Annotated in this window: 53 protein-coding genes, 2 tRNA genes and 1 pseudogene (2 of these 56 cut by a window edge); 26 read left to right on the forward strand and 30 right to left on the reverse strand. The window is 65.0% G+C overall.

Features of this window, described 5'->3' with window-relative positions; all coding sequences use genetic code 11:
- The 3 genes from addB to trxA all read left to right on the forward strand — a co-directional run.
- Window positions 1-1693 carry the 3' portion of a double-strand break repair protein AddB gene (gene addB / locus E2I15_RS29775; RefSeq protein ID WP_137478399.1) on the forward strand. 1454 nt of this gene lie to the left of the window's left edge, so 1693 of the gene's 3147 nt are visible here — the last part of the coding sequence; the start codon falls outside the window, past its left edge; its stop codon occupies window positions 1691-1693.
- The gene (gene addA / locus E2I15_RS29780; RefSeq protein WP_170991469.1) at window positions 1687-5163 is read left to right on the forward strand and encodes a double-strand break repair helicase AddA; all 3477 of its coding nucleotides are present in this window, start codon (window positions 1687-1689) and stop codon (window positions 5161-5163) included. Before addB ends, addA begins: the two co-directional genes overlap by 7 nt.
- A 116-nt stretch (window positions 5164-5279) precedes the next feature.
- Window positions 5280-5600 (forward strand): thioredoxin, encoded by a 321-nt coding sequence (gene trxA / locus E2I15_RS29785; protein ID WP_016847387.1) that lies wholly within the window; start codon window positions 5280-5282, stop codon window positions 5598-5600.
- Between the two features lie 188 nt (window positions 5601-5788).
- Here the strand turns inward: trxA and E2I15_RS29790 are convergent, their stop codons facing one another.
- The 12 genes from E2I15_RS29790 to aroA form a co-directional block, all read right to left on the reverse strand.
- Entirely contained in the window at window positions 5789-6529 is a 741-nt protein-coding gene (locus E2I15_RS29790) for a metallophosphoesterase family protein (RefSeq protein WP_137478397.1), read from the reverse strand.
- Window positions 6530-6643: 114 nt separating this feature from the next.
- The gene (locus E2I15_RS29795) at window positions 6644-7888 is read right to left on the reverse strand and encodes a bifunctional folylpolyglutamate synthase/dihydrofolate synthase (RefSeq protein ID WP_422109832.1); all 1245 of its coding nucleotides are present in this window, start codon (window positions 7886-7888) and stop codon (window positions 6644-6646) included.
- A 95-nt stretch (window positions 7889-7983) separates the two neighbouring features.
- The gene (gene accD, locus E2I15_RS29800) at window positions 7984-8925 is read right to left on the reverse strand and encodes an acetyl-CoA carboxylase, carboxyltransferase subunit beta (protein WP_018269278.1); all 942 of its coding nucleotides are present in this window, start codon (window positions 8923-8925) and stop codon (window positions 7984-7986) included.
- A gap of 104 nt (window positions 8926-9029) precedes the next feature.
- Entirely contained in the window at window positions 9030-9866 is an 837-nt protein-coding gene (trpA, locus tag E2I15_RS29805) for a tryptophan synthase subunit alpha (protein WP_137478395.1), read from the reverse strand.
- The gene (gene trpB, locus E2I15_RS29810; RefSeq protein ID WP_137478394.1) at window positions 9863-11080 is read right to left on the reverse strand and encodes a tryptophan synthase subunit beta; all 1218 of its coding nucleotides are present in this window, start codon (window positions 11078-11080) and stop codon (window positions 9863-9865) included. Before trpB ends, trpA begins: the two co-directional genes overlap by 4 nt.
- On the reverse strand, window positions 11077-11736 hold the full coding sequence (locus E2I15_RS29815) for a phosphoribosylanthranilate isomerase (RefSeq protein ID WP_137478393.1): 660 nt from the start codon (window positions 11734-11736) through the stop codon (window positions 11077-11079). The genes trpB and E2I15_RS29815 overlap by 4 nt, the downstream gene beginning before the upstream one ends.
- A 75-nt stretch (window positions 11737-11811) precedes the next feature.
- A complete protein-coding gene (locus tag E2I15_RS29820) occupies window positions 11812-12198 on the reverse strand; it encodes a LapA family protein (RefSeq protein WP_170991468.1) in 387 nt (128 codons plus the stop codon).
- A gap of 83 nt (window positions 12199-12281) precedes the next feature.
- Window positions 12282-12611, reverse strand: a complete 330-nt coding sequence (locus E2I15_RS29825; protein WP_016847379.1) for an integration host factor subunit beta — start codon at window positions 12609-12611, stop codon at window positions 12282-12284.
- Between the two features lie 174 nt (window positions 12612-12785).
- Window positions 12786-13763 carry a signal peptide peptidase SppA gene (sppA, locus tag E2I15_RS29830; protein ID WP_137478391.1) on the reverse strand — a complete coding sequence of 326 codons (978 nt, stop codon included), beginning with the start codon at window positions 13761-13763 and terminating at the stop codon, window positions 12786-12788.
- Between the two features lie 301 nt (window positions 13764-14064).
- Window positions 14065-15774 carry a 30S ribosomal protein S1 gene (gene rpsA, locus E2I15_RS29835; RefSeq protein WP_018269280.1) on the reverse strand — a complete coding sequence of 570 codons (1710 nt, stop codon included), beginning with the start codon at window positions 15772-15774 and terminating at the stop codon, window positions 14065-14067.
- 393 nt (window positions 15775-16167) lie between these two features.
- The gene (gene cmk, locus E2I15_RS29840) at window positions 16168-16797 is read right to left on the reverse strand and encodes a (d)CMP kinase (protein ID WP_018269281.1); all 630 of its coding nucleotides are present in this window, start codon (window positions 16795-16797) and stop codon (window positions 16168-16170) included.
- Complete coding sequence (gene aroA, locus E2I15_RS29845) at window positions 16794-18131, reverse strand: 3-phosphoshikimate 1-carboxyvinyltransferase (RefSeq protein WP_155262625.1); 1338 nt, start codon at window positions 18129-18131, stop codon at window positions 16794-16796. Before aroA ends, cmk begins: the two co-directional genes overlap by 4 nt.
- Window positions 18132-18276: 145 nt before the next feature.
- On the opposite strand from aroA, the gene E2I15_RS29850 reads away from it, so the two are divergent.
- From E2I15_RS29850 to E2I15_RS29860, 3 genes and pseudogenes are all read left to right on the forward strand, one after another.
- The gene (locus tag E2I15_RS29850; RefSeq protein ID WP_018269282.1) at window positions 18277-18684 is read left to right on the forward strand and encodes a TIGR02300 family protein; all 408 of its coding nucleotides are present in this window, start codon (window positions 18277-18279) and stop codon (window positions 18682-18684) included.
- A 95-nt stretch (window positions 18685-18779) separates the two neighbouring features.
- A tRNA-Ala gene (locus E2I15_RS29855) sits at window positions 18780-18855 on the forward strand.
- Window positions 18856-18941: 86 nt separating this feature from the next.
- Window positions 18942-19182, forward strand: a pseudogene (locus E2I15_RS29860) (GIY-YIG nuclease family protein).
- Between the two features lie 17 nt (window positions 19183-19199).
- Here E2I15_RS29860 and E2I15_RS29865 read toward each other — a convergent pair.
- Window positions 19200-19661: a MarR family winged helix-turn-helix transcriptional regulator gene (locus E2I15_RS29865; protein WP_028337536.1), complete on the reverse strand. Its 462-nt coding sequence runs from the start codon at window positions 19659-19661 to the stop codon at window positions 19200-19202.
- A gap of 189 nt (window positions 19662-19850) precedes the next feature.
- On the opposite strand from E2I15_RS29865, the gene E2I15_RS29870 reads away from it, so the two are divergent.
- The 8 genes from E2I15_RS29870 to E2I15_RS29905 all read left to right on the forward strand — a co-directional run bounded on the left by E2I15_RS29870 (window position 19851) and on the right by E2I15_RS29905 (window position 27172).
- Complete coding sequence (locus E2I15_RS29870) at window positions 19851-20276, forward strand: organic hydroperoxide resistance protein (RefSeq protein WP_137478389.1); 426 nt, start codon at window positions 19851-19853, stop codon at window positions 20274-20276.
- Between the two features lie 189 nt (window positions 20277-20465).
- The gene (locus E2I15_RS29875) at window positions 20466-21671 is read left to right on the forward strand and encodes a CaiB/BaiF CoA transferase family protein (protein ID WP_137478388.1); all 1206 of its coding nucleotides are present in this window, start codon (window positions 20466-20468) and stop codon (window positions 21669-21671) included.
- Window positions 21672-21961: 290 nt separating this feature from the next.
- Window positions 21962-23278 (forward strand): sn-glycerol-3-phosphate ABC transporter substrate-binding protein UgpB, encoded by a 1317-nt coding sequence (ugpB, locus tag E2I15_RS29880; protein ID WP_137478387.1) that lies wholly within the window; start codon window positions 21962-21964, stop codon window positions 23276-23278.
- 163 nt (window positions 23279-23441) lie between these two features.
- A complete protein-coding gene (gene ugpA, locus E2I15_RS29885) occupies window positions 23442-24323 on the forward strand; it encodes a sn-glycerol-3-phosphate ABC transporter permease UgpA (RefSeq protein WP_137478386.1) in 882 nt (293 codons plus the stop codon).
- Entirely contained in the window at window positions 24323-25171 is an 849-nt protein-coding gene (gene ugpE / locus E2I15_RS29890; RefSeq protein WP_137478385.1) for a sn-glycerol-3-phosphate ABC transporter permease UgpE, read from the forward strand. Before ugpA ends, ugpE begins: the two co-directional genes overlap by 1 nt.
- 3 nt (window positions 25172-25174) lie before the next feature.
- A complete protein-coding gene (locus E2I15_RS29895) occupies window positions 25175-26257 on the forward strand; it encodes a sn-glycerol-3-phosphate import ATP-binding protein UgpC (protein WP_137478384.1) in 1083 nt (360 codons plus the stop codon).
- Between the two features lie 169 nt (window positions 26258-26426).
- Window positions 26427-26852: an Hsp20 family protein gene (locus E2I15_RS29900; RefSeq protein ID WP_021082592.1), complete on the forward strand. Its 426-nt coding sequence runs from the start codon at window positions 26427-26429 to the stop codon at window positions 26850-26852.
- Window positions 26853-26902: 50 nt separating this feature from the next.
- A complete protein-coding gene (locus E2I15_RS29905; RefSeq protein WP_137478383.1) occupies window positions 26903-27172 on the forward strand; it encodes a BQ00720 family protein in 270 nt (89 codons plus the stop codon).
- A 72-nt stretch (window positions 27173-27244) separates the two neighbouring features.
- Here E2I15_RS29905 and E2I15_RS29910 read toward each other — a convergent pair whose 3' ends face one another.
- On the reverse strand, window positions 27245-27592 hold the full coding sequence (locus E2I15_RS29910) for a DUF6665 family protein (RefSeq protein WP_137478382.1): 348 nt from the start codon (window positions 27590-27592) through the stop codon (window positions 27245-27247).
- A gap of 267 nt (window positions 27593-27859) precedes the next feature.
- Here E2I15_RS29910 and E2I15_RS29915 point away from each other — a divergent pair, with 267 nt between their 5' ends.
- Window positions 27860-28417 (forward strand): cytochrome P460 family protein, encoded by a 558-nt coding sequence (locus E2I15_RS29915; protein WP_137478381.1) that lies wholly within the window; start codon window positions 27860-27862, stop codon window positions 28415-28417.
- 23 nt (window positions 28418-28440) lie between these two features.
- Here the strand turns inward: E2I15_RS29915 and E2I15_RS29920 are convergent, their stop codons facing one another.
- From E2I15_RS29920 to E2I15_RS29930, 3 genes are all read right to left on the reverse strand, one after another.
- Entirely contained in the window at window positions 28441-29964 is a 1524-nt protein-coding gene (locus E2I15_RS29920) for an AMP-binding protein (protein ID WP_137478380.1), read from the reverse strand.
- Window positions 29965-30087: 123 nt separating this feature from the next.
- A complete protein-coding gene (locus tag E2I15_RS29925; protein ID WP_137478379.1) occupies window positions 30088-31218 on the reverse strand; it encodes a DUF5938 domain-containing protein in 1131 nt (376 codons plus the stop codon).
- A gap of 36 nt (window positions 31219-31254) precedes the next feature.
- The gene (locus tag E2I15_RS29930; RefSeq protein WP_016843541.1) at window positions 31255-32058 is read right to left on the reverse strand and encodes an SDR family NAD(P)-dependent oxidoreductase; all 804 of its coding nucleotides are present in this window, start codon (window positions 32056-32058) and stop codon (window positions 31255-31257) included.
- A 360-nt stretch (window positions 32059-32418) separates the two neighbouring features.
- On the opposite strand from E2I15_RS29930, the gene E2I15_RS29935 reads away from it, so the two are divergent.
- Window positions 32419-33024 carry a TetR/AcrR family transcriptional regulator gene (locus E2I15_RS29935; RefSeq protein WP_028341722.1) on the forward strand — a complete coding sequence of 202 codons (606 nt, stop codon included), beginning with the start codon at window positions 32419-32421 and terminating at the stop codon, window positions 33022-33024.
- A gap of 86 nt (window positions 33025-33110) precedes the next feature.
- Here the strand turns inward: E2I15_RS29935 and E2I15_RS29940 are convergent, their stop codons facing one another.
- From E2I15_RS29940 to E2I15_RS29985, 10 genes are all read right to left on the reverse strand, one after another.
- Window positions 33111-33320 (reverse strand): HepT-like ribonuclease domain-containing protein, encoded by a 210-nt coding sequence (locus E2I15_RS29940; RefSeq protein WP_137478378.1) that lies wholly within the window; start codon window positions 33318-33320, stop codon window positions 33111-33113.
- Window positions 33321-33456: 136 nt separating this feature from the next.
- Window positions 33457-33753 carry a nucleotidyltransferase family protein gene (locus tag E2I15_RS29945; RefSeq protein WP_137478377.1) on the reverse strand — a complete coding sequence of 99 codons (297 nt, stop codon included), beginning with the start codon at window positions 33751-33753 and terminating at the stop codon, window positions 33457-33459.
- 55 nt (window positions 33754-33808) lie between these two features.
- Window positions 33809-34270 (reverse strand): PTS IIA-like nitrogen regulatory protein PtsN, encoded by a 462-nt coding sequence (ptsN, locus tag E2I15_RS29950; RefSeq protein WP_016843543.1) that lies wholly within the window; start codon window positions 34268-34270, stop codon window positions 33809-33811.
- Window positions 34271-34501: 231 nt separating this feature from the next.
- Entirely contained in the window at window positions 34502-35101 is a 600-nt protein-coding gene (hpf, locus tag E2I15_RS29955; RefSeq protein ID WP_016843544.1) for a ribosome hibernation-promoting factor, HPF/YfiA family, read from the reverse strand.
- A 185-nt stretch (window positions 35102-35286) separates the two neighbouring features.
- Window positions 35287-36942, reverse strand: coding sequence for an RNA polymerase factor sigma-54 (gene rpoN / locus E2I15_RS29960; protein WP_137478376.1), 1656 nt, complete (start codon window positions 36940-36942; stop codon window positions 35287-35289).
- A gap of 90 nt (window positions 36943-37032) precedes the next feature.
- The gene (lptB, locus tag E2I15_RS29965; RefSeq protein WP_137478375.1) at window positions 37033-38019 is read right to left on the reverse strand and encodes an LPS export ABC transporter ATP-binding protein; all 987 of its coding nucleotides are present in this window, start codon (window positions 38017-38019) and stop codon (window positions 37033-37035) included.
- Between the two features lie 343 nt (window positions 38020-38362).
- Window positions 38363-39085 (reverse strand): LptA/OstA family protein, encoded by a 723-nt coding sequence (locus tag E2I15_RS29970; RefSeq protein WP_246668014.1) that lies wholly within the window; start codon window positions 39083-39085, stop codon window positions 38363-38365.
- Between the two features lie 5 nt (window positions 39086-39090).
- A complete protein-coding gene (gene lptC, locus E2I15_RS29975; protein WP_246668013.1) occupies window positions 39091-39831 on the reverse strand; it encodes an LPS export ABC transporter periplasmic protein LptC in 741 nt (246 codons plus the stop codon).
- Window positions 39832-39986: 155 nt separating this feature from the next.
- Window positions 39987-40601, reverse strand: a complete 615-nt coding sequence (locus E2I15_RS29980; RefSeq protein WP_016843549.1) for a ribonuclease D — start codon at window positions 40599-40601, stop codon at window positions 39987-39989.
- 230 nt (window positions 40602-40831) lie between these two features.
- Window positions 40832-42628, reverse strand: a complete 1797-nt coding sequence (locus tag E2I15_RS29985; RefSeq protein ID WP_137478374.1) for an autotransporter family protein — start codon at window positions 42626-42628, stop codon at window positions 40832-40834.
- A 276-nt stretch (window positions 42629-42904) separates the two neighbouring features.
- On the opposite strand from E2I15_RS29985, the gene E2I15_RS29990 reads away from it, so the two are divergent.
- Window positions 42905-44167, forward strand: coding sequence for an MFS transporter (locus E2I15_RS29990; protein ID WP_137478373.1), 1263 nt, complete (start codon window positions 42905-42907; stop codon window positions 44165-44167).
- A gap of 45 nt (window positions 44168-44212) precedes the next feature.
- Here E2I15_RS29990 and E2I15_RS29995 read toward each other — a convergent pair whose 3' ends face one another.
- On the reverse strand, window positions 44213-45109 hold the full coding sequence (locus tag E2I15_RS29995; protein WP_137478372.1) for a LysR family transcriptional regulator: 897 nt from the start codon (window positions 45107-45109) through the stop codon (window positions 44213-44215).
- Window positions 45110-45202: 93 nt separating this feature from the next.
- Here E2I15_RS29995 and styA point away from each other — a divergent pair, with 93 nt between their 5' ends.
- From styA to E2I15_RS38890, 3 genes are all read left to right on the forward strand, one after another.
- Window positions 45203-46453, forward strand: coding sequence for a styrene monooxygenase subunit StyA (gene styA, locus E2I15_RS30000; RefSeq protein ID WP_137478371.1), 1251 nt, complete (start codon window positions 45203-45205; stop codon window positions 46451-46453).
- A 129-nt stretch (window positions 46454-46582) separates the two neighbouring features.
- Window positions 46583-47110: a flavin reductase family protein gene (locus E2I15_RS30005; protein ID WP_137478370.1), complete on the forward strand. Its 528-nt coding sequence runs from the start codon at window positions 46583-46585 to the stop codon at window positions 47108-47110.
- Between the two features lie 169 nt (window positions 47111-47279).
- Entirely contained in the window at window positions 47280-47621 is a 342-nt protein-coding gene (locus tag E2I15_RS38890) for a hypothetical protein (protein WP_196238948.1), read from the forward strand.
- 3 nt (window positions 47622-47624) lie between these two features.
- On the opposite strand, the gene E2I15_RS30015 is transcribed toward E2I15_RS38890, so the two are convergent.
- Window positions 47625-47711 (reverse strand) — tRNA-Leu (locus E2I15_RS30015).
- Window positions 47712-47857: 146 nt separating this feature from the next.
- Here E2I15_RS30015 and E2I15_RS30020 point away from each other — a divergent pair.
- Window positions 47858-48826, forward strand: a complete 969-nt coding sequence (locus tag E2I15_RS30020) for a complex I NDUFA9 subunit family protein (protein ID WP_137478369.1) — start codon at window positions 47858-47860, stop codon at window positions 48824-48826.
- A 183-nt stretch (window positions 48827-49009) separates the two neighbouring features.
- Here E2I15_RS30020 and E2I15_RS30025 read toward each other — a convergent pair whose 3' ends face one another.
- The gene (locus E2I15_RS30025) at window positions 49010-49816 is read right to left on the reverse strand and encodes an undecaprenyl-diphosphate phosphatase (RefSeq protein WP_137478368.1); all 807 of its coding nucleotides are present in this window, start codon (window positions 49814-49816) and stop codon (window positions 49010-49012) included.
- A 263-nt stretch (window positions 49817-50079) separates the two neighbouring features.
- On the opposite strand from E2I15_RS30025, the gene E2I15_RS30030 reads away from it, so the two are divergent.
- From E2I15_RS30030 to E2I15_RS30050, 5 genes are all read left to right on the forward strand, one after another.
- Window positions 50080-50772 carry a glutathione S-transferase family protein gene (locus E2I15_RS30030; RefSeq protein ID WP_137478367.1) on the forward strand — a complete coding sequence of 231 codons (693 nt, stop codon included), beginning with the start codon at window positions 50080-50082 and terminating at the stop codon, window positions 50770-50772.
- Entirely contained in the window at window positions 50721-51944 is a 1224-nt protein-coding gene (gene queG / locus E2I15_RS30035; RefSeq protein ID WP_137478366.1) for a tRNA epoxyqueuosine(34) reductase QueG, read from the forward strand. The genes E2I15_RS30030 and queG overlap by 52 nt, the downstream gene beginning before the upstream one ends.
- Before the next feature lie 105 nt (window positions 51945-52049).
- The gene (locus E2I15_RS30040; RefSeq protein WP_137478365.1) at window positions 52050-52847 is read left to right on the forward strand and encodes an acyl-CoA thioesterase domain-containing protein; all 798 of its coding nucleotides are present in this window, start codon (window positions 52050-52052) and stop codon (window positions 52845-52847) included.
- A gap of 257 nt (window positions 52848-53104) precedes the next feature.
- Complete coding sequence (locus tag E2I15_RS30045) at window positions 53105-55030, forward strand: hypothetical protein (RefSeq protein ID WP_137478364.1); 1926 nt, start codon at window positions 53105-53107, stop codon at window positions 55028-55030.
- A gap of 13 nt (window positions 55031-55043) precedes the next feature.
- On the forward strand, window positions 55044-56239 hold the 5' portion of the coding sequence (locus E2I15_RS30050) for a PEP/pyruvate-binding domain-containing protein (protein ID WP_137478363.1). The gene runs 430 nt beyond the window's last position; 1196 of the gene's 1626 nt are visible here — the first part of the coding sequence; its start codon is at window positions 55044-55046; its stop codon lies beyond the right edge, outside the window.

Raw genomic sequence — 56239 nt, forward strand, 5'->3', positions numbered from 1 at the left:
TTTCCGCGCCGAGCTGGTCAAGCTGCACGGCGGCGAGACCTCGTCGCTGCATGCGATGGAGCCGCGCGCCCGGCTGCGCGACAACGAGCTCAATCAGGCCGAGGGCCTGATCGCCAAATTGCAGGCGGCGCTGGCGCCGCTCGAAGGCATGGCGTCGTCAAAGCCCTATGACTTCGCGGAGCTCGCCGCGCGCCATCGCGAGGCGCTGATCGCGCTGTCCGGCGACCGGAACGGCGTTGCTGTCGTGTTCGAGGAGCGCGCCGGTGCGTCGCTGGCGTCCGCGTTCGACGAGCTGCTCGCCAAGCAGCAGCCGAGCGGGCTGATGACGCCGCTCGCCGACTATCCCGAGGTGTTCCAGACCGCGTTCGCCGACCGCATGGTGCGGCGGCCGGAATCGGCGCGCGCGCAGCTCAACATCTTCGGCCAGCTCGAAGCACGTCTCACCGAATCCGATCGCGTCATCCTCGGCGGCCTGGTCGAGGGCGTCTGGCCGCCGGCGCCGCGGATCGATCCCTGGCTGAGCCGGCCGATGCGGCATGAGCTCGGGCTCGATCTTCCCGAGCGACGCATCGGCCTGTCCGCGCACGACTTTGCGCAGCTGCTCGGCCATGACGAGGTGATCCTCACCCACGCCGCAAAAGTCGGCGGCGCGCCGGCGGTCGCCTCGCGCTTCCTGCACCGGCTCGAAGCGGTGGCGGGCGAGGCGCGCTGGAAGGCCGCGACATCGGCCGGCAAAACCTACGTGCAATATGCCGCCGAGCTCGACCGGCCCGACAAGGTCGAGCCGATCCCGCAGCCGGAGCCGCGGCCGCCGCGCGAGGCACGGCCGCTGAAAATGTCGGTCACCGCGATCGAGGACTGGCTGCGCGATCCCTACACGATCTATGCGCGCCACATCCTCAAGCTCGATCCGCTCGACCCCGTCGACATGCCGCTGTCGGCGGCCGATCGCGGCTCGGCGATCCATGAGGCGCTCGGCGAGTTCACGCAGGTCTATGCCGACGCGCTGCCTGATGACACCCTGCGCACGCTGCGCGAGATCGGGGCCAAATATTTCGCGCCGCTGATGGAGCGGCCCGAGGCGCGGGCGCTGTGGTGGCCGCGTTTCCAGCGCATCGCGACGTGGTTTGCCGAATGGGAGCAGGCCCGGCGCGGCAATATCGCTGCGATCAAGGCCGAAATCCGCGGCGAGATCGGTATCCCGCTCGACGATGCCAGGACCTTCACCCTCTCGGCGCGCGCCGACCGTATCGAGCGGCGCGACGACGGCAGCTTTGCGATCCTCGACTACAAGACCGGCCAGCCGCCGACCGGCAAGCAGGTGCGCATGGGCCTGTCGCCGCAGCTCACCCTGGAAGCCGCGATCCTGCGCGAGGGCGGCTTCGCCGACATCCCGGCCGACTCTTCGGTCGGCGACCTCGTCTATGTCAGGCTGAGCGGCAACAACCCGCCGGGCGAGCAGCGCTCGCTCGAGCTGAAGATCAAGACCAGCGACACGCCGCAGCCGCCCGACGAGGCCGCCGACAGCGCGCGGCGCAAGCTCGAAGCCTTGATCCACGCCTTCGACGACGAGCAGCAGGCCTACACCTCGCTGAACCTTTCGATGTGGGCGAACCGCTACGGCGCCTATGACGACCTCGCGCGCATCAAGGAATGGTCCGCCGCCGGCGGCCTGGGGATCGAGGAATGGTGAAGGCTATCAGACCCATCCCGCCCGCCGTGCGCGACGCGCAGGCGCGTGCGTCCGATCCGAAGGCGTCGACCTTCGTGTCGGCCAATGCCGGCTCGGGCAAGACCCATGTGCTGGTGCAGCGCGTGATCCGCCTTTTGCTGTCGGGCGTGCCGCCGGAAAAGATCCTCTGCATCACCTTCACCAAGGCGGCCGCCGCGAACATGGCCGAGCGCGTCTTCACGACGCTCGGCCATTGGGTGACGCTCGACGACGCCGGGCTCGACGCCGCGATTCGCGAGGCCGGTATCGCCCACCCTTCCGGCACGCTGCGGCGCGAGGCGCGCAAACTGTTTGCCTGCGCGCTGGAGACGCCCGGCGGCTTGAAGGTGCAGACCATCCACGCGCTGTGCACCCGCCTGCTGCAGCAGTTTCCGTTCGAGGCCAACGTGCCGGCGCGCTTTGCCGTGCTCGACGACCGCGACCAGAACGAGATGATGGAGCGCGCCAATCTCGCGGTGTTCCTCGAAGCGTCGCGGATTCCCGACAGTCCCATCGGCCGCGCGCTGCGGACGGCGATGGCAAATGCCGCCGACGTCACTTTCAAGGAGGTAGTCCGCGAGGCCTGCCTCAGCCGCGACCATTTCATGGCCTGGACCGATGCCGCCGGCAACGCCGCGGCCGCCGCAGCGCAGATGTCGGCCGCGCTCGGCGTCTCGGCCGATATTCGCATCGAGGATGTCGAGCGCGAGATCGTCGACGGGCCGAACCTGCCGCGGTCGAGCTGGAAGGAGATGGCGACGCTCCTCGACACCAGCAGCAAGGCGGATCAGAAGCAGGCCGAGCGACTGCGAGCCGCGCTGACGTTCACCGGCGCAGCCCAGGTCGACGAATATCTCGGCGTCTTTCTCACAGACGACCGCGCGCCGCGCGCGTCTGTCGTCACCAACAACTTCATCAAGAAGAATTCGGTCGCAGGCCATCGCTTCGAGGCGGAGATCGACCGTCTCGGTCCGTTGATCGAACGCCGCCGCGCCGTGGTCGCGCGCGACCGCACCGAGACGCTGATCCACATCGCGACCGCGGCCGCCGCGCACTACCGGCGCGAGAAGCTGGAACGCGGCCTGCTCGACTATGACGATTTGATCGACAAGACGCTGGCGATGCTCGACCGCGTCTCTTCGGGCTGGGTGCATTACAAGCTCGATCGCGGCGTCGATCACGTGCTGATCGACGAGGCGCAGGATACCAGCCCGCGGCAATGGGACATTGTCGCGCACATCATCTCGGAATTCACCTCCGGCGCCGGCGCGCGCGACGGCCTGGTGCGCACCGTATTCGCGGTCGGCGACGAGAAGCAGTCGATCTTCTCGTTCCAGGGCGCGGCGCCGCGCGAATTCGACCTGCGCCGGCGCGAGCTGAAGCGGCGATTCGAGGAAGCCGGGCTGAAGTTCGATCCGGTGTCGTTCACCTATTCGTTCCGCTCGGGGCCGGTGATCCTGCACTCGGTCGACCATGTGTTCCGCGAGCAGGACATCTTCCGCAGCATTCACGCGGTCGAGAACGGCTATCCGATCCACAATGCGATGGCCGATGCCGGCCCCAGCCTGATCGAGCTCTGGGATATCGCGGTTGCCGACGATCGCCAGGACATCGAGGGCTGGCGCGCGCCGTTCGACGGCGTGTCGGTGACCAGCCCCGAGGTGAAGCTGGCACGGCGCATCCAGGCCGAGATCAAGCGCCTCGTTGCCAGCGGCACCATGACCGGCAGCAGCGGCGGACGGCGACCGCTCAGCTACGGCGACATGCTGATCCTGGTGCGGCGGCGCGGCAACGCCTTCGACGCGGTGATCCAGGCGCTGAAGCACGCCGGCATCCCGGTCGCCGGCGCCGACCGGCTGAAGCTGACCGAGCACATCGCGATCATCGACCTTATGAACCTTGCCGATGCGCTGCTGCTGCCGCAGGACGATCTGGCGCTCGCGGTGGCCTTGAAGAGCCCGTTGTTCGGCCTCGATGACGACGATCTGTTCAAGCTGGCGTACCAGCGTCGCGGCTCGCTGCGCGAGGCACTGGCCGCGCAGGCGCCGACCGATGAGCGATTCGCGGCCGCGCTGCGCCGTCTCGAACAATGCGAGCGCCGCTTCACCCAGGAGACGCCGTTCGCGTTCTACGCCTGGTTGCTCGGCGGCGATGGCGGGCGGGCGCGCATCCTGCGCCGGCTCGGCCATGAGGCCAACGACGCGCTCGACGAATTCCTCGAGCTTGCGCTGGGCTATGAGCGCAGGGCGCCGGCCTCGCTGCAAGGCTTTGTCGCCTGGCTGCGCGCCGCCGATACCGAGGTGAAGCGCGACATGGAGATTTCGCGCGACGAGGTTCGCGTCATGACCGTGCACGGCGCCAAGGGCCTCGAGGCATCGGTGGTGTTCCTGGTCGACACCACGACCTCGCCGTCGGACACGCAGCGGCTGCGGCTGATCCATCTGCCGCAGGGCAATGCCGCGCCGAACGCGCCCGGCGTCGTGGTGTGGGCCGGCAAGAAGGCCGAGGACCCGCCCAATGTCGCCGACGCACGCAAGGCGATGCTCGGCGACACCGAGGACGAGTATCGACGCCTGCTCTATGTCGCGATGACCCGCGCCGCCGACCGGCTGATCGTCGGCGGCTGCATGCCCGGCAACATGAACACTGTGCGAAAATCGTCCTGGTACGATCTGATCACCAAGGGGCTCGCCAATTCCGGGCTCAGGCTCGAGGAGCTGGAGACGCCGGCGGGCAAGGTGATGCGCTATTCGCGGCCGGACGACGTCACCGATCTCACCGGCGCGAGTGCGTCTGCGGCCGCGGTGCCGATCGTGTTGCCGTCCTGGCTGCGTGCACCGGCCGCACCAGAAGCATCAGCGGCGGGCATGCTGCGTCCGTCCGATCCGGCTGATGACGACGGCCACCCGATCCGAACCGGCGAATCGGTGCTGCTGCGCGCCCGCGCCCTGCAACGCGGCACGCTGGTGCATCGCCTGCTGCAATCGCTGCCCGACGTGGCCCTGGAGCGGCGGCGCGCTGCCGCGCTCGGCTTCCTCGCACGCAATGCCGACGGCTGGAGCGAGCCGGAGCAGGCCGCGCTCGCGGATCAGGTGCTCGGCCTGATCGCCGATCCGCGCTTTGCCGCCGTGTTCGCGCCAGGCAGCCGCGCGGAAGTCTCGATCGTCGGGCGGCTGGAGCGGCCGGGTCAGCCGAAGGCGCTGGTCTCCGGTCAGATCGACCGCCTGGTGGTGACGCCGACCGACGTCCTGATCGTCGATTTCAAGACCAACCATGCCCCGCCCAAGGCCGCCGCCGAGGCGCCGCGGGGCTATGTCCGGCAGCTCGCGCTGTACCGCGCGGTGCTCGCCAGGCTTTATCCCCGGCTGCCCGTCCGGGCCGGCCTGCTCTGGACCGAAACGACTGAAATCATGGAGATTTCCGCCTCCGCGCTGGACGCCGCCCTGGCATAAGTTCATGTCGGCGTGAGCAAGCTTGACCCGGCAAGGGGGCGTTCATAGGTTTGACCCATGCTCCCGGGCGCGATTCTCAACCGCGCCCTTTTGTCTCAACCGAACGAGGTACTCACATGGCCGTTGGCAAGGTTTCTGACGCCGATTTCGAAGCCGAAGTGCTCAAGGCGACCGGGCCGGTGGTCGTCGACTTCTGGGCCGAGTGGTGCGGCCCCTGCCGCATGATCGCGCCCGCTCTCGATGAGATTTCCGGCGCGATGGGCGACAAGGTCAAGATCGTGAAGCTCAACGTCGACGAGAGCCCGAAGACCGCGTCGAAGTACGGCGTGATGTCGATCCCGACCCTGATGATCTTCAAGGGCGGCGAGATGGCGTCCCGTCAGGTCGGCGCCGCTCCGAAGGCCAAGCTGCAGCAGTGGATCACCGCTGCGGTCTGATCCGATTCGAATTAGCTGATTTGCGGAACGGCCGGCGAAAGCCGGCCGTCTTGTTTTGGGTGAGCCGATTCTGGCTCGTCATGGCCGGGCTTGACCCGGCCATCCATCCGCTTTGGAAAGAGGTGCTTGCGAAGATTGATGGACACGCGGGTCAAGCCCGCGTGTGACGAAGGTTGCGCGCGTGCAGGCTACCTGATCCAACCCGTCGCCAGCGCTGACGCCAGCTCGGCCTGGCCGTGCTGGCGCGCCAGCGCCGCCATCGCCGCGTGGTCGTAGGGGATGTGGCGGAAGGTAACGTCCCAGCCGCCATCGACCTGCTCGAGGATCGCGTAGCGCGCATCGGGCGAACCGGCCTCCACGACATGCGGATGCGGCTTGCCGGCGCGATAGCCGGGCGAGCCGACGCTGCCGGGATTGACGATCAGCCGGCCGTCGCGAAGCCGCACGGCGCGCGCAGTATGCGTATGTGCGCAGAGGATCAGGGACTGCGGCACGCCGGCGGCTCTCGCCTCGATCGCTTCCAGCGAGGACATGCAGACTTCGCCGCCCGGCAGCACCGTCTCGAGCCAGTAGGTCTCGTCGTCCTGGGGCGTTGCATGACAGAGGAAAACCTCGTCGCGATAGACCGAATTCGCCGGCAGCGTGCGCAGCCAGTCGAGATGCCGCGGTTCGAGCTGGGTATAGGTCAGCCGCTCCCAGGAGCCCATTTTCTCGTGCGGACGGTCGATCAGATAGCGGTCGTGATTGCCGAGCAGATGGACCGCATCGAGCGCCATCAGCATGTCGATCGTCGGCCGGGCGTCGAGCGGACCGCTCACCATGTCGCCGAGGTCGACGATGTCGGAAATGCCCTGCGCACGGATGTCCGACAGCACGGCTTCGAGCGCAAGATGATTGCCGTGGATGTCGGCGATCGCAGCAAAACGCATGGTGTGTTGTCCTCCCGTAGCCCGGATGCAGCAAAGCGTAATCCGGGAGGGCTTCCGTGACGGATTGAAAGGCCCCGGATTTCGCTTCGCTCCATCCGGGCTACGACACCGACATCATGCAGGAGGCGTGCCGTTGGCCGCAAGCACGGGACCGGCCAGATACAGCGAGCCGGTGATCAGGATGCGCGGCGGCACCTCATAGGCCAGCGCGGCAAGCCGCCGCAAGGCGGCGGCGACGCCATCAGCAATCTCGACCCGCATGCCGAGCGCCCGCGCGGCGTCAGCCAGTCTGTCCGGCGCCATGCCGTTGTCGCGGCCGGGCACTGGGACCGCGATGATGTGGCGAGTCAGTCCGGCGAAATTGGCGAGGAAAGCGTTGGCGTCCTTGTTGGCCATCATCCCTGTTATCACGACCAGCGGCCGCGACACGCGCTCCTCGAGATCGCCGAGCGCCGCGGCCGCGACGCGGCCGCCCTCGGCATTGTGTCCGCCGTCGAGCCAGACCTCGGAGCCCTGCGGCCCCAAACCGACGAGCGCGCCGGAAACCAGCCGCTGCATTCGCGCCGGCCATTCCGCATTGACGATGCCGGCCTCGTAGGCCGCGATGTTGAGCTTGAATGCGTCGATCGCGCGCAGCGTCGCAATCGCGAGGCCCGCATTGTCGAACTGGTGCCGGCCGAACAGTTTCGGCGCGGCGAGATCCAGCAAGCCGCGCTCGTCCTGATACACCAGCCGGCCGCGCTCGACGCCGACATGCCATTGCTGGCCGGCCGCATGCAGCGGCGCGCGCATGCGGTTCGCCTGCGCCTCGATCACGGCCATCGCATCAGGCGCCTGCTCGGCCGAGATCACCGGCACCTTGCGCTTGATGATCGCGGCCTTTTCACCGGCGATCGCCGTCAAATTGTCGCCGAGGAATTCCATGTGGTCCATGCTGACCGGCGCGATCACCGAGGCGAGCGGCGTCTCGACCACATTGGTCGAATCGAGCCGGCCGCCGAGCCCGACCTCGAGCAATGCGACATCGGCCGGATGCCTGGCGAACAGGCAGAACGCCACCGCCGTTTCCATCTCGAAGATGGTGATGGGATTGCCGGCGTTGATGCGCTCGCAATGCTCGAACGTCTCGCGCAGCTCATCGTCACCGACGAGCTTGCCGCCGCCGACGGCGCCCAGCCGGTAGCATTCGTTGATCCGCACCAGATAGGGCGAGGTGAAGACGTGCACGCGCAGGCCCGAGGCTTCCAGGATCGCGCGCAGATAGGCGATGGTCGAGCCCTTGCCGTTGGTGCCGGCGACATGGATCACCGGCGGCAGCTTGCGCTCGGGATGATCGAGCCGCTCCATCAGACCGCGCATGCGATCGAGGCTGAGATCGATGCGCTTGGGATGCAGCGCCGATATCCGCGCGATCAACGCCTCAAACGAGGGTTGCGATGGGGCGGCGCTTGCGGTCACGCGTGCGGCGCGGCCGGCACCGTCTCCGGCGCCGTGACGATCTGGGCCGGCTCGGTGACCGCGGCCGTGGGCTTCGATGCGGATTCGAGCGCCGGCGCCTTGGTCAGCAGGCGACACAGCCGCGCCAGCGTGGCCTTCATCTCGTGGCGGTGCACCACCATGTCGACCATGCCGTGCTCGCGCAGATATTCGGCGCGCTGAAAGCCGTCCGGCAACTTTTCGCGGATGGTCTGCTCGATCACGCGCGCGCCGGCAAAGCCGATCAGCGCACCGGGCTCGGCGATCTGGATGTCGCCGAGCATCGCATAGGACGCGGTGACGCCGCCGGTGGTCGGATTGGTCAGCACCACGATGTAGGGCTGGCGCGCCTCGCGCAGCATCTGCACGCCGACGGTGGTGCGCGGCATCTGCATCAGCGAAAGGATGCCTTCCTGCATCCGCGCGCCGCCGGATGCGGCGAACACGATGAAGGGCGACTTCTTCTCGACCGCGAGCTCGAGCCCGCGCACCATCGCTTCACCGGCGGCCATGCCGAGCGAGCCGCCCATGAAATCGAAATCCTGCACCGCGACCACGACGCCGGCGCCCTCGAGCTTGCCGTAGCCGACCTTGATCGCGTCGTTCAGCCCGGTCTTGGTGCGGGCGTCCTTGATGCGGTCGACATATTTGCGCTCGTCGCGGAATTTCAGCGGATCCGCCGTCACCTCGGGCAGCGCGACGTCGAACCAGGTCTCGTTGTCGAAGATCGACTTCAGCCGGGCCACCGCGCCCATGCGCATGTGGTAGTTCGAGCCGGGGATCACGAACTGGTTGGCCTCGACGTCCTTGTAGAACACGAGCTGCCCGGAATCCGGACACTTGATCCAGAGGTTTTCCGGCGTCTCTCGCCGCAGGATGTTGCGGATCTTCGGCCGGACGACGTTGGTGAGCCAATTCATGGTTCGCTCCGAAATGCGGATCGGTTCCGCACCAGCTGGATATATGGCCGGCCGGGCAAAGCCGGCAAGCCGCCGTACGCGGCCTTTTTGCCGCAAAATGTGGCTTATTCAGCGGCCTGCTTGGCGCCCCGGACCCCCTGCGCCAGCGCCGACACCAGGTCCGCCACCGCGCTCACGGTCTTCGGCGTCGCACGGCCCTCGGCATCGAGGTTGGCGCGCACCACATCGACGATCGCGGTGCCGACCACAGCGCCGTTGGCGCTTTCGGCGATCGCGCGCGCCGTCTCCGGGGTGCGGATGCCGAAGCCGACGCAGACCGGTAGCTTGGTGTGCCGCTTGATCCGGGCGACGGCTTCCGCGACCACCTTCGAATCCGCGGTCGCAGCGCCGGTGATGCCGGTGATCGAGACGTAATAGACAAAGCCCGAGGTGTTGGCGAGCACCGCCGGCAGACGCTTGTCGTCGGTGGTCGGCGTCGCCAGCCGGATGAAGTTCAGCCCGGCCTTCATCGCGGGGATGCAAAGCTCGGTATCTTCCTCCGGCGGCAGGTCGACGATGATCAGGCCGTCGACGCCGGCGGCCTTGGCATCGGCCAGGAAGCTGTCGACACCGTAGATGTAGATCGGATTGTAGTAGCCCATCAGCACGATCGGCGTCGTGTTGTCGTCCTTGCGGAAGTCGCGGACCATCGCCAGCGTCTGGCGCAGCGTCATGCCGCCCTTGAGCGCGCGCAGGCCGGCGGCCTGGATCGAGGGGCCGTCGGCCATCGGGTCGGTGAATGGCATGCCGATCTCGATGACGTCGGCACCGGCCTTCGGCAGCGCCTTGAGGATGTCGAGCGAGGTCTTGGCATCGGGATCGCCGGCCATCACGAAGGTGACGAAAGCGGAGCGGCCCTGCTGCTTCAGCTCGGCGAAACGTGCGTCGATACGTGTGGTCACTTCTTCCTTGCCTTCAAGATGTCGCCGACCTGCGGCACGTCCTTGTCGCCGCGGCCCGAGAGGTTGACCACCATCAGGTGATCCCTGGGCCGCTGCGGTGCGAGCTCGGACAGTTTCGCGATGGCGTGCGCCGATTCCAGCGCGGGGATGATGCCCTCGAGCCGCGACAGCAGCTGGAAGGCAGCCAGCGCCTCCTCGTCGGTCGCCGAGAGATACTTCACGCGGCCGGTCTCGTGCAGCCAGGCGTGCTCCGGGCCGATGCCGGGATAATCGAGGCCCGCCGAGATCGAATGCGCTTCCTCGATCTGGCCGTCGGCGTCCATCAAAAGATAGGTGCGGTTGCCGTGCAGCACACCGGGACGCCCGCCGGCGAGCGAGGCCGCATGCAGCTGCGTCAGCCCGTGACCGGCCGCCTCGACGCCGAAGATCTCGACCAAGGGATCGTCGAGGAACGGATGGAACAGGCCCATCGCATTGGAGCCGCCGCCGATGCAGGCGACCAGCGAATCCGGCAGGCGGCCCTCGGCCTCCTGCATCTGCTTGCGCGTCTCGTGGCCGATGATCGACTGGAAGTCGCGCACCATCATCGGATAGGGGTGTGGCCCCGCCACCGTGCCGATGCAATAGAATGTGTTGTGCACGTTGGTGACCCAATCGCGCAGCGCGTCGTTCATCGCGTCCTTCAGCGTGCGCGCGCCCGACTGCACCGGGACGACCTTGGCGCCCAGCATCTCCATGCGGATCACGTTCGGCTGCTGGCGCTCGACGTCGACCGCGCCCATATAGACCACGCATTCGAGCCCGAAGCGCGCGCACAGCGTCGCCGTCGCCACGCCATGCTGGCCGGCGCCGGTCTCGGCGATGATGCGCTTCTTGCCCATACGGCGCGCGACCATGATCTGGCCGAGCACATTGTTGACCTTGTGCGAACCGGTGTGGTTGAGCTCCTCGCGCTTCAGATAGATCTTGGCGCCGCCGAGATGCTCGGTGAGACGTTCGGCGAAATAGAGAGGCGAGGGCCGGCCGACATAGTCCTTCAGATAGACGTTCATCTCGGCCTGGAACGCCGGATCGGCCTTGGCGTCGGCATAGGCCTTTTCCAGGTCGAGGATCAGCGGCATCAGCGTCTCCGCAACGAAGCGTCCGCCGAAAATGCCGAAATGCCCGCGCTCGTCGGGGCCGCTGCGGAAGGAATTGGGCAGGTTTGGATTCATCGAACCATCAGTTCTTGGGTTGCGCGCGCGGCGCGAATGAAGGCGCGGATCAATTCGGGATCCTTGACGCCGGGCGTACCCTCGACCCCCGACGAGACATCGACGCCGCCGGCGCGCGTGACGCGGACAGCTTCAGCGACATTGTCGGCGTTGAGCCCGCCGGAGACCATGTAGGGCAGCGCGAGATCGAGATTTTCCAGCACGTGCCAATCGAACGGTGCGCCGAGGCCACCCGGCCGCGTGGCATCCTTCGGCGCGCGGGCATCGAACAGGATGCGGTCGGCGACGCCGGCATAACCCGGCAGCGAAGCGAGGTCGGCTGCCGTCTCGACCGGCAGCGCCTTCATCAGCGGCAGGCCGAACTTCGCCTTGATGTCGCGCAGCCGCGCCGTGGTCTCCTTGCCGTGCAATTGCAGGATATCCGGCCGCAGCGTCTCGACGATGTTTTCCAGGGTCGCGTCGTCGGCATCGACGGTCAGGGCGACCTTGACGGCGCGGCCCTTGGCGCGGCTGCCTAGCTCACGCGCGGTCTCGAGGCCGACGTGACGCGGCGATGGCGGAAAGAATACGAACCCCACCATGTCGGCACCGCCCTCAAGCGCGACGTCGAGCGTCTCGCGCGTGGACAGGCCGCAGATTTTGACGAGCAGGGGCATGGTCTCGAAACGGGTCTCAAAACGGGTTTTCGGGCGGCCGGAACCGGGATGGATCCCGCTCCGACGGGGCGGGTTCTACAACGTCGCGCCCTGCTTGTCTCGCCCGGCGGCCCCGTAAAAGCCCGATAGGGCCGGGGCGGGACGGCGTTGCGCCTCGTCCCGGGAGGCGGCGGTCCGGAGGTCGGCGAGCTCGGCGCGGAGGTGACGGGCGTCGGCCTCGTGCTGCCGGGCCGCGCGGCGCCAGCGCCCTTGCTTGAACCAGGTTCCGATGCCGCCCGCGATCACGCCGAGGATCGCGGAGGCGATAATGACCACGAACAGCGGCAGCGTGACCGCAACCGTGGGGGTCACCGAATTGAAGGGATCGAACGACACCGTCACCCAGTGACGGTTGGCGACCGCAAAGATGATGAAGATCAGTCCGAGCGGAATGACGACCACTGCCGTGAAGAACTTTCGCATGACCATCTCTCGCAGCGATGGAGCAAATGCGGGCGCATCGCCCGCAACACGGCAACGCCTGGCGTGGCGTTTAGGCGTCGGCCTTAAGCATCAGCCTTGGGCGCATCGACCTTGGCGGCGCCCGCCTCGGTCACGTCGCGGTTGAGACGCTCGCGCATTTCCTTGCCCGTCTTGAAGAACGGCACGCTCTTCTGGTCGACCGGCACATGCTCGCCGGTGCGTGGATTGCGGCCGGCGCGCGCCGGGCGGTGCTTCACCGAGAATGCGCCAAAACCACGCAGCTCGACACGGTCGCCACGAGCCAGCGCCGCGACGATTTCATCGAGAATCGCATTCACAATGTTCTCGACATCCCGCTGGTAGAGGTGCGGGTTGTGCTCGGCGATACGCTGAACAAGTTCGGATTTGATCATCGAAAGTGGGATCCGGGCTCTTGCGGAAACCCATTTCCGTGAAAATGCCGTGCACTGTCAAGACGCTAAATCGATTTAGAGCGTCGTGAAATTACGTGACAAATAGCCCAATTGGGGCATGCGACGATTCCCGCAAAGCGGGAATAGCCTGACGAGCACGCCTTTGGCAGCCGATCAGTTGGTTCCAGCCGGGCTCCACAGCGCCAGCATGCCGTCAAGCCCGAACCGGTCAACCGCCTCGGCCACGCCGCCCTGCTCGATCCGCCGCGCGATCGCGCCAAGACCGAACGCATCGAGCGTCACGGACGCCGCCGTGCGCAGGAAGGTCAGGTCGCCGAACCGCGGATTAAGCTTGTAATTGCGCACCGGCAGGTCGCTTTTGACCTTCTTCTCCGCAACCAGCCAGGCGATCGCGGTCTTCTCGTCTCCCAGCTGATCGACCAGCTTGAGATCGACCGCCTGCCGGCCGGTGAAGACGCGTCCGTCGGCGACCTTCTCCAGCAGGGCGTCGTCCATGCCGCGCCGTTGCTGCACCAATCCACGGAACCATGCATAGGAGTCCTTGACGAGACCGTCGATCGCGGCGCGGGCCTCCGGGCTGGTCGGCTCGAAGCCGTTGGGCGCCGCCTTCAGCGGGGAAGATTTGATCTCCTCCATTTTCACGCCGACAGTCTTGAGCAATTCCGAAACGTTCGGATACTGGAAGAGAACGCCGATCGAGCCGACCAGCGAGGTCTGCTGGGCGACGATGTGATCGGAGGCGATCGCCGTGATGTAGCCGCCCGAGGCGGCCAATCCCTCGACCACGACGACAAGCGGCTTCTTCGCCTTCAGCTGCATCAGCGAGTCGTAAAGCTGCTCGGAGCCCGCCGTGGTGCCGCCGGGCGAATTGATGTGCACGACAACAGCCGCATAGCTCGACTTGCCGAGCCGCTCCAGCGCCTCGACGCGATCCTGGTCGCTGCGGATCAGTCCGTCGATGTTGACCCGCGCGATCGTGTTCGATGTCGAAAAGGTGCCGCGTCCGCCGGCGGCGACCACGCCCACGCCGACGATGGCCGCGATCGCAATGACGGCGGCGGCGACGCGCCAGAACGTCAGTTTGCGCCTGATGCGGCGACGATCGACGATCACGTCTGAATCCAGCGACATCCGATCTCTCCAGAAATGGTCAGCGCGCAATCCGCGCGTTTTGCAGTCGCAGCGTCACTATCAGCTTAGCCAAATACATCAATTGCGACGCAATATGAAGAAAACAAGGCTCGGTCTTTGGAGGTACCTGTAGCCCGGACGCAGCGAAGCGAAATCCGGGAAGGTCTGTCGCGCGGTTAAAGCCCCGGATTTCGCTGCGCTGCATCCGGGTTACGGGGCACCAGCATTGCTTCAACAATTCATGCAAAAGGGCCCCGGCTTGCGCCGGAGCCCCGATTGTTCGCTCAAATCGCGCGAACGCTTACTTGTCGGTGCCGCGGTTCTTCAGCGCGGTGCCGAGGATGTCGCCAAGCGTCGCACCCGAGTCGGAGGAGCCGTACTGCGCGATGGCTTCCTTCTCTTCGGCGACTTCCAGCGCCTTGATCGAGACCTGCACCTTGCGGGCCTTCTTGTCGAACTGGATGACGCGGGCATCGACCTTCTCGCCGACGGCGAAGCGCTCAGCGCGCTGGTCGTTGCGGTCGCGGGCCAGTTCGGACCGCTTGATGAAGGTGGTGAACTCGGTGCCCGAAATCCGGACCTCGATGCCGCTCTCCTTCACCTCGAGCACTTCGCAAGTCACGACCGCACCCTTCTTGACGTCGCCCGGCTCGGCGAAGGGGTCGCCTTCGAGCTGCTTGACGCCGAGCGAGATGCGCTCCTTCTCGACATCGACATCGAGCACCACGGCCTTGACCATGTCGCCCTTCTTGAAGTTGTCGATGACCTGCTCGCCCGGAAGCTTCCAGTCGAGGTCGGAGAGGTGGACCATGCCGTCGACATCGCCCTCAAGACCGAGGAACAGACCGAACTCGGTCTTGTTCTTGACCTCGCCCTCGACCACCGAGCCGACCGGGAACTTCTCGACGAAGACTTCCCAGGGATTGCGCATGGTCTGCTTGAGACCGAGCGAGATGCGGCGCTTGACCGAATCCACCTCCAGCACCTGCACTTCGACTTCCTGCGAGGTCGAAACGATCTTGCCGGGGTGCATGTTCTTCTTAGTCCACGACATCTCGGAGACGTGGATCAGGCCTTCGATGCCCGGCTCGAGCTCGACGAACGCGCCGTAGTCGGTGATGTTGGTGACGCGGCCGGTGAAGCGGGCACCCAGCGGGTACTTGGCTTCGATGCCCTGCCACGGATCATCCAAGAGCTGCTTCATGCCGAGCGAGATGCGGTGCGTCTCGTGGTTGATCTTGATGATCTTGACCTTCACCGTCTGGCCGATGGTCAGCACCTCGGTCGGGTGGTTGACGCGGCGCCAGGCGATATCGGTCACGTGCAGCAGGCCGTCGATGCCGCCGAGATCAACGAACGCACCATAATCGGTGATGTTCTTGACCACGCCGTCGATCACCTGACCTTCTTCGAGGTTCTGCACCAGCTCCTGGCGCTGCTCGGCGCGGGTCTCTTCGAGAACCGTGCGGCGCGACACCACGATGTTGCCGCGGCGGCGGTCCATCTTGAGGATCTGGAACGGCTGCGAGTTGTTCATCAGCGGCGCAACGTCGCGGATCGGACGAATGTCGACCTGCGAGCGCGGCAGGAAGGCCACCGCACCGTCGAGGTCGACCGTGAAGCCGCCCTTGACCTGGTTGAAGATGACGCCGTTGACCTTTTCGTTGTTCTGGAACGCCTTCTCGAGCTTGCCCCAGCTTTCCTCGCGGCGCGCCTTGTCGCGCGACAGCACGGCTTCGCCGAGCGCATTCTCGATACGGTCGAGGAACACCTCGACTTCGTCACCGACCTTCAGATCGCTTTCACGGCCGGGCCCGGCGAATTCGCGCAGCGCAACGCGACCTTCGGTCTTCAGGCCGACGTCGATGACGGCCATGTCCTTCTCAATTGCAACCACCTTGCCCTTGATGACCGAGCTTTCCTGCAAATTGCCGCCGGCAAAGGACTCATCAAGCATCGCCGCGAAGTCGTCGCGGGTGGGAGTATAGGAAGACGCAGAATTCGAAACCATTTGTTCTCCAGATGCGGGATCTCGCCGGCCGTTCGGGTTGATGGGCGCACCGTGCGTGAAGTGTCAGGGCTCCGCAAACCCTGACGACCGCTCATTGCAGGAGGTGCAACAGCGGGCCGGCAGCAAGACTGCACGTTCGGTACGTTTGATAGATCCGGAGCCTGAAACGAAAATATCGACTGCAAAACCTGGGAGCGGGCGTTCCTCCAGATGCGGCGTTGGTTTCGTTTGAGATTGGCTCAAACCCATCGCCGGCCCGCTCAGACACGGCCTCGACATGGTCGACGGTGCTCCGAACGGCGCTGATATAGCCCCGCAGGCTGCTTTCGGCAAGCAGGAAATGCCCAATTTTGCTGGGTTTTCGGGCCAGAACCGCCCGCCATGCCTGCTGTTCTAGCGTCTGGCGCGCGCGGCCTCGACGATGGCGATGGCGGCGCGGACGCCGGCCTCGATGTCCAGATTGGAATTGTCCAGCGTGTGGGCGTCCGGAGCCGGCCGCAAGGGTGCAATCGCGCGGTTCTTGTCCCGCTCGTCGCGCTTGAGGATGTCGGCGAGCACCGCCTCTTCGTCGGCGTCCTCGCCGCGGGCGCGCGCCTCCAGCGTGCGCCGCCGTGCCCGCACGCGGGGGTCGGCGACCACGAAGATCTTCACGTCGGCATCCGGACAGATCACGGTGCCGATGTCGCGTCCATCCAGCACCGCACCGGGCGGATCGGCGGCGAACTGGCGCTGAAAATTGACCAGCACCTCGCGAACCTGCGGAATGGCCGACACCACCGAGGCGGCATCGCCGACCTTCTGGGTCTTCAGGATCGGATTGCCGAACTTTTCGGGATCGAGCTCGAGCGCCGCAGCCACCGCCAGCACCTCGTTGCTGAGCTCGGCACCGGCCTGCATCATCGCATAGGCCACCGCGCGGTAGATCACGCCGGTATCGAGATGGCGGTAGCCGTAGTGGTGGGCAAGCCGCTTGCCGAGCGTGCCTTTGCCCGAGGCGGCGGGTCCGTCGATGGCGATGATCATGCGAAATCAGCTCCGAGCGCGCGCATCATCGGGATGAAATCCGGAAAACTGGTGGCGATGAAGCCGGTGTCGTCGATCTTCACCGGCCGATCGGAGGCGCAGCCCATCACCAGCGCCGACATCGCGATGCGGTGATCCATATGGGTGGCAACGAGGCCGCCGCCTGGAACATGGCCGCGGCCCTCGACGATCAGATCGTCGCCGGAAACCTCGACCTTGACGCCGTTGACCCGCAGCATGTCGGCGGTTGCTTCAAGGCGGTCGGATTCCTTGACGCGCAGCTCCTGCAGGCCGCGCATGATCGTGGTGCCCTCGGCGAAGGCGGCCGCGACCGCCAGCACCAGATATTCGTCGATCATCGACGGCGCGCGCTCCGGCGGCACCTCGACGCCCTTCAGCTTCGAGGCCCGCACCCGCAGCTGCGCCATCGGCTCGCCGGCATCGCCGCGCACCTCGCTCTCCTCGATCGAGGCGCCCATCTCGCGCAGCGTGGTGAACAGGCCGGTGCGCAGCGGATTGGTCATGACGTCGGAGAACACGACATCGGAACCTTCGACGATCAGTGCCGCCACGATCGGGAATGACGCGGAGGACGGATCGGCGGGCACCACGACGTTGGCCCCGTACAGCTCGGGCTCGCCGTGCAGCGAGATTCGCCTGCCGTGGCTGCCTTCCTTCTCGGAGGAGATCTCGGCGCCGAAATGCTTCAGCATCAGCTCGGTGTGGTCCCGGCTCGCCTCCTGCTCGATCACTGTGGTGATGCCGGGGGCGGAGAGTCCCGCCAGCAGCACCGCGGACTTGATCTGGGCCGAGGCGACCGGCGTCTTGTAGACGATCGGCACCGGATAGCGGGCGCCGTGCAGGGTGAGCGGCAGCCGGCCGCCCTCCCGGATGTCGCTGGTTCGGGCGCCCATCAGCTCCAGCGGGTCGAGGATGCGGCGCATCGGGCGCGAACGCAGCGAGGCGTCGCCGTCGAAAATGGCGGCGATCGGGCAGCCGGCCACCGCGCCCATCACGAGCCGGCAGCCGGTGCCGGAATTGCCGAAATCGAGCGGCGCGGCTGGCTGGGCGAAGCCGCCGACGCCGACGCCTGCGACCGACCAGGTAAACGGCGCCGTCCGCTCCACCCTGGCGCCCAAGGCACGCATGGATTTGGCGGTATTGAGGACGTCCTCGCCCTCCAGGAGGCCGGAAATGCGGGTTTCGCCAACCGAAAGCGCCCCCAGGATCAGGGCACGGTGGGAAATCGATTTGTCGCCGGGAACGCGGACCGTGCCGGCCAGGGGGCCGCACGCGCGCGATTCCAGCGGGGTCGGGGTGTCAGATTGGGCCAAGATTGTGTCCTCTCGCGCCGCGGCAGGTATCACATAGGCAACACCACGTCACGCGCCCGTCACTTGCGCGCAAACCGCTATTGACAGCAGCCTCTCAACTAGCCAAGTGAAGCTCCGTTTTTCAGGAAAATTCTGGGATTACCACGTGGCCAAGTCCGAGCTCGGAACCAAGCGCATTTGCCCGACCACGGGCAAGAAGTTCTACGACCTCAACAAGAATCCGGTGATCTCGCCCTATACCGGCGAAGTCGTGCCGATCGCGCCGGTCGCCCCGGCGCGGGGCCGCGGCGCCACCGTCAGTTCGCCCGCGACCGCAGCCGACATGCCGGAGCCCGCCGAGGCCGAAGAGATGGTCTCGCTCGAGGAGGCCGATGCCGAGGAGAACACCGGGAAGGTCAAGGCCCAGGTTCCCGAATCCGAGGACGATATCGAGGTCGATGAGACCATCGACGACGATGACGACGACGATTCGACCTTCATCGCCGACGAGGAAGAGGGCGATGAGGACGTCACCGACATAATTGGTGACGTCGGCGGCGACGAAGAGACTTGAGATCGGCGCCGATCTATGATCAACGGTGCTGCCGCGCGAGTCGTCCAGGCCGCGCGGGCCGGGATCGATCCCCCAGGATCATCCCAACTGGATAAGGGGCCATAGCTCAGCTGGGAGAGCGCTTGCATGGCATGCAAGAGGTCGGCGGTTCGATCCCGCCTGGCTCCACCACGCTTCGCCCTTCGGGCTACGCGTGGCGTCCGGCGTAGCCCGAGGGGCGACGGACGGTCAGCTGCCCTGGCTATCCGTGGATGCGAATGTGGTATGTCTACATCATCCGCAGCATCAACTTCCCCGATCAGGAATATGTCGGCGCGACCGAAGATCTGAAACGGCGGCTTCCTGAGCACAACGCCCGGCAAATCCGCGCACACCTCGAAATTCATGCCGTGGGAATTGGTCTGGTACTGCGCATTTCCAGACAAGTGCAAAGCCCTGGCATTCGAGAAATATCTCAAATCCCATAGCGGCCGCGCCTTCGCCAAGAAGCGCCTCTAACCGCCCGCCTCCGCCCCCTACTCCCCCAGCACCGCATTCAGCCGGTCGCGCAGCGCGACGATCTCGTCCTTCATCGCCATCAGTTCGCCAACGGTGCAGTCCGAGGCCGCGAGGATCGACTGCGGCACGGCCTTGGCCTTTTCGCGCAGCGCATGGCCCTGCGGCGTCAGCGCGATCAGCACCACCCGCTCGTCAGCGGTGCTGCGGGTCCGCCTGATCAACTCCGCCGCCTCCAGCCGCTTCAAGAGCGGCGTCAGCGTGCCGGAATCCAGGAACAGGCGCTCGCCGAGGTCCTTCACCGCCACATCGTCGCGCTCCCACAGCGCCAGCATCACGAGATACTGCGGATAGGTCAGCCCGAGCCGGTCGAGCAGCGGCTTGTAGACACGGTTGAAGGCGTGCGCGGTCGAATAGACCGCAAAGCAGATCTGGTTATCGAGCCGCAGCGCCTGATCCGCCGCCGTCGGTTTCCTGGCCATGACTCCCATCGAATCCATCTCGTTTCCGCATCGAATCCATCTCGTTTCCGGGTCATTCTGGGCTCACGGGACCGCGAATTCAATTGCGAACAATTAAATGTGAGGCCGCATATTTTATATTGCGCACAATCTATTCGCATGCAATACATCCATCGTCGAATTCAAGCCCAACCACCAAGGGAGACCACGATGTCTGTAAACGTGCTCTACAAGACCAGCGCCAAGGCAACCGGCGGCCGCGACGGCCATGCGGCAACGCTCGACGGTGCGCTCGATGTCAAGCTCACGACCCCGAAGGAGCTCGGTGGCGGCGGCGGCGCCGGCAACAATCCGGAGCAGCTGTTCGCGGCCGGCTATGCCGCCTGCTTCATCGGCGCGATGAAGTTCGTGGCCTCGCAGGGCGGCCCCAAAGTTCCCGCAGACACCTCGGTGACCTCGACGGTCGGCATCGGCCCGCGCTCGGAAGGCGGCTTCGGCCTCGCCGTCGAGCTCGCGGTGTCGCTGCCCGGGCTCGCCCGCAGCGATGCCGAAGCGCTGGTCGAGAAGGCCCACCAGGTGTGCCCCTATTCCAACGCGACCCGCGGCAATGTCGACGTCAAGCTGAGCGTCGTCTAATTCCACATCACGCAATGGTCCGCCGCGACACGTGGCGGACCATCGCTCTTTCAGCGGCCGGTTCGCTTGGCGAACGCATGCGCCGCCTGCTGCATGGGGCTGCGCCGACGGAAGCATTGCTGCCCCGGCTGAAGACCGTTAGCTCTGGGACCCTCGTTATCTGACCCCAACTGAGCGAAGGTTGCTTCCATGAATACCCCAGCGGCTACGGGCGCGATGACCGGCCTGCGCGTGATCGATCTGACGCGCGTGCTCGGCGGTCCGTATTGCACCCAGATTCTCGCCGACCACGGCGCCGATGTGATCAAGGTCGAGCCGCCCGCCGGCGACGAGGTGCGCGACTGGGGTCCTCCCTTCCATGACGAGGATGCGGCCTATTTCGTCGGCATCAACCGCAACAAGCGGTCGATCGGCCTCGACCTCGCTTCCGAAGGCGGACGCGCGGTGCTGATGAAGATGCTCGAGACCGCCGACGTGCTGATCGAGAATTTCAAGCCGGGCACGCTCGACAAATGGGGCATCGGCAACGACGTGCTGCGCGCGAAATTTCCGCGCCTCGTGCACTGCCGGATCTCCGGCTTCGGCGCCGACGGCCCGCGCGGCGGCAATCCCGGCTATGACGCGATCATCCAGGCGATGACCGGCATGATCGCGGCGACCGGCTCGCCGGAGAGCGGTCCGATGCGGATCGGCGTGCCGCTGGTCGACATCACCACCGGGCTCTACGCCACGATCGGCATCCTGATGGCGCTGTCGGAGCGGCAGCGCTCGGGGCTCGGCCAGTTCATCGAGACGACGCTGTACGAGACCGGGCTTGCGATCATGCATCCGCACACCGCGAACTATTTCATGCATGGCAAGCCGCCGTCGCTGACCGGCAACGAGCATCCCAACCTCGTTCCTTACGCGATCTTCCCGACCAAGACCGACAACATCTTCATCGGCGTCGGCAATGACGGCACCTTCCGCAAGCTCGCCAAGGAGATCGGCAAGCCCGAGCTCGGCACCGATCCGCGCTTTGCCCGCAACAAGGACCGCATCGCCAACCGCGATGCGCTCCGCGTCGAGCTGGCCGCGGTGTTCAGCCAGCACGAGGCCGAGCCGCTGTGCAACCGGCTGCTCGCCGCCGGCCTGCCGGCCGGCCCGGTGCAGAAGATCGACCAGGCGCTGACCAACCCGCACACCATTCATCGCGGCGACGTCATCGAGAAGGATTGGTACAAGGGCGTCGCCTCGCCGATCCGCCTCGAACGCACCAAGCCGAGCCTGCGCCGCACGCCGCCGAAGTTCAGCCAGCACGCCACCGAAGTGCTCGGCGAGTTCGGCTACTCGAAGGACGAGATCAACGGCCTGGTTGAGAAGGGCGTGGTCTGCGGTCCCCAGCGCAAGCGCTAAAGGCGTTTTCAAGCCTGTCTCGCACGTGATGCGGGATGGGCACCGGTTCGCGTCAGGACAAAGCGGATGCGTCGGCCCGTATCGAACCGGCCGACGCATCAACACTGCGGTGCAGCGTCGCGGCCGGCGTTGCACCGCACGGATGCGGCTGCGGTCTTCGCCTTTTTTACCGCTTCCCTTCGCTTCGGCTTCCCCCCTACCATGACTTTCGTTTATACGGTCATTTGAACGTCATCCGGCGCTGATAACGCGCGCAACGAAAGACGACGTTCCAATTGGGAGGGGTTTTGATGTTCTTTCGACGACTAGGCGCTGCCGCGGCAACCGCTGCCGCGCTTGCATTCGCGTCGCCCGCGTTTGCGGTGACCGAGATCCAGTGGTGGCACGCGATGACCGGCGCCAACAACGACGTCATCGTCAAGCTGGCCAACGACTTCAACGCCTCGCAATCCGACTACAAGGTGATCCCGACCTACAAGGGCGGCTACGCCGACACCATGAACGCCGGCATCGCCGCGTTCCGCGCCGGTAACGCGCCGCATATCATGCAGGTGTTCGAAGTCGGCACCGCGACGATGATGGCCGCCACCGGCGCCGTCAAACCGGTCTACAAGCTGATGGCCGACGCCGGCGAGAAGTTCGATCCGAGCGTCTATCTGCCCGCGATCACCGGCTACTACTCGACCTCCAAGGGCGAGATGCTGTCGTTTCCCTTCAACTCGTCGTCGACGGTGATGTGGATCAATCTCGATGCGCTTAAGAAGGCCAACATCGCAGAGATTCCGAAGACCTGGCCGCAAGTGTTCGACGACGCCAAGAAGCTGAAGGCGGCCGGCTACGCCACCTGCGGCTTCTCCGGCTCGTGGGTCACCTGGGTCAATCTCGAACAGCTCTCGGCCTGGCACAATGTGCCGCTCGCCAGCAAGGCCAACGGCCTCGACGGCTTCGACACCGTGCTCGAATTCAACGGCCCGCTGCAGGTCAAGCATCTCGAGAACCTCGTCGAGTTGCAGAAGGACAAGACCTACGACTATGCCGGCCGCACCAACACCGGCGAAGGCCGCTTCACCTCGGGCGAATGCCCGATCTACCTGACCTCGTCGGCCTTCTTCGGCAACGTCAAGGCGCAGGCCAAGTTCAACTTCACCGCAGCGCCGATGCCGTATTATCCCGACGCCAAGGGCGCGCCGCAGAACTCGATCATCGGCGGCGCCTCGCTCTGGGTGATGGGGGGCAAGTCGGCCGAGGAATACAAGGGCGTGGCCAAGTTCCTGACTTTCCTCTCGGACACCGACCGCCAGGTCTGGATCCACAAGGCCTCGGGCTATCTGCCGATCACCAAGGCCGCTTACGCCAAGGCCAAGGAAGAGGGCTTCTACAAGGACCAGCCCTATCTCGAGACCCCGCTGCTCGAGCTCACCAACAAGGAGCCGACCGCGAACTCCCGCGGCCTGCGCCTCGGCAACATGGTGCAGCTGCGCGACATGTGGTCGGAGGAGATCGAGCAGGCGCTGGCCGGCAAGAAGACCGCCAAGCAGGCGCTGGACGCCGCCGTCGAGCGCGGCAACCAGATGCTGCGGCAGTTTGAAAAGACCGCCGTCCGCTGACATGATGCCTTCGGGCATGATCCGCAAAAGTGCGAAGCGGTTTTCCGAAAAGATCATGCCCAGACGACAAGCTAAAGCGCGATGACGATCCGACCTCATCTCATCGCGCTTTAGGGCGATCAACCGGCAGGCCGCATCCGCGGCCTGCCCTTCCTTCGAGCCCATGCAAAAGCAAGCGATTTTCCAGTCAAAGCTGTTGCCTTACGCGCTGGTTGCCCCGCAACTCGCGATCGTCCTGATCTTTTTCTACTGGCCGGCCGTGCAGGCGGTGATCCAATCCTTCCTGCTGCAGGACGCGTTCGGCCTCTCCACCAGCTTCGTCTGGTTCGAGAACTATCTCGAGCTGTTCAAGGAGCCGGCCTATTTCGCGGCGATCGTCCGAACCTTCGTGTTCTCGTTCGCGATCGCGGTCTCCTCGCTGTCCTTCGCGCTGCTGCTCGCGGTCATGGCTGACAAGCCCCTGCGCGGCTCGACGCTGTATCGCACGCTGCTGATCTGGCCCTATGCGGTGGCTCCGCCGGTGGTCGGCGTGCTCTGGGTGTTCATGCTGCACCCCTCGCTCGGCGTGCTGTCGCGCTATCTGCGCGCCATGGGCATCGACTGGAATCCGCTGCTCGACGGCGACCAGGCGGCGGCCCTGATCATCCTCGCCGCGGCCTGGAAGCAGATCTCCTACAATTTCCTGTTCTTCCTCGCCGGGCTGCAAAGTATCCCGAGGAGCGTGATCGAGGCCGCCGCGATCGACGGCGCTCGCCCGATGCGGCGGTTCTGGACCGTGATCTTCCCGTTGCTGTCGCCGACCATCTTCTTCCTCTTGGTCATCAACATCGTCTACGCCTTCTTCGACACCTTCGGCATCATCGACACCATGACCCGCGGCGGTCCCGGCAAGGCAACCGAGACGCTGGTCTACAAGGTCTATACGGATGGCCTGCTCGGCGGCAATCTCGGCTCGTCGGCGGCGCAGTCGGTCATCCTGATGGTCATCGTCGTCATGCTGACGGCGATCCAGTTCCGCTTCGTCGAGCGCAAGGTGACCTACTGATGGTCGAGGAGGAAGGCTTCCAGCGCTATCTGGCTCACGTCATCCTGTGGATCGGGATCGCGATCGTCGCCTTCCCGGTCTATCTCGCGCTGGTCGCCTCGACCCAGGACAACGCCGTGATCGCCAACGGCCAGATGTCGCTGCTGCCCGGCGGCCATTTCCTCGAGACCTACTACCAGACGCTGTTTGTCGGCACGAGCGGCTCGACCCGCGAGCCGGTGCTCCACATGATGCTGAACTCGCTGATCATGGCGCTCTTGATCGCGGTCGGCAAAATCGCGATCTCGATCATCTCGGCCTACGCGATCGTCTATTTCCGGTTTCCGTTCCGGATGGCGATCTTCTGGATCATCTTCATCACCTTGATGCTGCCGGTCGAGGTGCGCATCTATCCGACCTACAAGATCGTCGCCGATCTGCATCTGCTCGACAGCTATGCCGGCCTGTCGCTGCCGCTGATCGCGTCAGCCACCGCGACACTGCTGTTCCGCCAATTCTTCATGACCGTGCCGGATGAATTGCTGGAGGCCTCGCGGATCGACGGCGCAGGCCCGTTTCGCTTCTTCTGGGATACGCTGCTGCCGCTGTCACGCACCAACATGGCGGCGCTGTTCGTGATCCTGTTCATCCTCGGCTGGAATCAGTATCTCTGGCCGCTGTTGATCACGACGCGCGACGACATGCAGACCATCCAGGTCGGCATCCGCAAGATGATCACGACGACGGACGCGCTGACCGAATGGCCGATCGTGATGGCGACCGCGCTGCTCGCAATGCTGCCGCCGGTGTTCGTCGTCGTCGTGATGCAGAAACTGTTCGTGCGCGGATTGGTGGAGACGGAAAAATAATCCATGGCTAACGTCACGCTGCGCAGCGTCCGCAAGACCTATCCCGGCGGCTTCGAGGCCATCAAGGGCGTCGATGTCGACGTCGGCGACGGCCAGTTCTGCGTGCTGGTCGGCCCATCCGGCTGCGGCAAGTCCACGCTGCTGCGCATGGTCGCGGGGCTCGAGACCATCACCGGCGGCGAGATCGACATCGGCGGCCGCATCGTCAACCAGGTCGAGCCCGCCGATCGCGACATCGCGATGGTGTTCCAGAACTACGCGCTCTATCCGCATATGAGCGTCTACAACAACATGGCCTATGGCCTGCGCAACCGCGGCATGGCCGAGACCGAAATCAAGACCCGCGTCGAGGAGGCCGCGCGCGTCCTCGAGCTCTCGCCGATGCTGGAGCGCAAGCCGCGCCAGCTTTCCGGCGGCCAGCGCCAGCGCGTCGCGATGGGCCGTGCCATCGTGCGCCAGCCGAAAGTGTTCCTGTTCGACGAGCCGCTGTCGAACCTCGACGCCAAGCTGCGCATCGCGATGCGGGTCGAGATCCGCAAGCTGCAGCGCCGGCTCAACACCACGTCGATCTACGTCACCCACGACCAGCTCGAGGCGATGACGCTCGCCGACGTCCTCGTCGTCATGAACGGCGGACAGGTCGAGCAGATCGGCAATCCGCTGGAGATCTACCAGAAGCCGGCGACCACCTTCGTCGCCTCCTTCATCGGCGCGCCGCCGATGAACCTGATGCCCCTGCGCGCGGACGAGCTGAAGTCCCAGATCACGGGCGCAGACGGCGCCGGCATTGTCGGGATCCGGCCGGAGGATTTCGTGATCTCGCGCGAGACCGCATCCGGCGGCGTCGCGCTTGGCCTCACCGTCGAGGCGATCGAGCATGTCGGCGCCGAGACGTTCGTCTATGGCAGCCGCCAGCGCGAGGAGCAGGGCGTTGCCGCCAATCCGGGCGAGCTGTCGCCCGGCGAGGTGATCGTCCGGGTTCCCGGCGTCTCGGGTCCAGCCATCGGCGAGCGGATCCGGGCCGTCGCCCCCCGCGACAAGCTGCACCTCTTTACCGCCGACGGCCGCAAGCGCGTCGGGGAGTAACCGATCGGGAAGAATTTACCCTCATGTTGCGGGCGTTTAGGCTGGTTTCGGGGCTGCTTGAACGCTATCCAGACCACCCCATATTCCTCACTGACCGGAGGCCAGACGGCCCGCCGGTTGCATGGGGCGCCGCAAGGGCCCCTCAAAGTCGCTTCGAGAGGACTTTGTAATGTCTCGTGTTCCATCGTTGTCCAGTCCGTTCCTTCTGGGATTCGACGAGATCGAGCGGGCGCTCGACCGCGTCGTGAAGGGCGCCGACGGCTATCCTCCGTACAACATCGAGCGGTGCGACCGTACCAACGGGCAGCCTGAACGGCTACGCATCACGTTGGCGGTGGCGGGCTTCACCCGCGACCAACTCGATGTAACTATTGAGGAAAATCAGCTCGTCATCCGCGGCCGCCAGCAGGACGACAAGGCTCGGCAATACATCCATCGCGGCATCGCCGCGCGCCACTTCCAGCGCACCTTCGTGCTGGCGGAGGGGATGCAGGTGCTGGGCGCGGATCTGAAGAACGGGTTGTTGTCGATTGACCTGGCCAGGCCGGAACCTGAACGGGTCATTAAGACAATCGCTATCAATGAGCACGAATAATAGAAACAACGAGCGGACTCGACCGCTTATCTGACTGAGGAGTCGAGACCATGAGTGAACTGAGTACCACCACCATCGAATCCGAGAGCGTCACGCCGGAAGCGCTGGCCCATCTGGGCGAAGGTCATATCGCCTATGTGAAGCAGGTCCGCTCCGAGGACGTGCCAGATCTCTTTCCGCAGGCGCCGAAGATCGCGCCGGGCCTCAAGCTGTTCGCACTGCATGCCGCCGACGGCACGCCGATCATGCTGACCGACAGCCGCGAAGCCGCGATCGCGAACGCCTGGAGCAACGAACTGCAGGCCGTCAGCGTCCATTGACGCGGGGTTGAATTAGCATCCGCGAATTCAATGCGCGGGCATGCCTCGACACCGAGGCGGCCCGCGCATTTTTTATGGCGATGTGGTCGACGTGGCGAGCAGCGGGCCCATGCTGAGCTGCACCTCGCCGGGCACGTTGTAATCGCGCATCAGCATGCGGTTGTTGCGCAGCCCGCACGCCTCCCGCTGCACCACGAACATCCAGAGCGCATGGCCGGCCTCCCGCACCAGGATGCGTCGTGCCTGTTGTGTGGGCGCCGGTGCTTCAGCGCGCGGATGGGCGGCATCGAACTCGCGCAGCCTCGCGAGGGCCTGTTCCAGCGCGCGGCCCATGCGGCCGAGCGCACTCGCCCTCTCTTCGGCGAGCTCGTAAGCGAGAACGTCGACGGGAACGCGATCAAGGCGAAAATCGCGGGACATCAGTCATCCCTGGTTCGCACACGCAATGTTGCGCGCGTCCGTCTTCCGGCGTCATCGGCTGGTTGTCAATAGGTGCTCGTGTCTTCGATCATTCCAAGTGCCGATCCACTCGATTTGAGTAGTTCGTTTGCGCAGTCTTAGGCAGCGGACCGCGGCTCCATTTCACTCTGTGCAATTCCGTGCTGTAATCGGTTCCCGTGAATGGCAATGCGACAAGAGGATTTCCAGCAAGAATTATTCGCCGCCAGATCGATTGGAGATGCGACCATGCAGAAGAGCTCGCTGATCAATCTCGTTGCTTCGGTGTCGATGTCCGTCCTCGCGACAGGTGTCGCGATTTCCGCGCAGGACAAGTACAGCCTGCAAGTGCCGAACGGGCTCGCGTTCTCCGAGTTCAGGGGATACGAGGACTGGCCGGTGATCGCGATCAGCGAGAACGAAGGCGTCATCGCCGCGATCCTGGGCAATCCCGCGATGATCGGCGCCTTCCGGGAAGGCATACCCGGCAATGGCAAGCCATTCCCGGATGGCGCCAAGATGGCGAAGATCCATTGGATCCCGAAGAAGCAGGAGGCGTATCCCGGCCAGCCGACGGTGCCAGGCGCACAGCACGACGTCGACTTCATGGTCAAGGACAGCAAGAGGTTCGCGGACAGCGGCGGGTGGGGATACGGCGCGTTCGAGTATGATCCCGCCTCGGATGCGTTCAGACCTGCCACCACGGCAGACAATCCGCCCCAGGAAAACGACGCGAAATGCGGACATGCGTGCCACACCGTGGTGCAGAACCGCGACTACGTGTTCACCGAGTACGGCAAGAGGTAGACACGGGATCGCACGGGCTAGCGTTACACCAGCCGCGCGCGGATGTCCGGCTTCAGCACCTTGCCGACCTTGGAACGCGGAAGATCGTCCCAGACCTCGATCTGCTTCGGCGTCTTGATGCTGCCGATTTGCTGCTTGACGAACGCAGCCAGCGCAGCCGCATCGACCGTGTGACCGGCGCGCGGCTGCACCACGGCGACGATCCGCTCGCCCCATTTGTCGTCGGGCAGTCCAATCACCGCGCAATCCTGCACAGCCTCATGCGCACGCAACGCGTTCTCGACCTCGATCGAGTAGACGTTGAAGCCGCCGGTGATGATCATGTCCTTGGCGCGGTCGACGATATAGAGATAGCCGTCGCCGTCGATGTAGCCGATATCGCCGGTGTGGTGCCAGCCATGCACCGAAGCCTCGCGCGTAGCCTCGGGGTTCTTGTAGTAGCCTTCCATGACCAGCGATCCGCGCACCACGATCTCGCCGCGCGATCCCGCCGGCAACAGCTTGCCGTCGCCATCCATGATGCCGGCCTGCACCAGCGGGCCGATCCGCCCGGCCGACGAAAGTCGCTCCATCGCGATCGTGCCGTCCGGATTGTAGTGATCGGCTGGCGGCATCATCGAGATCATCATCGGCGCCTCGGTCTGGCCGAACAGCTGCGCCATCGGCCCGATCCGCCGCAGGGCTTCCGCGAGCCGCGTCGCCGAGATCGGTGCCGCGCCGTACCAGAAACATTGCAACGAGCTGCGATCGGCCGCGTCGAGCCCGGGATGATCGAGCAGCATGTAGATCACGGTCGGCGGCAAGAAGGTGTGGGTGACGCGATAGCGCGCGATCAGCGTCAGGAACTCGCCGATGTCAGGGTGGTGCATGATCACGATGCGACCGCCCAGCGTCATGATCGGGAAGCACAGCACGCCGGCGGCATGGGTCAGCGGCGCCAGCGCGAGATAGACCGGACGGCCCTTGAACGGGTAACCGATCAAGGTCAGCGCGGTCATCGCCTCGATGTTGCGTCCCGACAGCATCACGCCCTTCGGCTTGCCGGTGGTGCCGCCGGTGCCCGGGATCATCGCGAGATCGTCGATCGTCTCACGCTGATAGACTTCATCAGCAAGGCCGCCGAGCCAGCGCTCGAATAACGGCGCGAACGGCAGCTCGGCGTCGAGACAGACCAGCGTACGCAGCTTGGGCAGATCCTGCCTGACGGCGTCGACCATCGGCGCGAAGCTCGAATGGAACAGCAGCAGGCTGCAATCGAACTGGTCGAGAATGAACTTGTTCTCGGCCGCCTCGTTGCGCGGATTGATCGGGCACCACACGGCGGCCGCGCGCGAGATGCCGAACACGCAGGCGAAAGCGAGCGGATCGTTGCCGGACAGGATCGCGACCTTCTCGCCGGGAGCGATGCCCGACCGCTCGATGCCGCGCGCGATGCGATAGCTCAGCCGCTGCACGCCGCCGTAGCTAAGGTCGCGCTCGTCCATCGTGAGACACGGCGCGTCGGCACCGAGCGAGGCACCCTTGTCGAGATAATCGATGAAGCGCATGGCAGGTCTCGCGCAAGAGGCGGGTGACGCGCTACGCGTCACCCGCGGGAGGAGCGTTTTCGAGCAAAACGAAAACGCTTCAGGGAACGGAGTGTCGAGCCCCGATCCGAGCGGGGCTCGAGCTCAATCATGCACGGTCAGGACCGGCTTGCCGACCAGCCCAAAACTCCGCAATTGCCCGAGCAGCTCGCGATGGCCGAACGCCTGACAGCCGGAGGCGAAGCCTACGCGCTTGGGCGGCTGCTGCAGCAGGTGCGCGGCAGCATAGGCCTGCAGCATGCCGGTCTGCTTGTAGTTGCTGTTGCCATAGATGACGCAGTGCGCGCGCCCCAGCGGGCCGGAGGCATACACCGAATCCAGCGACTTGTTGACGCGCGGGTTCTCGCGCGGCGGCATGGTGTTCATCACGCCGGCAGCGGTCTGCGCCAACGCGGCGTAGCGCTCGTCGGGCTTCATGTCCTTGGTCGCCTCCAGCGCGGCGGCGACGATCTGCGGCACGCCCAGCATCAGCGCACGATTGAACACGCCGCCCAGCACCTTCACATTGGCCACGCGCGGATCTTGCTTGAACCACACCGGGTGCGAGGTGCCGCCCCACGGCAGCGCCAGCGCCAGCTCGTGCTGGCCGGGGATGGCGAGGTTGTAAAGGCCGGCATCGGGCTGATGCTCGACGTACTTGTTCTGCTCCAGATAGTACGCCTTGGCCATCGCGGCGTTGACGAGGATGGTCTGTGTCGAGGCGATGGTCGGGCTCCCGCCCCAGAACACAGCGATATCGAGCGTGTCGAGGCCGGGCGTCTCAAGGCACAGCTGCGCGGCAATCTCGCCGGTGGTGTACATCTGCGCGATGCCCGGCGCCAGCAACAGGTCGGCATTGGCGAACTTCGCACCAAACTCCTGCTCGAGCGTGATCAGCCAGTCCTGCTCGCCGGTTGTGTCGGTGTAGTGGCACCTGGCGGCCAGGCAGGCCTGCACCACCTCGCCGCCGAACTTGGCGAAGGGACCCACGGTGTTGAGCACCACCGAGGCGCCCTTGAACAATTCAGTCAGCGCGGCCACGGTGTGCGGCACCGACACCACCTCATAGTCGGCGGTCTCGATGCCGGCTACGTTCGACTTCATCGCGGCGTTGAGCTTCTCGGCGCTGCGGCCGGCGGCGATGAAGGGAATGTTGTACTCGCGCAGATATTCGCAGACCAGCCGGCCGGTGTAGCCGGAAGCGCCATAGACGATGACGGGCTTCTTCTCGCTCATTGCGATCCTCCGAAATGCTTGTTGTCAGCCTTGTCGCTACATGCCCATGCCGCCGTCGACCGGCAGGCCGATGCCGGTGATGAAGCGCGCATCGTTCGAGCACAGGAACACGGCGGCGTCGGCGATATCGGAGACCTCCGCGAGCTTGCCGAGCGGCGTCTGCTCCACCACCGAACCGACCGCGGCGTTGACGTCGGGCGCGAGACCGATCTTCACGATGTCATTGGCGAGTTGCAGGCCCATGTCGGTCGGGATCAGGCCGGGATAGATGCAGTTGACGCGCACGCCGTAGCCCAGCTTGCCTGCTTCCATCGCGCCGACGCGCGTCATGCGGTCGACCGCGGATTTGGTGCCGGAATAGACCGCGATGCTCGGAAAGGCGATCGTCGCCGCGACCGAAGCGATGTTGACGACCGCGCCGCCCTTGCCGGCGGCGCCGCCCGGCCGCATCGCACGGAAGGCGTGCTTCATGCCGAGCACGGTGCCGACGATGTTGACGTCGCACATGCGGCGCGCGTCCTCGGCCTTGATGTCGGCGACCAGCGAGGTGATCTCGATGCCGGCATTGTTGATCAGGATGTCGAAGCCGCCGAGGGTTTCGACCGTCGCTGCGGCGGCCCGTTCCCATTGCGCATCGTCAGTGACGTCGAGCTTGACGAAGCCGGTCTTCACCCCGGCCTTGGCGATCTCGGCAGCGCTGGCCTTGCCGGCATCGTCGAGAATATCGCCGATCATGACCGCGGCGCCGGACCGCGCCAGTGCCTGCGCGATCGCCGCGCCGATCCCCCGGGCGCCGCCGGTGACCAGGGCTTTCCTGCCTTCAAGGCTCTTCCCACTCATGACGTAGTCCTCCCTTTGCTTGCCGATTGATGGTGGTGCTGAGGCAGCGTGGGCCGGGCCTGCGCATTTGAAACGCATTGATGGTCGCGGCCGGCGTCGGCAGAGCGCAGCGTTGGCGCGCCCCGGCGGTGCATTTCCTCCTGGTTTGTCGATTGGTCAGCCGTCTTGACGGTTGTCCAAATTATTGTCCCAACCCTCGTCCAGGAACTTGACACTTGTCAAGTCTCAATTTGACAAGTGTCCAAGAGGGTGGTTGTGAAGAGATGGAGCGCGCCGCGGTCGCCGCGGTATAGTCGCTCGAGGGAAGAAGCAGAGGAAGGGCACGGAATGGCGCGGCAAGCGACAGGGGCGGCCCAACGCGTGGCTGTGGCGGCCGAGGCGCTGCGCGACGAGAAGTTCAACGCGCGGCGCGTCGAGCTCGCGGAGGCCGCGCTGGAAACGCTTGGCGAGCTCGGCTTCGCGCGCACCAGCCTGCGCGAGATCGCGCAGAACTCCGCATTCACGCATGGCGTGTTTCACTACTACTTCAGCGACAAGCTCGACCTGATCTGCTGCTGCGTCCGCCACTACAAGGCGAAATGCGTGACGCGCTATGACGAGGTGGTGACGACAGCACGCAGCCGCGACGAATTGACCGAAGGCTTCCTCGCCAAGCTCGCAGCCACGCTCGAGAACGAAGCGCGCATGCATCGGCTCTGGTACGATCTGCGCTCACAGGCAATGTTCGAGCCCGCGTTCCGCAAGGACGTGCTCGAGATCGACAAGAGCCTGGAAGCGATGATCTGGCGCATCGCCACGCGCTACGCCGAGCTCGGCAACAAGCGGCCGGCTTCGTCTCCGGCCGCGCTCTATGCGCTGTTCGACGGCCTGTTCCAGAGCGCGCTGCTCCGGCATCTCGCCAATGACGAGAAAGCCGTTCCAGATCTGCTCGACGAAGTCCGCCGTCTGCTGCCGACGATCTGCTGAGAGAATTGCGACTGGTCGGCCCGCACAAACGGACGATCGATTCAGCTTGATGAAGTTCGTGCGACCGTACGTACGGTTAGGCTGCGCTACTGCAGCGAAGCCTTGAGCGCCAACAGCGCGGCCTTCAGCGGTGGTAGATCATCGTTGACCGCATTCCAGATGATCGTGGCGTCAACGCGCTGGTAATCATGCCGCAAGATGTTGCCTATGCCCGCAATGTCTTTCCAGCGGACATTCTTGTGCTGAGCCTTCAACTCGCTGCCAAGATGGCGGCTCGCTTCCGAAATGACCTCGATTCAGCGTTCTATTGCGGAGCGCAGCAGCCACGAGCGCTCGTAGTCGCGGATGGACTTTCCCGTCAGTGCCCTTTCGATGCCATCGATGCTTTCGAGCATGTCGTGGATGCGAAGCAAGGGGGGAGCGCACGATCATTCAGAAAACCCGCATTGCCTCCGCCTCGATCCGCTCTCGAATTAGTGGATGAAGTCCTTTCCGGGTGGTGAGATCGACTTCGACGCCGAGACTCTCTTCGAGCAGTCGCTTGGTCGCAACCAGGTCGAGCGCATTGAACCGGCCGCGAGGATCGTAGTCGACGAAAAGATCAATATCGCTCTCGGCGTGCGCTTCGTCGCGCACCGTCGAACCAAATAGATACAGCGAAGTCGCCCCGAGTGCCTTGACGGCATCAGCCTGGTCAGGGAGCTTCCTGAGGGCTTCGGTTCGCATCATAGACGAACTATACCACGGGCAGCCAAGCGCCCGCAAAATCGTGCGGCAGGCGGCCTTACGCCGCGCTCGCCGGCGGCAGCGCGAGCACCGAGTAGATCGCCTGGGCGTCGCGCGAGGCACGCAGCTTCTTGGCGACGTCCTGGTCGCGCAGCAGTCGGGCGATCCGCGCCAGCGCCTTGAGGTGGTCGGCGCCGGCGCCCTCCGGGGCGAGCAACAGGAAGATCAGGTCGACCGGTTGGCCGTCCATCGCCTCGAAATCGATCGGGCGCTCGAGGCGGGCGAAGAAGCCGAACAGCTTCTCCAGCTTGGGCAGCTTGCCGTGCGGAATGGCGACGCCGTAGCCGACCGCCGTGGTGCCGAGCTTCTCGCGCTGCAGCAGCACCTCAAAGATGGCGCGTTCGTTCTGCCCGGTCAGAGCGGAGGCACGCGCAGCGAGTTCCTGCAGCGCCTGCTTCTTGCTGATGACTTTTAAAGCCGGGAGAATCGCCTCGGGTGCGACCAAATCGGTAATCGGCATTGGGACGTTCCGAGGTGAATGACCGTCAGGTTGCGAAATAGGCTTTACAGCGGCGGCGTCAAGAAGATGAGGTGGGATGCGGGCTTAGCCCGGGTCCGGTTGGCAGGGCTTCTACTCCAACGTATCGGCGGTGCCAACACCTGCGAACCCTGTTCCGCCCCCCTTGTTCCTGGAGGCGGCGGACCATAAGCAGGGCTGGCTTCGGACGTCAATGCCATCTGCCAACTATCCTCAAGGGCTCACCGCCGGCGGATCGACCCAGCCGACATTGCCATCCGTACGGCGGTAAATGATGTTCAACCGGCCGCTGCCGCCATGCTGGAACACCAGGCAGGAGGCGCCCGTCAGATCGAGCTCCATCACGGCTTCGCTGACCGACAGCCGCTTCAGCGCGGTGGTTGCCTCGGCAATGATCACCGGGCTGTATTCGGTGACCTCGTCCTCGTTCTCGGGCGCCTCGATGACGTAGCTCGGCGCGTCGAGCCCGACGCCGTTCAATTCGGCAAGCGCGGCAGTCGCGGCGTAGGTCTTGCGGGCGGAGCGATCCTTGAGCCGGCTCTTGTAGCGGCGCAGGCGCTTCTCGATCATCAAGAGCGCGGCGTCCGCACTGGCATAGGCGTCGGCGGCATTGGATTCGGCTTCCAGCGTGATGCCGGAATCCAGATGCAGCGCGCAATCGGTTCGGAAGCCGAAGCCATCCTTGCTCAGCGTGATGTGACCCGAATAGTTGCCATCAAAATACTTTCGCAGGACCTCGTCGGTGCGCTCGCTGACGCGCGCGCGAAGCGCCTCGCCGATGCTGATGCTCTTTCCCGAGATTCGAAGGGTCATTTGATGCCTCAATTGCTGGATGCCTCGATCACTCTTGCAGGAGCATGATGCTTGCTGGGCTTCCGGTTACCTCCCCTTCTGGACGACGCTCGACCTGGAAAGATTGAGACTATCCCGATTTGGCGCGAACGCAACGAGCGCATGGCCCAGTCCCTACCCGGACGGGGTCACGCTCAAGAAGTAACCTAAACGGAGGCTGTATCGCGCGACCGGTCGGACGAGGAGGCAGGGGCCGAAAGGGCATTACCGAGCATGCTCTGTTTGTCACGGCGTCGCTGCACCGAGGATGGTATCCGCATCGCCTCGCGGTACTTCGCGACGGTGCGGCGGGCGATATCAATGCCCGAGGCGCGCAAACGTTCCACGATCGTGTCGTCGGACAGGATCGCCGACGGCGCCTCGCCGTCGATCAATTGCTTGATGTGGTGACGCACCGCTTCGGCCGAATGCGCCTCGCCGCCGTCGGCCGACGCGATCGAGGCGGTGAAAAAATACTTCAATTCAAAACTGCCGCGATTGGTCGCCATGTATTTGTTGGCGGTGACGCGCGACACCGTCGATTCATGCATCTGGATCGCGTCCGCGACCGCCTTCAGATTGAGCGGCCGCAAATGCGCGACGCCATAAGTGAAGAAGCCATCCTGCTGGCGGACGATTTCGGTCGCGACCTTCAGGATGGTGCGGGCGCGCTGATCGAGCGCGCGGACCAGCCAGGTCGCATTCTGCAGGCAGTCGGTGAAGTACGACTTGTCACCGTCCTTGCGGATCGTCTTCGACAGCTCAGCGTAATAGGTCTGGTTGACCAGCACGCGCGGCAGAGTGTCGCTGTTGAGCTCGACATGCCAGCCGCCGTCGGGACCCGGACGCACGTAGACGTCAGGCACCATGGTTTGCGTCCGCGCGGTGCCGAACTTCAGTCCGGGCTTCGGGTCGAGCCGGCGGATCTCGGCGATCATGTCGGTGATGTCTTCGTCGTCGACGCCGCAGAGCTTTCGCAAGGCCGCGATGTCGCGCTTGGCGAGCAGGTCGAGATGCTCGACCAGCGCCTGCATCGCCGGATCGTAGCGATCGAGCTCGCGCAGCTGGATCGCGAGGCATTCGCTCAGGTTTCGCGCGCATACGCCGGGCGGGTCGAATTTCTGCAGCACCGCGACGACCTCGTCGACCGCTTGCTGCGACGCACCGAGCCGCTCGGCGGCCTGGCCGAGATCGGCCGGCAGGTAGCCGGCGTCGTCAACCAGGTCAATCAGATACTGCCCGATCATGCGCTGCGCCGGCGCCGAGAACGCCACCGCGAGTTGTTCGGCGAGGTGGTCCGCAAGCGTCAGCTCGGCGGCCACGAAAGCTTCGAGATTGTACTCGTCGTCGCTGGAGGCGCCGCCGCCCCATTCGGTGTAGACCGATGGCGGTGCATCCTGAGCGGCGCGCGCCGCCGCTTCCGCCGGCTCCTCGGAAAATACGTTGTCGAGGCGCGTATCGAGCGTCTGCTCGATCTCGGCGCGGCTGCCGAGATCGCGGTTCAGCCATTCCTCCTGGCCGGGCTCGAAGGCGGCCTCGCCGCCTGGGCCTGCGGCCATGTCGGAGGCGTCGCCATCGTCCCCATAGCTGCTGGAACCATCGGAATCGCCGTAGTCCGGCCGCTCCCTGGCCGGCTCGCCCGCCACCGGCGGCTCCGGTCCGTCGGCGGCCCGCTCCAGCAGCGGATTGCGCTCCAGCTCTTCCTCGACAAAGGCCGACAGATCCAGGTTCGACAGTTGCAGCAGCTTGATCGCCTGCATCAGCTGCGGCGTCATCACCAGCGACTGCGACTGGCGGAACTCTAGTCTTTGCGTCAGCGCCATGGAGACAAGATCGACCTTAAAAGTTGGCTCGATTCTTGCTTATATTAGTCCGAAGCCCTTGTACACGGCTTGACGGATCGGAAAATAGCGCTAGAGGCGGAATTCCTCGCCAAGGTAAAGCCGACGGACATCGGGATCATTAACGATCTCCTCCGGGCTGCCCTCAGTCAAGATTTCACCGGCATAGACGATATAGGCGCGGTCGGTCAGGCCGAGCGTCTCGCGGACGTTATGGTCGGTGATGAGCACGCCGATGCCGCGGTTGGTGAGATGGCGGACGAGGTCCTGGATGTCGCCGACCGCGATCGGGTCGATGCCGGCGAACGGCTCGTCGAGCAGCATGTAATTGGGGCGCGTCGCCAGCGCGCGCGCAATCTCGACGCGGCGGCGCTCGCCGCCGGACAACGCGATCGACGGGCTCTTGCGCAGCCGCGTGATGTTGAACTCGTCGAGCAGCGAGTCCAGCTCGTGCTCGCGCTTCTTCTTCGAGGGCTCGACGACCTCGAGCACGGCGCGGATGTTCTGCTCGACCGACAGGCCGCGGAAGATCGAGGCTTCCTGCGGCAGATAGCCGATGCCAAGGCGCGCGCGCTGATACATCGGCAGCTTGGTGACGTCGTGGCCATCGAGCTCGATGGCGCCGCGATCGGCCTTGATCAGCCCGGTGATCATGTAGAACACGGTGGTCTTGCCGGCGCCGTTGGGCCCCAGCAGGCCGACCGCCTCGCCACGCCGCACATAGATGCTGACGCCGCGCACGACCTGCCGGCTGCCAAAACTCTTTTCCACGCTATGCACAGCCAGATAACCCGGCCGCTTGATCAGCTGCGGCGCGGCGGGCGCGCTGCTCCTGGCCGGCCTCGCACGCGCCGGTGCGGGCGCTGCTGCCGGTTGGGATCGCGGCAGCTCGACGCCGGGAGCCGACGCGGCGCGCGCCATCGGCGGCGCATCACGCACCGGAGACGTCAGCATCTCGCCGAACTGGTCCCCGAGCGCCGTGATGTCGTCATGCGAGCGCGCAAATCCGGTACTGCGTTTCGCAGAGCGCCGCCGGAACATGCCGAGAAAATCCACCATCCCCGCTTCGCTTCAGCCTTTCACGGTGATCCCGCGACCCTGCCTGCGCATCGATCGATTCGCATGCGACGCCGCAAGCATGAGCCGGAACTCTGAATACCGGCCTTCCCGCGCGACAAAAGCGGACGCGTTTGCGCGGAGATCATGCTCGAACAACACGGCAAAGCGCGATCACCCGCGCCTTGAATGAATGGATGCCCCTGTCCCGGCCGACATAATTCCCCCTCGAGGCGCATTGTTCGGCCGGGCCGCTGCAGTAGATACAGTCTCGCCCCGCCCGCTTCAACCTCGCGGCCGCAGAATATTATCTAACTAATTGATTCTGCTTGACCTTACGTGAGCCTTACTTGGACTTGCTGCCCGGAATCAGCTGCAGCGGCGACGGGGCCGGGGCTGAGCCGGGGGCGGCCGGCGTGCCGCACTTGCCGCTTTGTCCGCCCGGCGACTGGATGAACAGGCCCTGCACCTTGCCATTGTCGGCTTCGACGCGCGAGACGCCGGTGGTCATGTCGACCAAAAGACGGTCGCCGCGCAGCACATTCTGGCACTGGGTCAGCACCACCTGGCTGCCGCCGCCGCCGAGCATCGTGATCAGATTGGTCTTGGTGTCGAAGATCGCGGTCTCGCCGGTGACGACCTGGTCCTTCTGGGTCACGACGACATTGCCCTTCGCCTCCAAGCGCTTGATCGAGGAGGCGCCGCCGGGGCCCGGGGTTGCCGACTGCATCGGCGCGGCGCCCTTGGCGGCTGCCCCCTTGGTGCCGGTCGGGGCGGGCGCCGGCGCCTGGGTCGATTTATCCTCGTAGAACACGACCAGCGTCTTCGACGTCATGGTGGTGTCGCCCTGCACGACCTTCACATTGCCGGCGAAGGTCGCCTCCTTTTTCTTGTCGCGCATTTCGAGCGAGGCGGCCTCGATCTGGATCGGCTGATCGCGGTTCTGCGAGAAGCCCTGCATGGCGTTGGGCACGCCGCTCATCGAGCCCTGCGCGAACGCAGCACTTGCGGCGAGAAGCGCGAACAGGAACGCCGCAATTGCCATGCCGTGCTGAAAACGTCTCATCATCAAAATCATTTCGTGTTGGCGGATTTGCGTGGCTTCGGTGACGGCGGCGGCGGTGGAGCGGGCTCGGCCGGCGGGGCGGCATTGTTGTCGCCGAGCTTGTCGAGATTCATCACGACATTGCCTTCGAACCGCACCAGCTCGCCGCTGTTGTAGATCCGGAGCCTGTCGGCGGTCAGCGTGCCGTCGAGCAGCTTGACGTCGACATGCTCGTCCGACGACACGTTGCCCTTGTTGATGTCGACGAAGGCCTGCGTCAGCCTGGCCTCATAGCCGGTGGACGACTGCAGGAAGATGTCCTGGCGCAAGTCGAGCAGCTGCTTCTTGTTGTCGAAGAAGCCGGTGCGCGCATCCATCGTCACCGTCGACTGATCCTGTTGCGCCACCTTGGCGCGGATCGTCTTCAGCTCGACATGGTCGGGATCGGTGACGTCCTGGATCGCCGCCTTGGCCCACATTTCGTAAGGCCGTCCGTCGTTGGAGAAGCCGGCGATATGCGGCGCTTCCATCGTGATCTTGGTGCCGGACACGACGAGGTTATCCATCTCGAGCGGCAGCTTGGGGATCAGGTCGTGGAACGGATTGAACAGCGCGATGTAGATGATCACGGCCATCGCCAGCCCGACCATCGCCGGCACCGCGACGCGCAGGATCCGCACCATGCGGCTGTGCCGCGCGGCGGCGGCAAAGCGCGCCTCGAGGCCCGTGACATAGGCTGGATTCTGGGCTGGATTCTGAACCGAATTCACCTGAGCTCCAGAGGCGCGAAACTGCCCCTATTCTAGCCGGAGCCGCCCAAATATGCAGCCCGGACCTCGCCTCGCGCCCCCGCACCGGACCACGCGTGAACAGTTTGGCCGAAACGGGGCGGAACTACCCCCGGCCGCGACGAATTCGGCGCGCATCATGAATGGGCGAAAATGTCCTCGGCCTCCCAGCCGTCGAGATCGAGCCTGGCGCGGGTGGGGAGGAAGTCGAAGCAGGCCTGGGCGAGATCTGTCCGTCCCTCGCGCGCGAGCATGACATTCAGCTTGTCGCGCAGCGCATGCAGATGCAGCACGTCGGAAGCGGCGTAGGCGAGTTGGGCCTCGCTGAGGCTTTGCGCACCCCAGTCGCTCGACTGCTGCTGCTTCGACAATTCCACGTTCAGCACCTCGCGCACCAGATCCTTGAGGCCGTGGCGATCGGTGTAGGTGCGCGACAGGCGCGAGGCGATCTTGGTGCAATAGACTGGCGTCGGCATCACGCCGAACGTGTTGTAGAGCACCGCGACGTCGAACCGTGCGAAATGGAAGATCTTGGTGATCTTGGGATTGGCGAGCAGCGCCTTCAGGTTCGGCGAATCGGTGTGGCCCTTCGGAATCTGGATCACGTCGGCGGTGCCGTCGCCGTTCGACATCTGCACCACGCAGAGCCGGTCACGGTGCGGATGCAATCCCATGGTCTCGGTGTCGATCGCCACCGAGTCGGTGTAGCGGGACAGATCGGGCAAGTCGCCGCGATGCAGGCGGATGGTCATGCTGTCAAAAACCTCGTCGAATCGCCGTCGGAATAAACTACCGTCCAATCCGCCGACAGGCGAGCATGCGCCAGTCTTCGGATCGCACCGGCATCGGGGCCGGTCAGGACCGGACACGGGCAGCGGGAATCCTCAATTGTTCCGGCACAGATAGTTCAGGGTGTACCGCCATTGTGCAGCGGAGACAATGGGTTGCTATCGCCGCCGCACGCCCCCGCGAGGGCGCGCCATCACTGCCAGCTGACGCGCAGGCCGAAGCGGCCGGTGATATCCTCGCGATGGAGGCTGTCCACCGAGGTCGTGTAGCCCGCGCTCGCATAGGCGCTGATCGTGCGATTGAGCTGCGCGGAGACGCCGGCACCGATCTCGACGGCGGTGCCGCGGCTTTGCACGCCGATCAGGTCCGTCGTCGCAAACGCGATGCTGCGGTCATTCGCGGCGGTGTGCCAGAGATTGGCCTCGAGATAGGGACGCAGTTCGGCCGTGCCGACGACGAAGGTTGCCGGAATGCGCACGCCGAGCCGCGCGGTCAGCGTATCGGCACTGCCGAGCGCGACGCTCGAGAACATGTCGTCGAAGCTGTCGAACGACTGCCGTTGCCAGATCAGCTGCGCCTGCGGCTCGATCGCGAGAAAGCTGTTGAGCGGGATCGGTGCGCCGGCTTCCAGCGATGCAGCGACGCCGGTGCCCGACACCCGCGCGCCGACCTGACGATCCGACTGCGGGCTTGCGCCGTAGAAGCTGCCCATCAGCACGGCGTCGACATACCAGCCCGACGGGCCGACATGGGTCCAGTAGCCGCCGATATTCTGGCTGTCGATCGAGAGCGAGCCGGTGCGGATGTCGTTCAGGCCGAGCGCGAAGCCGTTGATGTTGCCGCTGGCCCAGCCATACGCATAGAAGAAGCCGGCGCGATCATGATGCTCGGGCGCGGACTGGAAGCGCAGGATGTCGACGCCGACCTGCACGCCCGCCATGGTGCCGTCGAAGGCGGGGCTGACCGTGCCGGCCCAGCTCTGCGAGCTGTGCGAGCCATAAGCACGCGCCCACGCCGCCGGCTGTTCGCCGCCGCTGGTCAGCAAGGCCTGATCGCCCTGGCGCTGATGGAAGGTGCCGAGCGTCGCCAGCCCGAGCTTTTGCGCCACCTGCGGCAACGCCGAGTAGACCGACACCTCTTCGCGGTAGAGCTGGACCGGCGCGGCGCCTGCCGGCGGCGGCGTCAGCGACGACAGATCCTCCGCGGGCAGCCCCGGAGGCGGCGGCACCACGTTGGGCGATGAAGGCGGCGCAGGTGCAGGCGCAGCCGGCGGCGCAGGCGACGCCGTGCCGGGCAACAATGTCGAGCGCAGATACCAGTTGTTGGCGCTGCCGGCGGAAACGCCGCCGCGGAACAGCAGATATTCGTGCGCGCCCGCCACGACGGCGTTGGAGAGGCCGAATGCGCCCGCAGCCGTGGTGCCGCCGTTGACGGTCTGCACCACCATGATGCCGTCGGCGGTGGTCAATGCGCCCGCGCCGCCGGCATTGGTGACGGTCACCGCGGTCGAGCCGGACGCATTGCCGCCGGAGATGACGAGCCGATCCGACGGCGACCCGTCGCCGCCGAGCACGGTGCGCAGATAGAGACCGCCGCCATTGCCGACATAGTTGCCCGCGATCGTCAGGCTGTTCGCGGCGGTGGCGCCGGCATTGGTGACGGTGATCGGCGGGCCGCCCGGAAACGGCGTGATCGACGGATTGGCGCCGTTGCCCGCCAGCAGGCTGGTGCCGGCCGCGATCGACACACTACCGGTCAGCGACGTCTGCAGCGTCAGCGAACCGCTGTTGATGAAGGTGTTGGCGAAGGTGCCGGTACCGCGGATTGCGGGTCCCGCCTGGCTGATGATCTTGCCGCCGGCGAGGTTCTCGATGCGTGCGGTGAACGACGATCCGGCGGTGTTGGAGAACAGGCTCCGTTCAAGCTTGAAACGATTTGCAGCGACCTGTTGCGCGGTCGCCACAGACGTAACCATGAGATGCATCAACATGATTCACATCCTTGATGTGCGTAGACTTTCGAGGTTGTGAAGTACAGCATTCACCCGTTGCAGTTATTAGTCGATACAACCGGAAACAATTGCCGTTGGGTGCCGGACGTCCCGCTCTCCGCATCCCTTGCCGACCTCGGCGTGAGGCGCACCACCAGGCCATTGCCCGCGCGCTTTCGATTTCGATGGAACTGTTGCCCCCGCGCCCCATGAAATCGTCCCGCGCCCACCCTATCTGTTGCCAGCCCGAACCCGCCTCCCAATGAAATGAGCCTTATGTCCGACCAGACCATCGCCGCGCCGATCGACGACGACCAGCAGGAGCGCGGCTTTTCGCGCTATCAATCGTTCCTGATCGCGCTGCTGGCCTTCACGCAATTCACGCTGATCCTCGATTTCATCATCATGTCGCCACTCGGCGCCATCCTGATGCCGTCGCTGAGCATCACGGCCGGGCAATTCGGCGTCTCGGCCTACGCGTTCGCGGCCGGCATTTCCGGCGTCCTCGCCGCCGGCTTTGCCGATCGCTTCGACCGCAAGCGGCTGCTGCTGTTCTTCTATGTCGGCTTCATGCTCGGCACCGTGCTTTGCGCGGTGGCGCAGAATTTCCATGTGCTGCTGCTCGGCCGCATCGTGACCGGCATTTTCGGCGGGGTGATCGGCTCCGTCGTGCTTGCCATCGTCACCGACCTGTTCCCGCTGCAACAGCGCGGCCGCGCCATGGGCGTCCTGCAGACGGCGTTCGCCGCGAGCCAGGTGCTCGGCGTCCCCGCCGGGCTGTTTCTGGCCAATCACTGGAACTGGCACGTCTGCTTCGTGGCCATCGTCGGCCTGTCGATTGCGGCGATCGCGGCGATTGCGATCGCGATGCAGCCGGTCGATGCCCATCTCAAATTGCAGCACGAGAGCAATCCGTTCCGCCATCTGATCGCAACCGTGGGCCAGCCGCGCTACACGCTGGCCTTCCTGGTGACCACGCTGCTCGCGACCGGCGGCTTCATGCTGATGCCGTTCGGCAGCGCCTTCACCGTGCACAATCTCGGCATCGACATCGTCCACCTGCCGACGATCTATCTCGTCTCGGGCCTGTTCAGCATCATCATCGGGCCGCTGGTCGGCCGCGCCAGCGATGCGTTCGGCAAATATCCGACCTTCGCATTCGGCTGCGTGGTGACCGTGATCATGGTGCTGATCTACACCAATCTCGGCCACGTCTCGCTGCTGACCGCGATCGTGGTCAATGTGCTGATGTTCATCGGCATCTTCTCGCGCATGATCCCGTCCCAGGCGCTGATGTCGGCAATCCCCGACGCCAGCCAGCGCGGATCGTTCAGTGCGGTCTCGGCATCCGTGCAGCAGCTGTCGGGCGGGTTGGGCTCGGTCTTTGCGGCGGCGATCATCGCGGAGAATCCCGACGGTTCGCTGCTGCATTTCGACCGGCTGGGCTATATCGTCGTCGCAACCACCATCATTTCGATGATCGCAATGTATTTTGTGCAGAAGCCGATCGCCCGCCGCGCGGGCCGGCGGATCGTGTGAGGGCGGGCGCCAGCGTTCCCAAATTCCAAGCATCGGCCGACGTGCTCAGCCAATCGCAAACATGTCGGCACGCTCAATGATCAGATCGCGGAATAGTCTCGCGCGGTGCGACATCCAATGCGGGTCAGGATAGACGAGATGCATCGGTAGCGATGGCACCGCATAATCCGGCAGCAAATGAACAAGCCGGCCTGCGGCGATGTGTTCGACGGCGCACCAGCTTGGTAGCACCGCGACGCCGAGCCCCTCGACCGTCGCGAGCGTCATCACGTCGGCGTCGTCGCAGTTCATGGACGACGCGATCTCGACCACATGGCGGCCGGTCTCGGCTTCGAACGTCCACTGGTTCCGCGGCGACAAGCGCGAATACGTTATGCTCGGCATGCGGCGCAGATGGTCGGGGAGGAGCGGGGCCTGATGCCGTGCGAGCAGTGAAGGGGCCGCCACCAGGAGGCGCTTGATGGTGCCGACGCGCCGCGCCACCAGCGAGCTGGAGTTCAGCATTCCGATCCGAATTGCCAGCTCCGTCCCGGTCTCCACCAGGTCTACGAACTGCTCGGTGAAGCTCACATCGAGCCGCACGTCGGGATAGCGGTGAAGATATTCTGCGAAGATGCCGCGGAAAAAATAGCGACCGAACGAGGTCGGCACGGTGATCCGCAAGGTCCCCGACGGACTGCGAACCCGGCTCTGCGCCGGCGTACTGGCACTTTCCAACAGCGCGACGATATCCTTGGCGAGCTTGAGCACGCGATCGGCCTCCGGCGTCGGACGAACCTTGCGCGTGGTGCGGACAAACAGCCGGCAGCCGAACTCTGCCTCCAGCAGCGCCACGCGCTTGCTGATGGCCGGCTGTCCGAGGCCCAGATCGCTCGCGGCTTGGCTGAAGCTGCCGGCCTCCATCACCCGAATGAAGGTTTGCAGCGCATCGATCCGATCCATGCATTCCTGCCAGGAATTTGTAATATTCTTATCATTCCCTACATGAACGCAGTCGATCCGGTCTAGCCTCTCGGCAACCAGGGAGGATCACCAATGAACAAATCGATCGGGATCGTCGGCGCCGGGATCGGCGGCCTGCATCTGGCTCTTTATCTGCAACAGCATGGAATCCAGGCGACGGTGCTGACCGACCGCACTCCGGAGCAGTACGCCTCGGCACGGCTGATGAACACGGTCGCCCATCACAGCGTCACCATCGCGCGCGAGAACGAGCTAGGCGTGAACCATTGGGATGACGCGGCCACGATCTACCACCACCACGACCATTTCTTTAACTTCCCAGGCAACGGGCTGCTGTTTCGCGGCACGTTCAAGAAGCCGAGCCGGGCAGTGGATTACCGCATGTACCTGCCCGCGCTGATGAAGGATTTCGAGGATCGCGGCGGCAGCATCGAATATGCCAGCATCCAAGACGACGACATCCCGGCTCTGGTTTCACGCTTTGACCTTCTCGTCGTGTCGACCGGCAAGGGTGCGCTCGGGCGAATGTTCACCCATCGGCCGGAGTTGTCCCCCTACAGCCAGCCACAGCGCCTGCTCTGCGTGGGCCTCTATGACGGCGTCGATCACGGCAGCCCGGACGGTGACGACCCGCGCGGTGTCACGCTCTCGGTGTCGCCCGGACATGGCGAGATGATCGTCATTCCGACGCTGTCATTCGACGGCATGAAGACCGCGCTCCTGATGGAGAACATTCCCGGCGGCGACATGGCCGAGCTGGTCTCGCTGAGCTACGACGCGGACCCTGCAGCCTTCCGCCAGACAATTCTCGACAAGCTGGAAAAGCATCATCCGCACACCTACAACCGGATCGACACCCATCGCTTCGGGCTGGCCCAGCCGCTCGACCTGCTGCAAGGCGCAGTGGTGCCGACCGTGCGGCAATCGTCGGTCGCCTTCGATGGCGAGAAATTCGCCGTCGCGCTGGGCGACGTACATTCAGTGGTCGACCCGTTGATGGGCCAAGGCGCCAACATCGCCTCCTACGCCGCCTTCGAACTCGGCAAGGCGATCGTGGAAACGGTGGCCTTCGACGCTCGCTTCGTTGAGGAGGTGGATCGTGCCCGCGAAAATCGGGTGTTCGCGGCTGCGCGCTGGACGAATCTGATGCTGCGGCCGCCGTCCGAGGCGATGGGTCGGCTGATCCTCACCATGGCGCAGGACCGAGAGCTCTGCGACGAGTTCACCGATAATTTCAACTACCCGGAACGCCAGTGGGATCGTGTCGCGACCGACAAGCGCATCCACGCTTGGATCGACAGGCGCGCGCCGCTCGCCGCCTGACGCACCAATGATCGCGAGCCGGCCGTACGGTCCACTTGCGCCAGGCCGCGGCCGCCTGCCGACAAACCATCTCTCGAGCCACAGGCCGAAAGGCGCGACCACTTGCCGTTTCGCCATGGAGCGCCATCGATGAACCCGCATCCCGATCCGGCGAGCTTCCGGGCGGCCGCTGCGCGATTCTCCACAGGCGTGACGGTCGTGGCGAGCATCGACCGCGACGGCATCCCGGTCGGCATGACGGCCAACAGCTTCACAACCGTCTCCACCAAACCGCCGACCGTGCTGGTGTCGGTGATGCGAGGGCGGACCTGGCAGGCGATCATCGATTCGAAGCGTTACGCCGTGAATGTCCTTCACGCGGAAGATCTCGCACTCTGCGCGCACTTCTCCGGCAGACCGCGGGCCGAAGGCTCGCCATTGCTGGTCAAACGGGAAGCGTTTCCCGTCCTGCAGCAAGCGATCGCCCAGTTCGCTTGCGACGTGGTCCGGTCAATCGACGTCGCCGACCACACGCTGTTCATTGGCGAGGTCCGCTGGTGCCGGCAGCGAGACGGTTCCCCGCTCGCCTTTTATTCCAGCCGATTCTGCAACGGGCTCGGTACGGCGATCATGCCCGCGGAGACAATCGCCTATCCCGCCGACGGATGGGCCATCTAAGGCGAAGCGCGAAGTCTTTGCGCGACGAACCCTGGAGAACCCGAAATTTGCAGCGCACCGGAGCAGTGGCCCACGGGAGAACGATCGCGAGCGTCAACTGAGCAGGATGCCGCTAAGCTCGTCTCAAAGACCGTCCAGAGGTGCTGGAATCGGGGACAGAGTCGAAGTCGTGGCGATTCCGGATGTGCTGCCGGAAGACATGGGAACGCGAACACTCTTCACGAGGTGTCTCGGCCGCCATTTTCCGATCGTCGATCTCAAAGGAGATCTGGTCGAGCTCGAAGTCGGCGAGGTCGTCGGAGAGGCACGCTATATGCATTCCATTTGGATCGAACGGGACTACGTCCGCCTTTGCCTGATGGGGAAATGGGCAAACGGCCGCGCGCCGGAAACCGAGCCGATGCAGCGAGGCTGGGCGGCGGCATCATCACCATCTCGCCCTGCTCTTGCCGGATTACGGCTTCGCCTCGCCCGCCCTACGAACGCGAGCGATTTCAACCACTTGGGTTAGGGGTGGTGCCCAGGAAAGGACTCGAACCTTCACGGCCGTTAAGCCACTGGCACCTGAAGCCAGCGCGTCTACCAATTCCGCCACCTGGGCATGTGGAGCGGCTTAGTAAGGATCGGTTGCGCGCTTGTCAAATTCGCGATTGGAAATTCAAATACCCTGTACAGGATAAAGCCGATGGCGTATCGCCAGACGGTTAACCCACGTCAATCGCTCTCGAATCCCACAGGAATCACCCCATGGCATCGAACCTGGACACGCTCGTCACGGTCTTCGGCGGATCGGGTTTTCTGGGGCGGAACGTGGTCCGGGCGCTCTGCAAGCGTAATTACCGCGTCCGAGTCGCGGTGCGGCGGCCTGAACTGGCCGGCCATCTGCAGCCGCTCGGCCGGGTCGGGCAGATCCATGCCGTCCAGGCCAATGTGCGCTACCCGGCCTCGGTCGAGGCGGCGATGCGTGATTCGCATATCGCCATCAACCTGGTCGGCATCCTGGCCGAGGGCGGCGGGCAGAGCTTCGATGCCGTGCAGGTGAAGGGCGCCGAGACCATCGCCAAGGCGGCGGCCGCTGCCGGCGGGCGGATGGTCCATGTCTCGGCGATCGGGGCCGACGCGGATTCGCCCTCGAGCTATTTCCGGGCCAAGGCGGAGGGCGAGGCGGCGGTGCTGGCGGCCTTGCCACAGGCCACCATCATGCGGCCGTCGCTGCTGTTCGGGCCCGAGGATCAATTCACCAACCGCTTCGCGGCGCTGGCACGGATGTCGCCGGTGCTGCCGCTGGTCGGCGGCGGGGTCAACAAGGTGCAGCCGGCCTATGTCGGCGACGTCGCGGACGCAGTGGCCGATGCCGTGGACGGCAAGGCGAAGGCAGGCGCAGCTTACGAACTCGGCGGGCCGGAAGTGCTGACCATGCGCGAGGTGATAGAGATCATTCTCAGGATCACCCAGCGCGATCGCATGCTGGCGCCGCTGCCGTTCGGCCTCGCCAAGTTCCAGTCGTACTTCCTGCAGTTCGCGCCGGGGCCGTTCACGCTGACGCCGGACCAGGTCGCGATGCTGCGTTCGGACAATGTGGTGTCCGACGCCGCCAAGGCCGCCGGCCTGACCTTCGCAGGCCTCGGCATCTCGCCGGATTCGATGGAAGCGATCGCCCCGCAATATCTCTGGCGCTTCCGCGCCACCGGTCAGTTCCAGAAGAAGAGCGCGTAGGCGTTACCGCGGAAAGACTGCGCCCCCTCTCCCGCTTGCGGGGGAGGGTTGGGGTGGCGGCTTCACCGCAAAACGACTCTCTTGGTGTGGAGAGAGCCCCCACCCGGATTGCATCTGCGATGCAATCCGACCTCCCCCGCAAGCGGGAGAGGTGAAGACCGCTGACGCGGTGAGAGCTGTTCCTTACCGTCCCATCGCCAGCGCGATCAGGCCGAGCGTGCCGACGATCACGCGCCACCAGGCGAAGAAGGTGAAGCCGTGGCGGGTGACGTAGTTGAGGAACGTCTTCACCACGATCATTGCGACCACGAACGACACCACGAAGCCGACCGCGATGACGCTGAGATTATCCGTCGTGAAGTCGGCGCGGTTCTTGTAGAAATCATAGGCGAACGCGCCCACCATGGTCGGGATCGCGAGGAAGAACGAGAACTCCGCCGCCGAGCGCTTGTCGGCGCCGAGCAGCATCGCCGCCACGATGCTGGCGCCCGAGCGCGACACGCCGGGAATCATCGCCAGGCACTGCGCGACGCCGATCCAGAAATACATCAGCAGCGGGAATCGGGTCGCATCGTCCTCGTAAATTTTGAGATCGAGCTGATCGACCCACAGCAGCACGGCGCCGCCGACGATCAGCGTGAAGCAGACCACCCACGGATTGAACAGGAACTCCTTGATGTATTTGCCGGCGATTAGGCCGATCACGACGGCAGGCAAAAACGCCACCAGCACGCCGATCACGAAGCGGCGGTCGTCGGGATTGGTGAACATGCCGAGCGCGACGCGCCACAATTTGACGAAATAGAGCGCGAGGATCGCGAGGATCGCGCCGAGCTGAATCAGGATCGCAAAGCTCTTCCAGAAATCGCCTTCGCCGAGATTGAAGAAGCGCTCCGCAAGCAGCAGGTGGCCTGTCGAGGAGACGGGCAGGAACTCCGTGACGCCCTCGACGATGCCGAGAATCACCGCCCGCAGCATATCCGTCATCATGTTGTGGCCTACCCTGTGTGGAAAACGGGATTCTTCTCGCTTATTCGCACATTGGCCGCAATCGCAAAAAATCGTCAAACAATGGGTTACCCGGCCGATTTGCTGAGCTATAGCGTTTTTGTGACCCGCATCATCTGCGGGGATGGCTACCGGTTTGCGTGCTGACGCGACATAGAGACGACCGGAACTGGTCTGGCCAAAGCACAGGTCCAGGTCGCACAGGTTGATGATTTCTTAAGCGCCGAGAAACTACCAAGGGCTTCATGTATACGCTGTATCACCATCCGTTCTGTCCGCATTCGCGCTTCATTCGGCTCGTGCTCGGCGAGTATGGGCTCGATTTGCGCCTCGTGGAGGAACGGGTGTGGGAACGGCGCGAGGCGTTCCTGGCGCTCAATCCGGCGGCCACCACGCCGGTGCTGATCGCCGAGGGCTTTCCGCCGATTCCGGGTGCGCCTGTGATCGCCGAATATGTCGACGAGGCACACGGCCTCGACGCCGGCGATCGGCGGCTGTTGCCGGCATCGACGGCCGAGCGCGTCGAGGTGCGCCGGCTGATGGCGTGGTTCAACGAGAAATTCTTCGAGGAAGCCTCCAACCCGCTGGTGACCGAGCGGATCTACAAGCGCTTCATGAGCGAGGACAATGGCGGCGGTCCGCCGGCCCCCGACGTCATGCGCGCCGCCAAGGTCAATGTGCGCTATCATCTGAGCTATATCGGCTGGCTGGCGAAGACGCGGAACTATCTCGCCGGCGACCGCCTCACCTACGCGGATCTCGCCGCCGCGGCGCATCTCTCGGCGATCGACTATCTGGGCGACGTGCCATGGAGCGAGGACGACGCGGCAAAGTCGTGGTACGCGCGGGTGAAGTCCCGCCCGTCGTTCCGCCCGCTGCTCAGCGAATGGCTGGCGGGGGTGCCGGCGTCGCGCACCTATGTGGACCTCGACTTCTGAACCCGGCGGTCAGGCCCTCCCCTTCCGATCTCAAGGCGGCGCTTCAGCGCGAGGCACATGCGCTCGGCTTCGATGCCATCGGCTTCACCGCGCCTGACGCAACCAGCGAGGCCGGGAAATATTTCCTCGAATTCCTCGGCTCCGGCGGCCACGGCGATATGGATTGGCTCGCAGCCAATCCGGAGCGGCGCGCCGATCCGCGCGTGCTGTGGGGCGGCGTGCGCTCGATCATCATGCTCGGCGTCAATTACGGGCCCGACGACGACCCGCTCGACATCCTCGCGCGCCGGTCGCGTGGCGCGATCTCGGTCTATGCGCAGGGCGACGACTATCACGACGTGATCAAGAAGCGGCTGAAGATACTGGCGCGCTGGCTCGCCACGATCACCGGCGATGAGGTGAAGGTGTTCGTCGACACCGCCGCGGTCATGGAGAAGCCGCTCGCCCAGGCAGCCGGCATCGGCTGGCAGGGCAAGCACACCAATCTCGTGTCACGCGAATTCGGCTCGTGGCTGTTTCTCGGCGCGATCTATTCGGCGACCGAGCTGCCGCGCGATGATGCCGAGGCCGATCATTGCGGCAGCTGCCGCGCCTGCCAGGACATCTGCCCGACCGCGGCGTTTCCCGCGCCCTACAAGCTCGATGCGCGGCGCTGCATCTCGTATCTGACGATCGAGAACAAGGGCCCGATCCCGCACGAATTCCGCAAGAGCATCGGCAACCGCATCTATGGCTGCGACGATTGCCTCGCGGTGTGTCCGTGGAACAAGTTCGCGCAAGCGGGGCGCGAGCAGAAGCTCGCCGCGCGCGATGCGTTGCGGGCGCCCACGCTCGCCGATCTGGCACGGCTCGATGATGCCGCCTTCCGCGCGCTGTTCACGAAGTCGCCGGTCAAGCGCATCGGCCGCGACCGCTTCATCCGCAATGTGCTGATCGCGATCGGCAACTCCGGCAATGCAAGCCTTGCCGCTGAAGCGCGGCGTTTGCTCGACGATGCGAACCCGCTGGTGCGCGGCGCCGCCGTGTGGGCGCTGTCGCAACTGATCACGCGCGATGCGTTCGCGGCGCTGGCGTCGCGGGCCGGCGGCGAGCCTGACGTCACCGTACAGCAGGAGTGGCGCGCGGCTCTGTCCCCTCATCCTGAGGAGCGCGCAGCGCGTCTCGAAGGATGAGGCCACAGACCGGGCCTCATAGTTCGAGACGCCGCTACGCGGCTCCTCACCATGAGGGTGAAGAGTCTTGATTTCATCGCGCCATTCTCGTCATGGTCGCACGCCATGACAAACCAGCCCTTCTTCACCAGGCACGGCGACGGCTTCATGCCGACACCCGTTGCGAACGGACCGTGGAATCCGGAATCCCTGCACGGCCGCGTCGTGATCGGCCTGCTCGCCTTCGTCATCGAGGAGCGTCACGGCTCCGACGATTTCGTCCCTGCGCGGCTGACGGTCGATATGTTCCGGCTGCCCAACATCACGACACCGATCGAGGTGACGACCAAGCTCGTGCGCGACGGCATGCGCATCAAGATGATCGAGGCCGAGTTTGTCTCCGGCGGCACCAGCATGGCGCGCGCCTCCTGCCAATTGTTGCGCAGGACGGAAAATGCACCCGGCAATGTATGGTCGCCGCCGAACTGGAACGTTCCGGCGCCATCAGACATTCCGAAGCCGACCGATCCGAGGCTCGGCATGAACGGGAAATGGGAGACGCGGCCGATCGTCGGCCATATGGGCTCGCTCGGCGACCGACGGCTGTGGATGAGCGAAGTGCGCGAGCTCGTCGCAGGCGTGAAGATGACGCCGTTCGTCCATGTCGCGACCGGCGCGGATTTCGCCAGCCCCTTCGCCAATGCCGGCGACCAGGGGCTCGGCTACATCAACAGCGACGTCACGATCTATCTGCATCGTTTGCCGGTGACCAACTGGATCGGCTTCGAGGTCGTCAACCACCACGCCACGGACGGCATCGCGATCGGCGAATGCTGGCTCTATGACGAGCAGGGCCCGATCGGTACCTCGACCGTGGCTGCGCTCGCCCAGCGCAAGCCGATGACCAATCCGCCGCCGCCGTAGATTTCTCCGCCGTCATTCCGGGGCGCCAAAGCGCGAGCCCGGAATCCATCTCTCCGTCAGCGCAGGCGGCCCGATGGATTCCGGGCTGACGCATACCGGAACCACGGCGGAGCGCGGCCGGTTCAAGCCGCACGCCGCGGCATTTCCGGGTTGCACGGCGATCGAACATGACAGTTTTAAGAATGATCTAGCGCAAGGATCGCGCCGCCTCGGCGATGCATACAGGCGAGACAGAAATCTCATCTCGCGCATGTGTCATGAAAACCCAGATCATCAAAGAACTCGGACAGACAGACATCCTGCTGCCATCGTTGGTCGCCGCAGGTCTGTCCGCCAACGACCGCATCAAGGTGCGGCTCAGCGCGCTGCAGGCCGCTGCCGCCCATGCCCGGGAGCCGGAGCGTCCGGCCAATGAGCTCGCCATAGAGAGCCAGGCCGCCGGCATCGCGCCCGCGGCGATCGCGTCCCTGATCAACGGCGCGCATCTGAACGGCGAAAGCCGGCTGACCGCACCAAACCTGGCAAAGTTGATGAAGGAGATCCAGGACGACATCGACGCCATGATCCGCTCGGTCAGCGCCGGAGACACAAAGGAGGCCGATAAAGCGAGCGCCCGCCTGAACGCATTGCGAGCCGCCGGACTGCTCGATGCGTCGCGCGAGATCGAGCTCGGCCGGATCGCCCGTCTGACCAGCGTGGCGCAAGACGGTGGTGACACTCTGCATCGGCTGGTCATGGACCTGCACAAGGCGCTGAACAGGCTTGCCGCCGGCTGCTCGCAAGAAAGCCTGGCGGGCGCACAAGTGTTCGGCCTGCACAGCGAGGATCGCGCGCCCGTCGAAAGCTTCATGAAGGGATTGGCCGAGACGCGCGCACTCAAATTCGATCATCCGGGCCTCGCCACGATGGCGACCAGGTCGGACGGCCGGCTCCTGATACAGAACGACATCGGAACCACCGACGCACATGTGTTGGTGGTGGCAATCAGGCGCAACGCCGTGACCGTTACCTATACCGACGTGCATCTGGCTCGCGCGAAATTTTTCATCTCGCTGTTCAGCGGCTTTGATGCCGAATGGAGCGGCCTCGACCATCATGCGTCGACGGGATTCGAGGACGGCGGCTTTTTCCTCGTGACCGGCCGGCTGCAGGCCAGGACCGCGGCGGACCGCAATGAATTCCTGGCAGCCGTCGGCTCTGCGCTGGTGTTCCTGATCGACTGGAACAAGGCCCGCAAACTGCTCCGAAACTGGGTGAGCAAGGACGACGCGACGAAAATTCTCGAATGGGCCGCGCGGCAGCGCATCGGCCATCGTGGGTTCCTCGAACTTGGCGGCAACGAGCTGCTCGGCAGCGCCGTTCGCAGCGCCGCACCGGCGCGCATCGGCTTCGGCGAGCGGCTCGACGAGGTCCTCGGTCGCGCGGCGGCGATCAATTTCCTGAAGAGCGCGTTGCGCCTGTCGACCGAAGCGCTGCTTGCTGGTCAGTCCGTCAGGACCGTCCGCGATCAACTCGAGGCCGACTTGGTCAGGCGCCTTGAGCGCGTCGAAAGCGCGTTGCTCGCAGTGGTGCTGCGGCAGGTCGGACTGGCGCACGATCTCTGCACCACGATTTCTCGCTATATCGCCGACCTGCTGGCCGGTCAGATCAACGGCGGCAAGGATCTGGCTGCCCGTGCCAGCCAGATCGAGCAGAAGGCGGACCGCATTGCCCTCGCAGCGCGCAGTGAGGTCAACCGCTTCGGCGCCCGGCCAATCATTGGACAATTGGTGGACCGCGCCGAGGAGGCCGTCGACGAACTCGAGCAGGCAGCCTTCGTCGCCTCCCTGATGCCGGCGGGCCTCGACACGTCGTTGGTCTCAGCCCTGGGCAAGCTGTGCGCGGTTGCGATCATCGCCGCCGAGGCGGCGGCCAGCGGACTCGCCGCGGCCGCAGAAGTGCCGGAGGGCCGCCGCGCCGATACCGACGACGCGCTTGCTGCGGTGGTCCGCCTCGCCGACGCCGAGCACGCTGCGGACGCACAGGAACGCGCAATCACCACGCTGATCTTCACCGGCGGCCATGATGCCGCGACGTCGCTCTCGGTGCTTGAACTGGCCCGCGCCATCGAACGATCGACCGACCGCCTCGCCGGCTTCGGCCATCTGCTGCGGCAACACATCATGACGGATCTGGCCGCCTGAAGAGAGGTTCATCATGCAGATCGTATGCATCGGCGGCGAATCGACCGTCTGCCACCCTGCCAAGGAGATCGGCGCCAAGGCGGCGAATCTCGCCAGGATGGCGACGCTTGGACTTGCGGTACCGCCGGCCTTCGTGCTGCCGGTCGGCCTCTGCGCCGACATCATTGGCGGGCGCACGCTCGCGGAGCGCCATTTGCGCGAGGGGTTGAAGGAAGGCATCGCCTTCCTTGAGCGCGCCACCGGCAGGCGTTTCGGCCATCACGGACGGCCGCTGCTGGTTTCGGTGCGATCGGGCGCGGCCCGCTCGATGCCCGGCATGCTGGAAACCGTTCTCAACGTCGGTTGCACGACGCGCGCGGTGCGCGGCCTGGTCCGATCGACGGGACGCCCGCGACTCGCGTGGGATTGCCGGCGCCGATTCCTGGAGCGCTACGCCGAGACAGTGCTTGGCCTCGACCCTGCACCCTTTGGCGCGCGGATCGCCGCGCTGACCGCAGAGGAGGGCGTCGCCAGTGACCGCGCGCTCGACAGCGAAGCAATCGAGCGACTTGCCGGCGATGAACAGGCCCTGATCGAGCACGGGGACGATCGCTGGCTCGAGGATGCCGACGAGCAGCTCGAACATGCGGCGCGGGCGGTTTATCGATCCTGGATGAGCGAGCGGGCGCAGACCTATCGCCGGCTGCAGAAACTCGAGCATCTGCCGGGTACGGCAGTGACCGTGCAGGCCATGGTGTTCGGCAATGGCGGGCTCGCGTCGGGCGCGGGTGTTGCGTTTTCGCGCGACCCTTCGACCGGATCGGCGGCGCCCGTCGTCGATCTGGTGCTCGACGCGCAAGGCGAGGACGTCGTGTCGGGTCGGCGAACGGCGGATAGCGCGGAGATGATCGCCGGCGCGTTGCCGGCGCTGGCCGCCGATCTCGGCAACGTCCTCACGCGCCTCGAACGCGAGTTTGGCGACGTCCAGGACGTCGAATTCACCGTCGAGGACGGCAAGTTATGGATTCTGCAGACCCGTCCCGCAAAGCGGACCCCGCGCGCCGCGCTCAGGATCGCAATCGATCTCGTGCACGAACGGCTCATCACACCGAAACAGGCGCTCGAGCGCATAGCCGATATCGACCTTGCGTCGCTGGTGGAGATCTCGCTGGTTTCGGCGGACGATCCGGCTGTCGTGGGGATCGGTGCTTCCGGCGGCATTGCCGTCGG

This window comes from Bradyrhizobium sp. BR2003 (genome assembly GCF_009720285.1).
Classification (GTDB): Bacteria; Pseudomonadota; Alphaproteobacteria; order Rhizobiales; family Xanthobacteraceae; genus Bradyrhizobium; species Bradyrhizobium elkanii.

Bases quoted from the DNA above. Each gene is read 5' to 3' on its own strand.
- addA (WP_170991469.1), top strand. From the start codon at position 1,687: ATGGTGAAGGCTATCAGACCCATCCCGCCCGCCGTGCGCGACGCGCAG.
- trxA (WP_016847387.1), top strand. From the start codon at position 5,280: ATGGCCGTTGGCAAGGTTTCTGACGCCGATTTCGAAGCCGAAGTGCTC.
- E2I15_RS29790 (WP_137478397.1), bottom strand. From the start codon at position 6,529: ATGCGTTTTGCTGCGATCGCCGACATCCACGGCAATCATCTTGCGCTC.
- E2I15_RS29795 (WP_422109832.1), bottom strand. From the start codon at position 7,888: ATGCGCGGTCTGATGGAGCGGCTCGATCATCCCGAGCGCAAGCTGCCG.
- accD (WP_018269278.1), bottom strand. From the start codon at position 8,925: ATGAATTGGCTCACCAACGTCGTCCGGCCGAAGATCCGCAACATCCTG.
- trpB (WP_137478394.1), bottom strand. From the start codon at position 11,080: ATGAATCCAAACCTGCCCAATTCCTTCCGCAGCGGCCCCGACGAGCGC.
- E2I15_RS29815 (WP_137478393.1), bottom strand. From the start codon at position 11,736: ATGCCCCTGCTCGTCAAAATCTGCGGCCTGTCCACGCGCGAGACGCTC.
- E2I15_RS29820 (WP_170991468.1), bottom strand. From the start codon at position 12,198: ATGCGAAAGTTCTTCACGGCAGTGGTCGTCATTCCGCTCGGACTGATC.
- E2I15_RS29825 (WP_016847379.1), bottom strand. From the start codon at position 12,611: ATGATCAAATCCGAACTTGTTCAGCGTATCGCCGAGCACAACCCGCAC.
- sppA (WP_137478391.1), bottom strand. From the start codon at position 13,763: ATGTCGCTGGATTCAGACGTGATCGTCGATCGTCGCCGCATCAGGCGC.
- rpsA (WP_018269280.1), bottom strand. From the start codon at position 15,774: ATGGTTTCGAATTCTGCGTCTTCCTATACTCCCACCCGCGACGACTTC.
- cmk (WP_018269281.1), bottom strand. From the start codon at position 16,797: ATGATCATCGCCATCGACGGACCCGCCGCCTCGGGCAAAGGCACGCTC.
- E2I15_RS29865 (WP_028337536.1), bottom strand. From the start codon at position 19,661: ATGGCCAGGAAACCGACGGCGGCGGATCAGGCGCTGCGGCTCGATAAC.
- E2I15_RS29870 (WP_137478389.1), top strand. From the start codon at position 19,851: ATGTCTGTAAACGTGCTCTACAAGACCAGCGCCAAGGCAACCGGCGGC.
- E2I15_RS29875 (WP_137478388.1), top strand. From the start codon at position 20,466: ATGAATACCCCAGCGGCTACGGGCGCGATGACCGGCCTGCGCGTGATC.
- ugpB (WP_137478387.1), top strand. From the start codon at position 21,962: ATGTTCTTTCGACGACTAGGCGCTGCCGCGGCAACCGCTGCCGCGCTT.
- ugpA (WP_137478386.1), top strand. From the start codon at position 23,442: ATGCAAAAGCAAGCGATTTTCCAGTCAAAGCTGTTGCCTTACGCGCTG.
- ugpE (WP_137478385.1), top strand. From the start codon at position 24,323: ATGGTCGAGGAGGAAGGCTTCCAGCGCTATCTGGCTCACGTCATCCTG.
- E2I15_RS29895 (WP_137478384.1), top strand. From the start codon at position 25,175: ATGGCTAACGTCACGCTGCGCAGCGTCCGCAAGACCTATCCCGGCGGC.
- E2I15_RS29900 (WP_021082592.1), top strand. From the start codon at position 26,427: ATGTCTCGTGTTCCATCGTTGTCCAGTCCGTTCCTTCTGGGATTCGAC.
- E2I15_RS29905 (WP_137478383.1), top strand. From the start codon at position 26,903: ATGAGTGAACTGAGTACCACCACCATCGAATCCGAGAGCGTCACGCCG.
- E2I15_RS29910 (WP_137478382.1), bottom strand. From the start codon at position 27,592: ATGTCCCGCGATTTTCGCCTTGATCGCGTTCCCGTCGACGTTCTCGCT.
- E2I15_RS29915 (WP_137478381.1), top strand. From the start codon at position 27,860: ATGCAGAAGAGCTCGCTGATCAATCTCGTTGCTTCGGTGTCGATGTCC.
- E2I15_RS29920 (WP_137478380.1), bottom strand. From the start codon at position 29,964: ATGCGCTTCATCGATTATCTCGACAAGGGTGCCTCGCTCGGTGCCGAC.
- E2I15_RS29925 (WP_137478379.1), bottom strand. From the start codon at position 31,218: ATGAGCGAGAAGAAGCCCGTCATCGTCTATGGCGCTTCCGGCTACACC.
- E2I15_RS29930 (WP_016843541.1), bottom strand. From the start codon at position 32,058: ATGAGTGGGAAGAGCCTTGAAGGCAGGAAAGCCCTGGTCACCGGCGGC.
- E2I15_RS29945 (WP_137478377.1), bottom strand. From the start codon at position 33,753: ATGATGCGAACCGAAGCCCTCAGGAAGCTCCCTGACCAGGCTGATGCC.
- ptsN (WP_016843543.1), bottom strand. From the start codon at position 34,270: ATGCCGATTACCGATTTGGTCGCACCCGAGGCGATTCTCCCGGCTTTA.
- hpf (WP_016843544.1), bottom strand. From the start codon at position 35,101: ATGACCCTTCGAATCTCGGGAAAGAGCATCAGCATCGGCGAGGCGCTT.
- rpoN (WP_137478376.1), bottom strand. From the start codon at position 36,942: ATGGCGCTGACGCAAAGACTAGAGTTCCGCCAGTCGCAGTCGCTGGTG.
- lptB (WP_137478375.1), bottom strand. From the start codon at position 38,019: ATGGTGGATTTTCTCGGCATGTTCCGGCGGCGCTCTGCGAAACGCAGT.
- E2I15_RS29970 (WP_246668014.1), bottom strand. From the start codon at position 39,085: ATGATGAGACGTTTTCAGCACGGCATGGCAATTGCGGCGTTCCTGTTC.
- E2I15_RS29980 (WP_016843549.1), bottom strand. From the start codon at position 40,601: ATGACCATCCGCCTGCATCGCGGCGACTTGCCCGATCTGTCCCGCTAC.
- E2I15_RS29985 (WP_137478374.1), bottom strand. From the start codon at position 42,628: ATGTTGATGCATCTCATGGTTACGTCTGTGGCGACCGCGCAACAGGTC.
- E2I15_RS29990 (WP_137478373.1), top strand. From the start codon at position 42,905: ATGTCCGACCAGACCATCGCCGCGCCGATCGACGACGACCAGCAGGAG.
- E2I15_RS29995 (WP_137478372.1), bottom strand. From the start codon at position 45,109: ATGGATCGGATCGATGCGCTGCAAACCTTCATTCGGGTGATGGAGGCC.
- styA (WP_137478371.1), top strand. From the start codon at position 45,203: ATGAACAAATCGATCGGGATCGTCGGCGCCGGGATCGGCGGCCTGCAT.
- E2I15_RS30005 (WP_137478370.1), top strand. From the start codon at position 46,583: ATGAACCCGCATCCCGATCCGGCGAGCTTCCGGGCGGCCGCTGCGCGA.
- E2I15_RS30020 (WP_137478369.1), top strand. From the start codon at position 47,858: ATGGCATCGAACCTGGACACGCTCGTCACGGTCTTCGGCGGATCGGGT.
- E2I15_RS30025 (WP_137478368.1), bottom strand. From the start codon at position 49,816: ATGATGACGGATATGCTGCGGGCGGTGATTCTCGGCATCGTCGAGGGC.
- E2I15_RS30030 (WP_137478367.1), top strand. From the start codon at position 50,080: ATGTATACGCTGTATCACCATCCGTTCTGTCCGCATTCGCGCTTCATT.
- queG (WP_137478366.1), top strand. From the start codon at position 50,721: ATGGCTGGCGGGGGTGCCGGCGTCGCGCACCTATGTGGACCTCGACTT.
- E2I15_RS30040 (WP_137478365.1), top strand. From the start codon at position 52,050: ATGACAAACCAGCCCTTCTTCACCAGGCACGGCGACGGCTTCATGCCG.
- E2I15_RS30045 (WP_137478364.1), top strand. From the start codon at position 53,105: ATGAAAACCCAGATCATCAAAGAACTCGGACAGACAGACATCCTGCTG.